Genomic DNA, 51,325 nt, shown 5'->3' with positions numbered 1-51,325 from the left:
AACAGCGCCACATACAGCAACAGCCCTGCCGCGACGCTCATCAGTTCGCCCGGCCGTCGATGATGCGGCGGAGCGCGGCCTGCACCTGGGCGGACTCGTCGTCATTCATCTGATCGAGGAAGAACGTCAGAACCAAGTCGGTGCCCCCGCGGCGGACGCATTGGCACAACTCAACGAATTTTCGCGACGGGCTGAACAGACCACCGAAGCCATGCATTCGGCACAGCTCAGCCTCACCGACGGCTACGGGCAGCGAAGCATTTAGGTCTGACTCGCATTGGCGCAGCGGTCTGGGAGACGAGGCGTGGCTCGACGAGTTCTGGCTAAAGGCACTCGAGTGCGGTCTGACGCCGCGGCTCATCACGCTGGTACCGCGAAGTCGTTTGGACGCCCGGTACGCGTACTGCGCCTTGACGAAGCCGTAGCGATCGACGCTGCGCCGAACCGCGCTCGCACGAGTGGCGGTGACGCGTCGTTGGGGCGGGGACTGTCAGATGCTTGCGTTGCCTGCCTGCCACTGCTCCCACGGGATGTTCCAGTCGCCCAAACCGTCAGTACCCGGCAGCGTCGAGCCGACGGTGTTGATCACCTCGACGACGTCGCCTCGCTTGGTGTTGTCGTGGAACCATTGCGCGTTGCTCGTGCTCACGTTCAGGCAGCCATGGCTGACATTGTTTCGGCCCTGGCTGCTCACCGACCAGGGCGCCGCGTGTACGTAGATGCCGCTGTAGGACATCTGGGTGGCCCATTCCACCTCGAGACGGTAGCCCTCAGGCGAGTTCACCGGCACACCGTATGTCGACGAGTCCATGACCAGGTCTCGGTAGCGGTCACCGATGAGGTAGGTGCCGTTGTTCGTCGGGGAGCTGTTCTTTCCCATGGAGACCGGCATGGTCTTGACCACTTCGCCGTTGACCCGGACGGTCAGTGTCTTGGTGTTGTCATCGACGGTGGTGATCACCTCATCGCCGATGGTGAACCGCGTCGTGACGTCGTCCTGGCCGAACAGGCCGTCGCCCAAATCGACGCCGTAGGTGTTTACGGCGACGTCGATGGTCGTGCCGGGCTTCCAGTAACCCATTGGGCGCCAACGGACTTCGCGGTTACTCAGCCAGTAGAACGCTCCTTCGACGGGCGGATTGGTGATGACGGTAGTCGCCTTCTCGGCTGCCAAACGGTTGGGGATGTCTTCGTCGAACCGGATTGCGATGGGCTGGCCGATGCCCACGACCTCGCCGTCATTCGGCAGTACGTAGGGCATCGTCAGGTCTTCCGGCGACCGGGTTTGAAACGTCATGGTGTTGCGTGCGATGCCGCCCAAACCGAGCGCCTCGGCGTTGAGCGTGTAGCGCTTGTTGTAGCCAAGCGGTTCAGTCGTCGCCCAGGTCAGGCTGTCGGGGCTGAGCCGACCCGCCACGGGGTTGCCGTCCGCATTGACGAGGCTTACCGCGCCGAGCACCCCGTCACCCGCACTCACCGAGACCGGCGAGTCCACCTCGACGCCGACCGCGCCGTCGGCCGCTGAAACCTCCAGTTTCGGCACCAATAGGTTCGAGTACGGGTCCCCTTTTTCGAGGATCACCTGCAGTGGCGGTGGGGTGGTGTCGCTGCTGCCGCACGCACTGAGCGCCAGTGCTACCACCGATAGTGCTGCTACCGCATTCAGCCAGAAGTGATGTCCAGGCCGACCGATCACCGAACGGATCTGCCGCATGCTTTGCTCTCCTTTTCCCGCCCTGTATTCGCACCGCCGGGAATGGGTGAACTGTTCCCGCGATGCCCGCCCCATTCTACGGTGTTGGTACGTAGATCCTGTTCTGGATCTTTTCGAGGACACGCGTGCTGAAAAGGCATACCCCATGGGGGTATGGTGACGTAGAGCCGAGCGCCTTCACTTCGACTGGCGGCCGCATCGCGAACAGTCCGATTCAAATCACACGACCGGGAAAGCGGGCGGGGAGCCGCCTTGTCAGCGCGGCTCGAAGCTCGCCCCTCAGAAGCATTCACCTCCAAACAAGGACCCGCAACATGAGCGGGAACATGAACGCCATGGCCGTCAGTGCCACACTGCACTGCCTCACCGGCTGTGCCATCGGCGAGATCGTCGGGCTGATCATCGGCACGGCGCTCGGGTTGAGCAACGTCGCGACCATCGCCGTCGGCCTGGCGTTCCTCTTCGGGTACGCCCTCTCGACGCTGCCGCTGCTCAAGGCCGGTCTGCCACTCGGTACGGCGTTGAGTGTCGTCCTGGCCGCGGACACGCTGTCTATCCTGACGATGGAGATCGTCGACAACGCCGTCATGGCGATCATCCCTGGCGCAATGAATGCTGGCCTCGTCAAACCCCATCTTTTGGATTGGCATGGCCATCTCGCTCCCGTCGCCTTCTTCGCCGCCGTACCCGTCAACCGCTACCTGTTGCAGAAAGGCAAAGGGCACGCGCTCACGCACCAATACCACGGCGGCAGCGGCGAATTGACCGGCGCGCGCCGCTTCATCCCTTCCTTCAGCACCGGAGCACTGATCGCCTTCATTGCAGCTTTCATGCTTGGCGGGCTGGTGGTTTCAATCGCCGACGGACTCGGTCGCCAAAACACCACTAGCGAGCACACCCAAGCACCCACCAGTTCGACAACAACGGCTATGGCTCGATGACACGCTGCAAGACCTGCTTGGCGCGAGCGTCTTCTTGGTACAGTACGTGCTGGATACAGAATGTGATGTATCGTTTCGATCCGTGGAGACATTGACGCATACCGATGCGCTGGCCCGCTTCGGTCTTGCGCTTTCCGACACCACCCGCACGCAGATCCTGTTGCGTCTCAGCAGAGCACCCGGCTATCCCTCCGAGCTGGCCGAGCTGATCGGCGTCTCACGCCAGATGCTGTCCAATCACCTCACCTGCCTGCGCGGCTGTGGGTTGGTGGTCGCGATTCCCGAGGGACGACGTACCCGTTACGAACTCGCCGACCCTCGCATCGGGCACGCCCTTGGCGACCTGATGGGCCTCGTCCTAGCCGTCGACCCGAATTGCTCTTGCATGGGCGCCGACGGTCAGGGATGCGGTTGCCGGTGACGGCCTCCAACCTCGGACTTCCCGCACTGACCGGAGAACGGCGCCAGCTGTTGTCCCGTCGTATCCGGCTATTCGTTGCGGCCACAATCAGCTACAACGTGCTCGAAGCCATCGTCGCGCTCACCGAGGGCACCAGAGTTTCCTCGACCGCGTTGATAGGCTTCGGCCTGGATTCGGTCATCGAGGTGTCCTCCGCGGCCGCGGTGGCCTGGCAGTTCGCCGGCAAAGACCCCGAAGCCCGCGAGAAGATCGCGCTGAAGATAATCGCATTCTCGTTCTTCGGCCTCGCCCTCTACGTCATCATCGACGCGATCCGATCGCTCTTCGGGATCGGGGAGGCCCAGCATTCGATTGTCGGCATCATGCTGGCCGCCGTCAGCCTGGCCGTCATGCCCGTGCTGTCCTGGGCGCAACGCCGTGCCGGTCGTGAACTCGGTTCGCTCTCGGCGGTCGCTGACTCGAAGCAGACTCTGCTCTGCACCTACCTGTCGGCCGTCCTGCTCGTTGGCCTGCTGCTCAACAGCCTCTTCGGCTGGTCCTGGGCGGACCCGATCGCGGCGATGGTGATCGCCGTGATTGCGGTGAAGGAAGGTATCAACGCCTGGAAGGGTGACCCCTGTTGCTCGGCACCGGTCACCACCGCAACCGCTGCAGCCGAGCACAACTGCGACTGCCGCGACGACTAACGCAAGGGACCTGCCATGACGCGCATCACCGAACAGGCCCGCACCGTCTACCGGCAAGAGATGACAGCCGCGGAGGCCGCTGACTCACCAGAAGGGCGGTGGAGTCACCTCGAACGAGCGCACATCGTCTCCCAGCCGCACCCGTGGCTGCACACCTGCAACCACGTCGCGATGCTCGCTTTGGCTCTGCGCCAACACGATCGGCGGGAAGCGCTCGGCCAGGTGCTGCGGATCGTCGTCGCCGCACCCGGATCACTCTCCGGGCGCTACCCAGAAGGCAACACCGGTCGCGTCGCCGCCGGACTCCTGACACCGATGCCCATCCCACCCGACCTAACCGCCGCCCTGACGCGGTGAACTTCGGCGGTGTCTACAGTAGAGGGTGTCACTCCTCACGATCGTGATCACCGCCAGTGTCGTGTGACGGATCCGTTGCGGGAGAATGGGCTTCGACAGGAGTCGGCGCGTTGGACGGGCGGGATCGCTCGGTAGCCGGCGGACTGGCCGGCTCTGGATGATCGTGGTGGCCGTCTTCACTTCCGATGTTCGGCCCGTGGTGTTCGGCTTCTGCGGCAACCGGCGCATGGTGGCCGTGCTGCAGACCGGAAGCGACTCCCACCGTTGCCGCGGCAGCGATCACGGTGCCGATGCCGAGGAGCACCATCGCGTTTGCAAAGGCTGGTATCGGTTCTGCTTGGCGGCCTCGATGCCACACCCAGCCGGCTCCCATCACGACGTAGACCTCGAGCAGCAGTACGCAGAGGTCGGCGGCTCGTACCAACTCGGGTTCTCCGGCGTGAGGGCCGAACGGCGCTCCCGTGGTCCGAGACAGCGCCCAGAGCGCGACGGCAGCTACATTGCCCGCGATCCCCGCGGCGAGCACCGTCGTACTCGGCCTAACCAGCACCGCTCGCGCCCAAATCAATTGGCACAGTGCGACTGCGACGAAGAACAGCCCTGACGGCATCCACCCTTGCCAGTGCGTCGGTACGACGGCGAAGTGGATAACCGCTGCGCCTAGTGAAGCGATCGCCGCGAGACGAGCAGCCAGCCGGCTGTCGGTCTTCGCCTCTGCTTTCGGTGCCACCGTCCGATGATGACATGGTCCGCGCAACTACTGACCAAGTGACACTGCATCTCAATCTCACCGAGACTCTGCCGTCACCCTCTCCGGATGGGGGAGGCGTCCCATGACGGCATGCTTGCGGACTCAGATGCACCGCTGCCAAGGGTGCGGGCGGCCTTGCGCAGTGATCACCGCAATACTCGGCTTATGCAAAACTTCTGCTGAGCAACGCAACTCATGCGGCGTCGACGAATGAGTCGCTGTGTCATGGGCTATGCCGCCGAGCGAGCCGAACGATTCGCCCCAGGACCGCGGTGTCTAATCGAGCTGCCCCGTATGCACATGCAACCTGAGTCGGTCGACGAGGTGCTGCGGTCCTACACACGGCTGGGCTTCCGCCGACGGCTGGATCCGCTGATGTCTGACCGCTCGGTGTCGCGCCCGCCGTCCGGATCACGTGCCGGTTCGGTCTCCTCGCTGGTAACCGTATCGTCGATGCGCAGACGCGCGATCAACACACCAACGGGATCAAGCGGGTTACCGCTTCCCCCAACGGGTCAAAGCCACGCCCACGCAACTTTCGACTGTGCTGTGCCGTCGACAGCGGGTCGTGTCGCCGTGGTTGCCAGATCCGCGCCGGACAACACACCCTCACCGCCGCCGACCCCCTACCCGACGACCTGCGCTAAGCCCTCGCCAAAATCACCACTGGCGCTGGAGCTCTACCACGCCGACGAGCCACCGCCTCCGCTCGACACGGCAGTGGTGTACACGTCGTCGTTTGGCACGAGATCGCCTGCGGTATCGGGTTTTACGACGCGGTACCGCGCTACACCGCCGAAGTGCGGATCACGCCAAAGGTCTTCGGGATCACCAGGCCCGGTACTACCAAGCCCCTCGATGTCGTGATCGACGCGACATTGCAACGGAGTTGAGGTTGCGGGCTCATGAGGCGGCGACGGCGGTCTGGCTGAATGCCACGCCGAACATGTGGCGGTATTTGCGGCTGAACTGCGAGGGACTGGAGTAGCCGATGGAGAACCCGACCGCGGCGACGTCCTGGCCGCCGGAGAGCAGGCGCACGTGGGCGTCTTTGGGGCGCAACTGCTTCTGGTATTGCAGCGGCGTCTTCGAGGTCAGGCGCGGAAGTGCCGATGAAAGGACGACGGGCTCATCGCCGCGATCACGGCGACGTCGGCGACGCGAAGCGGCTGCTCGTAGCGGGCGCGGATCCAGCGGATCGCGCGGGCGAGATGGGCGAGACGGCTGTCGGGGATGCCGATTGGCGGATGGCCGCTGCTTGGGGTCCGGTGAGTAGGCGCCAAAGGATCTCGCGCTCAAGGCCGGGGGCCGAGCGCCGCGACGTCTGCGGGTTGGTCGAGGAGCGCGAGCAGCCGCGCGAGCGCATCCAGCAGCGGCGGCGGGGCGTGGCCGACGCTGAGCGGTGTTCTCGTCGATGACGAGCGATGCCCGATGGACCGGCGCATCGCTGGCGAAACGCCCGCCGACGCCACCAAGGACCGCTGACAGGGTGGAACGAATGCTCGTCGTCGGAAGCCGGTTGATGTCCATCTCCGCACGCTAAGTACGGCGGGGGCGACCACCCGCGATACGCGTCTCCGAGCGTGGCGCAAGATGCGAGAGCGTTGGCGCGATCTGCGAGCGCAACGGCGGCGTCGCTGTCGTAGGTTTTCCTCAAGCGTCCCGCCACCAGGCGGTCAACTATTCGAGGAACACCCATGAGCTGGTCAACGAAGAACATCTCCGATCTGCACGGCAAGGTCGCCGTGGTCACCGGAGCCAATGGCGGACTCGGGCTCGCCTCCGCCAAGGCCCTCGCCGGTAGCGGCGCGCACGTGGTGATCGCGGCCCGCAACCAGGCCAAGGCGGCCGACGCTCGTGCCGAGATCCTCGCCGCACACCCGGGCGCATCGCTGGAGATCGTGGAACTCGACCTCGGTTCGCTCGCCTCCGTCGCCGCCGCTGCCAAGGAGATCGCCGCCAAGCACGACCGCATCGACATCCTCATGTGCAACGCCGGCGTGATGGCCCTGCCGCAGGGGACTACCGAGGACGGCTTCGACACCCAGATGGGCATCAACGTGCTGGGCCACTGGGCGCTGATCTCCCACCTGCTGCCCATCGTCGTCGCCACGCCCGGTGCGCGGGTGGTGACCCTGTCGAGCACCGCCCAGCACTCAGGTCGCGCCATCGACCCCGCCGACCCGCACATGCACGAGAACTTCGACGAGTGGCGCATGTACGGCCAGACCAAGTTGGCCATGCGTCACCTCGCCGTCGGCCTCCAAGCGCAGTTCGACCGGGCCGGAGTCGATGCCAAGGCGCTGTCCGCTCAGCCGGGGCTGACGAACTCCGATCTGCAGACCACGACCCAGGCCCACGGCAGCGCCGGTGTGCTCGGCACCATCTCCGAGAAGTTGGTCAAGGTGGTGGGCATGTCGACCGATCGTGGTGCGCTGAGTCAGCTGCGGGCGGCCGTCGATCCGAAGGCTCCCGGCGGCGGGTTCTACGGTCCGCTGTTCGTGACCAACGGTCCGCCGGTCCGCAAGCCCCTGGTCCGGCCGGGCAGCGCAGGCGCCGTCGAGGCGTTGTGGCAGGTCGCCGAAGAGGAGACCGGCCTGCGGGTCGACGTCGGTGCCGCCGCCAGGCCATGAGCACTTTGGTTGCGCCGTTTCGGCTTTCGCTCCCGTTCGTGCGGGTGCTACTCGCCGACCTCGGCGTGCGGGCTGCCGACCTCCTTGACGCGGCAGGTCTGCCGGGGGATCTGCTCAACGGCGAGGAGGCGGTGCTGTCTGCGCCGCAGTACTACACCTTGTTCGGCGCGTTGGACCAGCTCGTCGGCGATCGTGACCTTGCGATCACGATCGCGGACAAGCTGAGCCCCGAGGTGTTCGACCCGCCGATCTTCGCGGCGATGTGCAGCCCCAACCTGCTGGTTGCGGCAGAACGGATCGCCGTCCACAAACGGTTGCTTGGCCCGTTGCGCTTGCACGTGGAACTCGACATCGACGGCGTCAACCTCGAGATCGCTTGGCCCGCAGGGGATTCCCCACCCCCCGTCCTGCCAGTCGTCGAGGCCGCGTTCTGGGTCGCGCTGGCCCGGCTCGGGACCCGCACCCCCGTCGCTCCCCAGCGGGTCGTCGTACCGCAGCCACCGAGGAACGTCGCCGCGGTCGAGGAATGGCTGCGCGCCCGGGTCGAGCGCGGCGAGACGACGCTCGTCCGCTTCTCTCGGCTCGATGCGACCCGGCCGTTCCTGACGGCGAACGCCGGGATGTGGGACTTCTTCGAACCCGAGTTGCGTCGCCGCCTCGACGACCTCGCCGGCGACGCCACGTTCGGCTCCAAGGTCAGCGCCACACTGGTCGAGCTCTTGGCCGCCGGCGCCGGCACAACCCACGGCGTCGCCCACCACCTCGGCGTCAGCACGCGGACGCTGCAGCGACGCCTCGGCGACGAGGGCGTCACGTTCCAAGAACTCCTGGCCGACGTCCGCGTGGGACTGGCCCGCCACTACCTGACTCAGTCCACGTTGTCCCTGACCGAGATCGCCTTCCTCTTGGGCTATGACGACCCCAACTCCTTTCACCGCGCGTTCAATCGGTGGACCGGTCGCACACCACTCGGCGTCAGGGACACGGCCACCGGATGACCATCATGGTTGGTCCGGCACGAAGTGGGTGTCGGCACCGGGCTTGAACACCACATAGGCGCGTTTCCATGGCGCGTCGTCGATCAGCCGCCACTCGTGCCCGGTGCCGGTGTGGTCGCCGGCAAGCAGGACGTCGCCGGGGCGGATGGTGAACGTCTCGCCGCCGACCGTCGTGAACTCCAGAACGCCGGACAGCGTGATGACGTACTGGGGAATCGGGTCGTTGTGCCAGTCGAACGACGAATGCGGCTCAGTTTCCTTGAACTCCAGCGTTTCTGCGTCCACCAGCTTCCCGCCGGCGATGCTGCCGCGCTCGACATGAGAGTTGCCGTCAGGCCCGGTGTAGAGGCGATAGGCTCGAATCATCGTCATACCCTTTCGTGGTTGATTGCTGATTGACGTGCAAGAATTCCGCGGTTTTAGCGCGAACCCGCCGACACAGCTCGGCGTCGTCGATGAGTGAATGTCCGTAGGACGGAATCATGCTCCTGAGCCGTGCCGCCCTTCCGCCGTTCTTCATCTCATCGGAGAAGCAGCGTTCGATGATTGGTCACCCATCCATCTGGGCGAAGAATCTGCCCAGATGGCTTGTCGCCGAACATCTACCGGCCGGTCCGAACTGCCGCAGGCATAGTGGATCGCTTGTTCCCGGCCAGGCGTGTCCCACATCGTCGAGGCTGATGAGGCGAACGGGACCGTACCGGGTATCGGAGTTGTCGAAGCGCTGCTCGACCACCCCGGGCTCCAGTTCGCGCAGACGATGGGTGTCGCCATCACCTGATCGATTGGCCCACGACTGCATCGTTCGTCGAATGCCCGTCGGCCAGCGGGCACTGTCGCCACGTTCGTATGGATTCACGTCGTCGTGTCTGCCATGGATCGCAAGCACCGCTGCGACAGCAGACGCGGCGGTCGGGGGGAAAAGTGCCCCGGCGACGAGGCCCGCGGACGTCGGAGTCCGGTCGACAGCCAGTACGTGAGAGGCCAGTCGCGCGCCACCGGAGTAGCCGAGTAGGTGGACGGGAAGGTCGGGATGTCGAGCTCGCGTCACCTCCAGAAGGGTCGTGATGAAGCCGACATCGTCGGGCTCGTCCCGAACCACGTCCTCCCCGGGCAACGGCGAACCCGGCACATTCCAACCGAATCCTTCGGGAAAGACCGCGCTGTATTGAAAGGGAATCAGTGCCTGGGGAGTGAGAACCAGCGCACCGCCGCGGGCAAGGTCGTCTGCGTCGACCATCGCATCGTGGGTTTGAGAGGTGAAGCCGCTGCCGTGCAGCGAGACGATCACGCGGCGGCGCGCGGTGGCGCCTGGGTCGAGGGTGAGGACCAGCCGGTCTCTGCCGGCGTGCGGGATCGTCTCCGACGTAGGGGCGGGCGAGAAGTTGGTGTCCAAACTGCGCCTCCCGACGCGTCGGTCGTATTTTATTGAGCTTCTGTGCGGTAGCCCATCATCACAGCCCTGGCGGGCAAGCTCATCGTCTTCACCGAACCCAGCGGCAAACCGTCCGGTACCGCGTTGATCGCGCCAGCACCAGTCGATGACTGGCGCTTATCGCGTCGTGACACTAATTTCCTTGGGGTGATGTCCCAAGCTGCTGGCGCAGTCGCGCGGTGGATCTCCGCCTTCCTGGCGGTTGTCGCCGTCGCCGCCATCGTGTGTTCTGCCGAACCGGCGCAACTCGGACCCGCCCCGGCGGTGCGCCTGGCCGCCGAAGCAAATCCTTTGGCCGGAATGCCCCTCTACGTCAATCCCATGTCAGCGGCCATGCGCGCCGCGGAGAGCGCCAATCCGCCGACTCCCGAGTTGACCGCAATCGCCAACACGCCGCAGGCGTACTGGATGGACCAGTTATCCACTCCCGCCGTGGACGCGAAGTACATCGGCGCGGCACAGGCTGCTGGCGCCATGCCGGTCCTCGCGCTCTATGGAATCCCGCATCGCGACTGCGGGAGCTTCGCCGCGGGAGGGTTCGCGACGGCGGCCGCCTACAGAGGGTGGATCGACGGCATCGCATCCGACCTGGGATCTTCGCCGGCGGCGATCATCCTCGAACCCGATGCGCTCGCCATGGCCGACTGTCTGTCGCCTGACCAGCGCCAGGAACGCTTCGACCTGATGCGCTACGCCGTCGACACGCTGACCCGCAATCCGGCCGCGGCCGTGTACATCGACGCCGGTCACTCGCGCTGGTTGAGCGCCGAGGACATGGCCGCCAGGCTCAACGACGTCGGCGTGGGCAAAGCGCAGGGTTTCAGCCTGAACACCGCAAACTTCTTCACCACCGATGAGGAAATCGGTTACGGCGAGACGATCTCGGGGCTCACGAACGGATCGCACTATGTGATCGACACCTCGCGCAACGGTGCCGGACCCGCGGCCGACGACCCGCTCTACTGGTGCAATCCCAGCGGCCGTGCACTGGGCGCCTCGCCCTCCACGGCCACGGCGAGCCCGAATGCCGACGCCTACCTGTGGGTCAAGCGTCCCGGGGAGTCCGACGGATCGTGCGGCCGCGGGGACCCTGGAGCGGGGCGATTCTCGAACCAGTACGCCATCGACCTCGCCCGCAACGCGGGTCAGTAGGGGGCTTACGCGCCTAGATCCTCCGGCCACTTTCACAAGAGTGACCGGGGTTGGGGGCCGCCCTTCCAGTGTTCGATGCGGTGGTGGTCAGGAGTGAAGCCGTGCTTGACACCCCAGACCAGAGGACGGCTTGGGTTCGGCTGCCGACGTCGATCTTGCGGTAGATCGTTCGGATGTATGACTTACGGTGTTGGGGCTGAGGTAGGTCAGCTTGGCGACGTCGGCGTTGCTCTTGCCCTGAGTGATGAGCGCCAGGATCTCGGACTCTCGATCGCTGAGCCCTTCGCCGCGGCCGGGCCAATCGAGGCCCGGCGCGCTGCGCGCTCGCAACGGCGCATCGCTGACGACCACTTCGCCCGCATGCACAGCCTCCAGTGCGGCGACCAAATCTCGGGCGGGCAGTGTCTTCGACAGGTAGCCGTGTGCCCCGTGCTGCTGGGCGCTTGCGATGAGGTCGGGGTGAAAGTTCCACGTATAGATCACGACTCGATGTGCGCGGGGGTTGGCCACCAACACACTGATCTCGTGGTGATCGGATTCGGGCTGCGCGAACGAGTCGTACAGCACGATGTCCACGGTGTCGTCGACGGGCATGGAGGCGTCTAGTTCTGCGACGACGACGCGGTCGCGGTAGTTGTCGAACATGTTGGCTAAGCCCATCACCACGACGTCGTAGTCGTCGACGAGGGCGACGGTGATGGGACCGTCCTTGGGCGGGGACATGCCTCGAAGGTACCGCCCTAGGGGTGTGTCTGAACCCCCCTAAAGGGTCTTCTATTGGTGTCAGGTCGGGTTACCGACCAGCGAATGTTCATCCGCCAGCGCCCGTCGCGGCGCCCCTTTGAAAGGTTCGTCATGATCGTTCTCGGGATCGTCCTCATCCTGCTGGGGTTCTTCTTGCCCAGCCTCGTCCCCACCTTCGCCTTCGCCCACCTCGTCCTGGTGATCGGGGTCATCCTCCTCGTCGTCGGCGTGGTCATGGCGATCTTGGGTTCCACGGGCCGCGCCGTCGGCGGCCGACGCCACTACTACTGAGCGCCAAGCGATTCCGGGTCGAGCACATAGGAAGAGGAGGAGATCGAATGCCTGTCTGGGTATGGATTGTGATCGTGGCGATGGTCGTGGTCGCCGTGGTGGTGCTGGTCGCCGCCCTCATGGTGGGCCGTCGCAAGAGGAGGAGCCGACTCAAGGAGCGGTTCGGACCAGAATATGAACGCACCGTGGCGGCGACCGGTGAGCAAGGGGCGGCCGAAAGAGAGCTCGCAGAGCGCGAGCGAAAGCGCGACAAGCTCGAAATCGTTCCGCTGACACACGCCGCATTGCAGGGGTACGCCGGTCAATGGCAGACCGTGCAGACCGCGTTCGTCGACGACCCCTCGAGCGCAGTCGTTGACGCGGACGAACTCGTGACGGAGGTCATGCGCGAGCGCGGCTGCCCGGTCGACGACTTCGAGCAGCGGGCCGCCGACATCTCGGTCGATCATCCGACGGTCGTCGAGAACTACCGTGCCGCTCATGCCATTCATCTCGCGCAGCGGCGCGGCGCTCTCGCCTCGAACAACAGTGGGTTTGTGGCGAAGAAGCCAGCACCGAGGACCTCCGTATTGCACTCAAGAGGTACCGCGGATTCCTCGACCGACTGCTCGCCTTGTAACGACGAGTGGCGCCCACGGGCGGCAGCCGAGCTGGCGCCGCCCGTGGTCGACGGCGGGTTGCGGTGGATCAGCACACCTGCACGCGGGGCCTGCCGCGGCGCAGCGGTGCGACCATGGACCCATGACCGCAACGCTCGTCGCGAAGAACGTGGCCGGCGGATTCGCCCATCGCACCCTCTTCGAGGGGCTCGACGTGACGGTGGCCCCAGGCGATGTGGTCGGAGTCGTCGGTGCCAACGGCGCCGGCAAGAGCACACTCCTGCGGATCCTGGCCGGAGATCTGGAGCCGCTCGACGGTTCGGTCGACGTGGCGCCGGCCGACGCGTTCGTCGGGTGGCTCCCGCAGGAGCACGAGCGGGTACCCGGCGAAACCGTCGCCACCTACATCGCGCGTCGTGCGGGATGCACCGAAGCGACGCAGGCCATGGAAGCAGCGGCCGCCGCGTTGGCAGACCCGGGTCAGGGTCCCGCGGATGTGGATCCGGCCGACGCCTACTCTGCTGCGCTGGACCACTGGCTCGCTACTGGGGCGGCGGACCTCGACGAACGGTTGTCGGCGGTGCTGGCCGACCTCGGGCTCGATTCCGAAGCGTTACAGCCGGAGTCGACCCCGATGACTGCGTTGTCGGGTGGGCAGGCAGCGCGGGTGGGATTGGCGGCGCTGATGGTGTCGCGGTTCGACATCGTCTTGCTCGACGAGCCGACCAACGATCTCGACCTCGACGGACTTGCGCGGCTGGAGCACTTCGTCCACGATCTTCGCGGTGGTGTGGTGCTGGTGAGTCACGATCGGGAGTTCCTCGCCCGCAGCGTGACGCGCGTCCTCGAACTGGACCTGGCCCAGAACACCACCACCGTCTTCGGTGGCGGGTACCTGAGCTATCTGGAAGAGCGCGAGGTTGGTCGCAGACACCGGCGCGAACACTACGAGGAGTTCGCCGAGAAGAAGGCCGACCTCGTGGCACGCGCGCGCATTCAGCGGGAATGGTCGAGCCAAGGTGTCCGCAACGCGATGCGCAAGGCTCCCGACAACGACAAGATCCGGCGACGCGCAGCGACCGAATCCAGCGAGAAGCAGGCGCAGAAGGTGCGCCAGATGGAAAGCCGGATCGCTCGCCTCGAGGAAGTTGCCGAACCCCGTAAGGAATGGACGCTCGAGTTCACCATCGGAGCCGCGCCTCGGTCGAGCTCGGTCGTGGCCACACTCGACAACGCCGTTGTGCGGCAGGGCGCATTCGTCCTGGGGCCGGTGTCCTTACAGGTCGATGCCGGCGAGCGAATCGGCATCACCGGGCCCAACGGGGCAGGAAAATCGACGTTGCTGCGACTACTCCTTGGTCGCCTGCGGCCCGATCAGGGCCGTGCGAGTCTGGGCGCCAACGTCGCCATCGGCGAGATCGACCAGGTCCGCGTTGTCTTTTCTGGTCCTGGGCGACTCGTCGATCGCTTCGAGCAGCGTGTGCCGTCCTGGTCCACCGCCGATGTGCGAACCCTGCTGGCCAAGTTCGGGCTGCGCGCCGACCACGTGGAACGCGCGGTCGACGAGCTCTCGCCCGGTGAGCGAACCCGCGCCGGCCTTGCCTTGCTGCAGGCTCGAGGCACGAACGTACTCGTTCTCGATGAGCCGACGAACCATCTCGACCTCGCCGCCATCGAACAGCTCGAAGAGGCGCTCGAAAGCTATGACGGTGCGCTGTTGCTCGTGACACATGACCGCCGGATGTTGCAGAACGTTCGGTTGGATCGCTCCTGGGTGGTCGACAACGGGCGTGTCGTAGACCTGTAGTCGAAGAGCCGCCGATCCCTTGCCGTAGCCGAAACGTGACGAAGGCTTGACCGAATTGCCCACGCGTGCTTGCAGGTTCGGTCTCGATGAGCCGGTACCGTGACAACGGTTAATGATGAGATGGTCAAATGCAATGGGATCGGTTGATGCGAGCGGTCATTCAGTTCGTTCTAGCGGTGAGCTTGGTTGCCACGGGTGTGGCCGGGAGTACGGCCGACGTCGACACGACGGCGGTCAGCCTCCCGCTTGGTTCGGCCATCAAGTCGATCTTGCCGACGCCTGGCGCGATAGTGGGGGTGGCGCACCCCGTGGTGGTGACCTTCAACGAGCCCATCTCCAACCGGGCAGCCGCCGAGCGCGCCATTGATGTCAAGTCCACCACGGGCATGACCGGCAGATTCGAGTGGCTCGACAGCAAGGTCGTGCAGTGGGTTCCCGACCGATACTGGCCGGCACACAGCACGATCAAACTGTCGGTGGGCAGCAGGTCAACGGAGTTCAATACAGGGCCGGCTGTCGTCGGCATCGCCGACATCTCTGAGCACACGTTCACCGTGACGGTCGACGGTGTTGCGACCGGCCCTGCGCCGCACCACCTTCCGCACGCGGGCGAGCAGGGGGTCCTGCTGGCCTCAATGGGTCGGCCGGAGTACCCATCACCTGTCGACACCTACACGGTCCTCTCGAAGGATCGCGACGTGATCATGGATTCCAGTAGCGTCGGCATACCCATCACCGATCCCGACGGTTATCTGCTCACGGTGGACTACGCCGTCCGCATCAGCAGCCGAGGTCTCTACGTCCACTCAGCTCCGTGGGCTGTCAATGCAATGGGTTTCGAGAATGTCAGCCACGGCTGCATCAGCCTGAGCCCAGCCACCGCAGAGTGGTACTTCAACACGGTCGACGTCGGCGACCCCGTCATCGTGCAGGAATAGCCTGCGGCGACTGTCAATTGGTGGGTTGGTGATCTGAGATCGTCACCTGCAGCCCACACTGACCGGTTCGACTGCGCTTTGACCGGCGACGCCGCGCAACCCACCGAGACATTTCCGTCGCATGCCGCTGCGGAGGATTCCGACGCAGCGCCGGGGAAGTCTCCGCATTGACGCCAAGGCCCATTCGAGCGGCCTGTCAGGCTGCCCTGACCCCGATGGCGGGTATGCGAGTCAGCCCTCACGTGGTTTCCGTTGATGAGAAGCCCTCTGCAAGAGGCTTTTTAAGCATCATGGGTCCACTCGTACGTCCGCGCATGCGCCCAACGTAGGTGGGGAAGTGGCGTCAGATACTCACTTCGCCCGTAGGCGGCCGGCCACCAACGAGCGACGAGCGTCGCAGCGTTTCGGCGGCATACGGTCGACACCCAGCAATGCGGCTGCAGCCAATCACCGCTTCGAGTGTCGAAACCGTAAGAATAGCCCCTGCTCGACGGCCCGGCTGGATGTGTACAGGCTGAATATCACTGGGGCTGAAAAAAGTTTATCAAAATTCCGGGCGCCGACGGCACGCATGTTTACGGTCCCGCTCGACGTTCGCGTTCACCAAGCGTGCAGTCGGCGGAGATGCGGGTCCCGGTGGAAGCTCCGACGACGGCGGCTATCCGCTGCCGGCGGGTTAGCCCCTCGGGCCGGGCAAGAGCGGCACTCCGGGAGCAAGGCCGTCGCCAGTAGGCGGCTTACTGGTCGCCGTGCCCTTATCCTTTGCCAGGCCGCCCATTTCAGTGAGTGGAGCCATGGCTAGCCCGGGCGCTGCCGCCGGGGCACCGGCTGCCACGGCGATGGGTGCGCCGACGGGGATGGGTGCGCCGACGGGGATGGGTGCGCCGACGGGGATGGGTGCGCCGACGGGGATGGGTGCGCCGACCGGCACGGGTCCGGGCAGGACGGCGGGCACGACCCCCGCGGACTGGACTGCAGCAGCGCTGCAAGGCGCCGCCGCGGCCCCGCCAGCGGCCACCGGCGTTGCCCCGCCCGCGGCCACCGGCGTTGCCCCGCCCGCGGCCGGCGCTCCCCCGCCAACGGCCACCGGCGCTCCCCCGCCAGCGACCCCCGGCGCGATGTCACCGGCCTGGTTCTCAAGGCAATTGGACCCGCCCGTAAGCAGCGGCACGGCTGCTGCGTGCGGGCTCAAGGCCACGGCGGCCGCGCACAGTCCTGCGCTGGCGACTATCTTGATAGCGAATCGATCAAAGATAATCGTCACCATCGACCTCCTCATTTGTGCTCGTGAATGACACTCATGCAATTCTTCAGTCAAACCGTATAGCAGCACCGAAATGGTGTCTAGGCAAGACATGAGTTAATTGTCGCGGTCGCAGGTAAATGAGCTGTACTGTGACCTCTCCGTTTCCAGCCGGTGACAATGAGCCCGCGGCGACAACATATTTCAGCAGTTCGGAGCCACGTATCCGAGAACGGTCGCGCACCTCGTGGCGAGATCATTTCTTTACCGGATTGAATTCACTTTGAGCTTTTCGCGAGGCTAAGCAATGGCCCAAGGGGAGACGCTAGCCCGCAGCTAGTTGAGCAATTTGCACTTCGGTTACGAGCTTCGAGTCGAGGCTCCGCGCAATGTCGAATTTGGTGAGTCCGACTTGTTTCCGCGGATCGGCGACCCCATAGGGCGGGGCATGTCTAGCCGCATTCCTCGGTGAACACGCTGCGATTTCTCGCCGGCGCGATGTCCCGATCAGGCGGTCATGAGGTGGTCGGACCCGCCGACGTAGACGATTCCCTGCGGGTTCTGGGTGTTGGTAGCGCCGACGATGACCTCGGCGAACTCTTTGGCCAGCGGCAGCGTGCCCCGGGCGAGGCGAGCCTTCGCTTCGTTCGGGCCACGTCGTTGCAGAGGCGAACACGGAACGCATTGTGTAGAGAGCGGTTTCAGGCGACCGACCCCTCGGGTTCGGTCCATCGTTGATGAGTCGTCACCCCAGCCCACGGCCCGGCCGCGACTGTCGCCATGGCTGGAACCAGGCAACCCGCCCGCGAGCGACTCCTGCGCGCGGCGGACGAACTCTTCTACGCCCAGGGCATCACCGGCACCGGAGTCGATGCCGTCATCGCCAAGGCCGGGTCGCCACGGGTTCGCTCTACAAGAACTTCAGCGGCAAGGCCGATCTGGTGGCCGCCTACCTTGCCGACCGCGACCAGCGTTCCCGCGTCGTCTGGGAGCCGTACATCAAGTCCGAAACGGATTCTCGCGCCAGGATTCTCGGGATCTTCGACGCGCACGACGCGTGGACACGCGATACCGGTTCGCGACGCGGCTGCGCCCACGTCGCGGCGGCGACCCAACTGCCACGGGACCACCTCGGGGTCGCCGTCGCCGTCGATCACAAGCAACGTGTGACCGCCCGCCCTGCCGAACTGGCCGTCGCGGCAGGCGTCGGCGAGCCCGACCGCCTCGTGGCGGACCTCGCCTTGGTCTACGACGGCATGCTCAGCGCTCAAGCGATTGGCATCGACCCCGACCCCGTGGCACGTGCCCGAGGGTTGGCCGAGCGCCTGATCGACCTTCGATGCCCGGTCTACTTGCGGGTCACTCCAATACGAAGACGGGGATCAAGCGATCGGTCTTGGTCTGGTAATCGGCATACGGCGGGTAGGCCTCCACCGCAAGCTTCCACCAGTGTTCGCGCTCGGCGCCATCGATCTCACGGGCAGTCAGGGTGGTCGTCGTGTCGCCATCCTGCACGGTGACGGTGGGGTTGGCCTTGACGTTGAAGTACCACGACGGGTGCTTGGGGTCGCCGCCCTTGGAGGCGACCATGGCGTACCGGCCGTCTTCCTCGACGCGCATCAGCGGCACGTAGCGCTTCTTGCCCGACTTCACTCCCGTGGTCGTGAACAGGACGATGGGCCGGTCCAGCACCTCGACGCCGTCAGTGGTGCCCTGCGCCAGAATGCGCTCGGTCTGTTCGCGTACCCAGTCAGTGGGGCTCAATTCGGCGTGCTCAGTCATGTGCGGGCCAACAACGCGGGCGGCGGTTGTATTCCGAACTTGCCAGCAGTTGCTCCTAGGTGTCGTCGCCCTCGTCTTCTTCGGCCGTGCTGCTGCTGGGCAGCGCCTCGGCGCCAGGGGTAGCCGGGGTGGTCAAGATTTCGTCGACTTCGGTCGTGGGCTCCGAAGATGTCATTGCCTGCTCTTCTGGTAGTCATGGTCGCCGTGACATTTGAATGGGAATTTGTAACGGCGTCCTGCTGTCCTACCCTCGCATTGGCCGACGAAACCGCTTCGACCGACGCGCACCAGCTAGGTTTGGAAACCATGGCCCTGTCACCAGACATCGTCGGCATGACGTACCTGTATCCCGATCACTATGAGGTCGGTCGGGAAGCGGTCCGTCAGTACGCCAACGCGGTGAAGAACGAGGACGCCGCCTACTCCGACGAGGATGCCGCCCAGGCGCTGGGCCATGACGCGATTCTGGCTCCGCTGACGTTCATCTGCGTATTCGGATACCAGGCCCAGATGGCATTCTTCGATCACGCCAACATCCCGATCTTCGACGAGAAGCTCATCCAAGCCGAGCAAGGTCTGAAGATTCTCCAACCGATCAAGGCCGGCGACAAGCTGTACTGCCACATCCGGATCGACTCACTTCGAAGGGCCTTCGGGGCGGACGTCCTCACCCTCAGGAGTCGTATCACCAACCAGCACGGTGAAATCGTGCAGGAGGACTACACGACGCTCGCGGGACGCAGTGAACCAGACCAAGGCTTCGAAACCGCTTGATGCGGCGGGGATTCGACGCGCTTCACCGCTCGGCGTCCCTGGCGACGCGATTGGTGTGCTGCACCCCCGCGTAGCCGCGCATCCTGCGAGCTGCCTCGGCCGCGAGGATCTGCTGGTAGCGCTGAACGAGCTGGTCCCGCGTCAGGCCGAACTCGGGTAGCGCTCGTCGGCAGGCGGTCCTCCGTAGGGCGTCCATTTAGGCGTGGTCGGCGGAGTTCGGCGCCGAAGCGGTGGGACGCGACGGGAGGCCGAGGCGTCGACGTCGTCTTGGTGATAGCAGGCACCGACGCCGCGATCACGACGGCCCTCGCCGCATGCCGGCCGGGCGGTCGGGTGGCATTTGGCGGGGATTCCCTCGGAGGACAGGTCGTCGTTCCCGGTGGCCTCGGCTCGCCGCAAGGGTCTGAGGTTCGCGATGGTGCGGCGGATGAACGACACCTATCCTCACGCAATCGCGGTGGCCGCCGGGGGTGTCGACCTGGACCTCCTCGTCCCCGACCGATACCCACTCCTTTAGGCGGACAAAGCATTCAGGGCGGCTGCCGAGCGTCGCGGTGACAAGGTCGTGGTCGCCGTGTTCACGAGCTGACTCGGTTCGTCGGCGTCGCGCCGGCCGTCAGTAGAGGTGTAGGGCGGCGGCGGAACCATCGATCGCACGCATCCGATCGCGGGCCCTCTCGCCAAGTGCGGCAAGCACTCCCGTGACCAAGAGCTCGGCGACCGCCATCGTCCCTGACCGTCGTCATCTTCGTAATCCTCGGCAATCCCTCGGCGGGTGGCGCGTATCAGCCCGGTCTGCTGTCACCGTTCTGGCGTGCGATCAGCAGCGCGTCACCCAACGGTGCCGGTACCGACGCGATCCGACGCATCGTCTACTTCGACGGTCACGGTGCCGGCCAGTCGGTGCTCGTGCTGGCGGGCCGCCGCTTGACAGTCGTTGGCGGGCCTAGCTCGCGTCGCGGGTTCTCGCTGCTCGAAAGGCGGCCGTGATCTCCGCGACTCTCGGGTCGTCCCGCAGCTGCTCCAGGGTCTCCGGCAACGGGAGCCGCCAGTTGGGATACTCATCAACCGTTCCAGGCAGATTGGGCTGGCGCGGCTCGGCGATCACGTCGTAGGGCGAGATCAGCTTGAGGTGGCTCGGCGTCGATGCGAGGAATCGGTGCATCGCGGCGATGATCGCCGGGTCGTCCAGGGACGAGGTGCCGTCGTCGGCAGGCAACAGGCCCTCGGACCGCAGCAGCGCCAGCCATTCGGCTCTTTCCCGATCGGCGTTCGCCTTCTCGGCCGGCACGTCGTCGAGCAGACCGAGATCCGCGCGCGCCCGCACGTGTTCTCCACGCAGGAATCCCGCCGCAGTGGGAAGGTCGTGCGTCGAGAGGCTGGCGGCCGCCCGCGACGGCCACGCCGCCGGCCTGAGGAGCGGCTGCCCGGGCGCCGATTCGTCGCGGGTGAACCAGGACACCGCGCACACGAGCATGCCGTAGTCGGCCAGCGCTTCGGTGACCTTAGGCTCGACGGTGCCCAGGTCCTCACCGACCACCGTGGCCCGGGCCCGGTGTGCTTCCAGCGCGAGCACGGCGAGCATGACGTCGGCGTCGTAGTGCACGTAGGTGCCGCGGTCCGGACCGTCGCCGGGCGGAATCCACCACAGTCGCCAAAGACCAGCGACGTGGTCGATCCGCAGACCGTCGGCATGGGCCAGCACGGCGCGCAGCATGTCGCGCAACGCGCCGTATCCGTTGGCCGCGAGGCGATCTGGTCGCCACGGGGGCAGCCCCCAGTCCTGGCCTCGAGGCGTGAAGTTGTCCGGCGGCGCGCCGATGCTGACGCCGGTGGCGAGAACGTCGGCCAGCGCCCACGCGTCGGCACCGTCCGCGTCGACCCCCACCGCGAGGTCGTGCAATACGCCCAAGCCCATGCCGCTTTCTCGGGCGGCGTCCCGCACGGCGTTCAGCTGCTCGACGCACCGCTGCTGCACCCAGGCGTGAAAGGCCAACCTCGGCGCCAGCTCCTGGCGTGCGGACGCCACCGCCGGCGCGGCGACATCACGTAGCGGCTCTGGCCACCGGCTCCACCGGCCACGGTGCCGCTCGGCCAGCGCGCAATAGGTGGCCCAGTCGCGGAGTCCCTCGGACACGGACGGTCCGTCCAGCGGATCCGGCCGCCCCTCGGCGTGCCAAAGCAACTCCAGCGCAGCGCGTTTGGCCGCCCACATGAGGTCGTGATCGATCCTCTCGGTGCTCGGCGAGACGCGCAGCGCGTCCACCTCCGCACGCGTGTCCGGATCGGTTCGACGGTAGGAGTCGATGTCCTCGATGCGCAGCGCGAGCGGGTTGGCGAACCGTCTACTGGACGGTGTGTAGGGCGACGGCTGCACCGGATGCGTCGGGCCGGGCGCGTGGAGTGGGTTGAGAAGCACCGCGCCCGAATCGTGTTCGCTTGCAGTCCAGTTGACGAACTCGCGCAGGTCACCCAGATCGCCGATGCCCCAGGACCGAGCCGAGCGCAGCGCATAGAGCTGCAGCATCCATCCCCAGGTCGCCGGTGCCTGAGGGGCTTTCGGCGGGGCCGCCACGAGGGTGGCCTCCTGGCCGTCGCCAGTCTGCACGCGGTACCAGCCCGGAGATAGGTCGCCGGGAAGCTCGTCGCGAACATCGATGCGCCGGGCATCGGCTGGGGGCGCCCGTCGACACGCACGGCCACCGTGGGAGCCAGTACCCCCTCGCGGTCGAGCTCGGCCAGTCGGGACAACTCGCGGCGTCGGTCCAACTCCGTGCCTGCCTCTACGTCGAGTAACCCGAGCACTCGGACGACGACGTCGGCGCCGACCTCCACCGGCTCGCGTCGCTCGCTGCGGTAGGAGGTGGCCACGCCATGAGCGGCAGCAAGGCGGCGCAGGTCCTCGGGCACCGGTCTTGGTTCGACGGTCACCGCGAGCCGCCGATGCAGGTCACGGAGGTGTGGCGGGGGTGCTGTGGAGTATGCACCGCGGTGCTATACCCGGGCGGAGGGTGCTTACACCGACGCGCCCCGACGTCGCACTCGACTCGGGCCCCGCCAAAGCGCGTTTTGTTGATCTGCGGACGGGTATGGCATCTCGATGACGTCGCTATGGCTAGCTGATCGGGTCGTTACTCCCATGTTGTCGCGCATCGGCGTGCCCGGAAGACCGTCGGCCGACGTGGTGGTGGTGGGAGCGGGCATCACGGGTCTCATCACCGCGGTGCTGCTAGCCAGGGCGGGCAAGGACGTGCTGGTCCTGGAGGGGCGGACGGTCGGGGCGTGCGCGACGGGAAACACGACGGGCAAGATCAGCCTGCTCCAAGGCAGCAAGCTGTCCAAGATCGCCGCCAAGCACGGATCCAAGATCGCCGCGCAATACGTCGAAGGCAATCGGGAAGGTCAAGCATGGCTGCTTCGCCACTGCGAAAGTCACGGCATCGCCGTACAACACGAGGACGCCTACACCTATGCGCAGTCCGAGGACGGGATCCCGACGGCGCGCGAGGAGCTGGCTGCCGCGAGGTCTGCGGGCCTGGACGCCGAATGGGTCGATGACGCGGGTACACCGTTTCCCTACCGCGGCGGTGTGCGGCTGCGCGACCAGGCCCAGTTCGACCCGATGTCGTTGCTGGACAGCCTCGTTGCCGAACTGGAACAGCACGGCGGGCGGCTCACGCAGGGAGCGCGGGTGCGTCGCGTCTCTGGTCTCGGGACCAATCTGAGACTTCACGTAGAAACTTCCGATGCCGACGAAACCGTCGTCCGCACCGATCGGCTCGTCCTGGCGACGGGGACGCCGATCCTGGACCGCGGGGGATTCTTCGCCCGTCTGAAGGCGCAGCGGTCCTACTGCATGGCGTTCACGGTTCCGGGGAACATCACTCGCGGAATGTTCCTGGCTGCCGACTCACCCTCGAGGTCCGTGCGCTATGCCCCGACCGGGGACGGCGAGGTGCTCATCGTCGGCGGAGCCGGCCACCCCGTCGGTAGGGAGAAGGCACCGTCGGAAGCACTCGACGAGTTGGCCGCGTGGACCACGAAGCACTTCCCGGGAGCGGTTCGGACCCACTTCTGGTCGGCTCAGGACTACTCGCCCGTCGACGAGCTGCCGTATGTGGGCCCGATCCTGCCCCGCCTCGACAGCATTTGTGTGGCAACGGGTTTCGACAAGTGGGGGATGACCAATGGGCCAGCCGCCGCACTGGCGCTGTCCAGCCGAATCCTTGGTGGTCGAATGGATTGGTCCAGCGCCTTTGCCAGCTGGAGTCCGCACGAGCTAGCCGGCGTCACCACGATGGCGCAAGCCAACCTCGAAGTCGGTTTCAATCTTGCGAAGGGATGGGTGACCCCGATCGCTGCCTCCTTCGATGAACCTCCAGCCGAGGGCGGGGTGGTCAGCGGCCCGCCCTGGCACCTGCAAGCACGAAGCACGGTCGACGGGGTCGAGCGTGTCGTGTCGCCGGTGTGCCCGCACCTCGGTGGCATCGTCAACTGGAACGACGCCGACAAGGCGTGGGAATGCCCACTGCACGGCTCGCGTTTCGCCCCGGACGGGACTCGGCTGGAAGGCCCGGCGACCGACGACCTCACGCCGTCCGGCGCCGTGTGAGGGGCATGGTGGTCGATTCATTCAACGGGAAAGAAAACTGGACGGATGACACCGCCCTCACCTTCACTGCAGGCGGGGTTGGTCTTCTCTGCGACATGGCAGTTCACGCGACCAAGGTCGACGGTGGTGCGCTCGCCATTCTGAATACACCCTCGAAGAGTCGCGAGCTGTTGCACACCACCGACGCCGTGGCGGAACGCCTCGACGAGTTGCAGTTCCTCGTCGGTGAGGGCCTGGTCGCATGTCGCAGTGGCCGCCCCGCCACTGCCGCCGACCTCACCAGTCACGACAGCCTCGAGCGCTGGCCCGCCTTCGCCCAGGAGGCGGGTGCTGCCGGTGTCGACGCGGTCTTCGCGTACCCGGTGGAGGATGGTTCGACCCCGTTGGGCGTGCTGGACCTGTACCGCCATATGCGGGGTGCGCTCAAGGCCAACGATCACGACGCCGCCCGGCAGTACGCGGAAGCAATCGGCACCGTGCTGCACGCAGCTGCGGAAGAGCTCTCCGTGCGCATCGGCGATGTGGCGGCCGACCACCTCGCCCGCCTGGCGGGGTCGTCGCCGCTCGGTCGATCGCAAGTGCACGTGGCGGAGGGGATGGTGGCCGAGCAGCTCGGTGAATCTGTCAACGAGGCCATCGACAGGGTGCGCGCATTCACCTTCGCATCCGGGCAGCGACTCAACGAAGTCACCGAAGACATTGTCGCGCAACGCGTCTTGCTCTCCGGCGGGCTGGAGGAATGAGGTGACCAACGCCGGGCGGATCGAGGCGGTTTCGTCCGCCGTGCCGCGGGTAGGAGCCGGGCGCGCGTAACGACGACGTGGCGGCTGATTCGCTCAGGCAGCTCGGCGGGCGTAGAGCAGGCCCGCCACCGTCGCTCGAGCGACGAACCCAAGACTGACACCGCCGCGGTGGACGCGTACGGCAACGCTCGCGGCCGAGTCGGCGTGCATACGAGTCGCCACACGCTTCGACGGCGGTGTCAGCTCGAGGGTTAGAACGTCATGTCTCCAGTGACCGGGACCGCGCGGACCGCCTTGTCGTGCATGACCGTCATGCGCGTGTCGGGCGACATCGGTGGTGCGGGCACCATGTTGCGTTCGAGTCGCATCTGCCGGACCGTGTCTTGGAACTGCTGCTGATCGGCGGCGATCTGGTCGGTGACCTTGTGGTCACCCGGTGCACTATTGTTCATCACCCCGACGGTGGGGTGGCCTGGACGCACCACCCACGATGCACGGGCATCACCAAGATCGGCCGTGTACAGGCCGGCTGGCGCCACCACCGGTTCCGCGGCGAACCTGTGAGGTGCCGCACCGACTTCGTTCATGGCCAGTGTGCCGTTGACTCGATTGCCGTCGAACGACGCAGTCAGGTTGTCGTGAAACATCGACTTCAGACTCATGACGCCGTCCTTCTGCGTGCCGAAGAACCAGGCATCGTCATCGACGCCGTTGGTCTGATAGGCCGCCACCTCGCCACCGGTGACGGTGATCGCCAATGTCACCGCCTTGCCGTCAGCGCCTGGCATGTCCGCGACGTAGGTTGCCGCCGCGGGCATGGCCGGTGCTGCGGTCGTCGCCGATGGGCCCACGCCATTCGAGCACGCGGTCGCCGCGCCGATCGCTGCGGTCACGCTCACCGCTAGCAGCCAGGCGCCAGGACCGCGTTTCGACAAGGCCGACCGACGGAATCTAGCAACCATCGGGGCACGCCACGTCTACGTAGGCGGTGAGACTGGTGCCGCTCGACGGGTCCTTCTGCACGTTGGTCACCGTGCACGCGGTGAGCGGAGCGGTCGGCGTTCCGTTCAGTTGCACGATGTAACCTTCGCTACTCAACCCGTTGATGGTGGCGTCAGCCCCGCCGGCGGCCGACGCCGCCCCGGCGAATCCGAGCGCGGCGCCCGCCATGGCGCCTGCGGCGGCGATTGTGACGACGAACTTTCTCATTACCCGATCCCTTCGTTGGGCGCCCGGATGTTTCGCGCGCTCTGATACGTAGTGCCGGCACGCTCGCTCGCGTTACGCGTGAATCGCTCGCCGACCCATCGACGTGGCTCAGGTGACGTCTGCCGCCATCGCCACCGGTGCACGGCCAACCCCTCAACGGAATGAGCCTCGCTAGCGAGATCAATCGGACAACGTGTTCCCGCAACGTGAAGGGCCTGGCGCAAGTGGTTGAACGCAAAGGTACCGGCCGGTACAGGGGTCGAGAGTGAGCAGAGAGTGTACGGGTCAGTACACCTGTGGTGAATTGGGTCGGCCGCATCGCGACGGCATCACCCCGGCCCATCGCCGGGTGCGGGTTTGCACTACTGCTGGAGGAGGACTCTTTGCGCGTTCTCCGACAGCGATGCGATTGCCCGTGGTGCCGATCGTCAGCTCCGCCAACAGATTCCGGGCGCTCACGGTGTCACTCCGGTGACGATCACCGAGGCAGGACACTTCCTCCAAGAAGACCGAGGTCCGGAACTGGCTCGCGCCGTCGTCGACTTCGTCGCCGCAACGCCTTCCGCGTAGTCCCGACGGGCGCCAAAGCGGCCTTTGTAACGGACCACCCGTACTGGAACACCAACCGAAGAGACGAACACCTCGTCGTTCTGACATCTCCTCGAGAGGACCGGTTGACATCATGGGTGACACCCTTCGCGACCCGATCGACCACTACCGCACCACACTGCCGCACGCTGGCGCGACGTTGAAGGACTCGTTGATGCTTCCCGGGGTGATGCTCCTGGTGCTCAGCGTGACGGGACTCGCTCTTGGCGTCGCCTCTGCCGGATACATGCGTCCGCAGTGGGCCGCGCTGATCGCGCTCGCCGCCGCAGGGGTCGGTGCCGTCGGCGTCGTGCTGCTGGCCGTCGAGCGACGGCGGGTACAGCGCATCGACTCACAGTGGCAACACGACGAACTGCGCCGCTCGACGACTAGTCGTGCGCGCTGACCCCGGCGCGGTCATTGGCCGCTGCAGGTTCGTGTCACCGGCAACCGGTTCGTGAATCGGTACTCGCCCCGCAACCAAAGGGATCGCCCATATGCCTCACCATCAGGACATCTCGTGCCGAATGCTTACCGAGCTGGCACCGGGTTACAGCGATGCGGATCTGAACGTCGCCGCGGCCGCCGCCGTAAGGGATCACGTCGCATGCTGTGCCGGTTGCCGAAGCTATCTCGCGCAATTGCACACGACCAGAAAGATCTTGAGCAGGATGAGCAACGAGCCCCTGGATCCGCGATACCGTGAGCGACTGTTCGCCGCCTTCCTACGGTCGAGATGATCTGCCAGCCGCGACGTTGCCTAGGGGCGTGTGATCAGCGCGCAGTCATCGCCACGTGCGAAATGCGGCCAGCAGCCGGTCGCGAACTTCCGGACTGAGTGCGGCTGTTCCGCTGCGGCCCATCATGTCGACGGTGACCTGGAACTGCTGCAGGTAATCGGTGCAGCCATCGCACTCGGAGAGGTGTTCGTCGAAGCGGGCCCGGGCCGTTGGGTCCATGGCGTGCTCAAGGTACGCGGTGACGAGTTCCACGAAATCCTCGCACGCCATCGGTCCGTCGGTCATCGGCCCTCCTCCTGAAGGTATGACTCTAGCGCCGCACGGACCATGGCACGGCCACGGTGCAGCAGCACGCGTTGGTTACCGACGCTGAGGTCCAGCAGCTCGCATACTTCGTCGGAGTCGAAGCCCAGGACGTCGCGCATCGTTACGACGATGCGCTGCCGCTCGGGCAGTCGATCGATCTCCCGTTGCGCCACGGCGACCATTTCCGCACCCAGCACCGAGCCCTCGGGCGTATCGGGGAACGGTGACGGCTCGGCTTCCTCCTTCCAGTGGCCTGGCCACTCGGGGTCGTTCGCCGGCCGGAAGCGGCGCGAGTCAACGGTTTTGGTGGAGGCGGGTGATCCTTCGCTATGGCGCCGCTCGCGACTCCCGCGGTTCTTGGCGATGTTCACCAGCACCGCGAACAGCCATGTCCGCACCGAGGAGCGGCCCTCGAACTTGGCGATCCCGGCGAGTAACGCGATCCACGTTTCCTGTACGACGTCCTCGGCGACTTCACGACTGGGCACGTATCCGCGTGCGACCCGCAGCATCGAGGCCGCGTACTGGTCCACCAGACGGGCGAAGGCCCGCTCGTCGCCGGCTCGTAGAGATGCGACCAGCATGGCCTCGTCGTCAGCGGTCTCGGACATCGGCCCGTAGTGTAGCCGCCTGAGGTTCACAAATGGTGAACGGCGCCGACCGGGCGAAGTCGCTGTACCGTGTAGTCCACTGCAGGCATGTACTCCGATTGCACGTTCACCGCTGAACCGTCGGGCGCACTCGGCGTGGTACGGGAGGCATGCGGTGTAGGCCCCCGAGGTGCGCGGCACGTAATCGATTGGTCCACAACACTTGCAGTGGTCGGTGATCGGACTGCGGCTTGTCCGCAGGGCCACCCGGCGAAAACGCTGAGGCCAAGTTCCGGCGGTCAGTGTGACACCTGAGTGCTGGCGCGGGCCTGCAACGCGTCTCCGAGCGTCCACACCGCGGCGCCCAGCAGAACGATGTCCTTGATCAAGAACCCGCCGGTCTCGGTGAGGACGGGAAGCCCCAGCGATGAAGGAGCGACGATCCCCGGGGTGGTGAACAAGAAACTGATCGTGGACACGAACAACAGCAACGCGATCCCGCTGCCCAGCGCTGAGGCGGTCGGAGACAACGGACGGACGGCGATCAGGATCGCAGCCGTGATCTCGACCGCGCCCAGCGCGTTGGACAGCGTTTGCACACTGAGAACCTCGTACAGCCAGCTCATCAATGGCTGATGTGTGATCAGGGGCATGATGGCGTTCGCCTCGTCGGAGGTGAACTTCTGTATCCCGATCCACGCCAGCGGGACGACGAGCCCGAAGCGAAGGATGACGGCGCCGATGGCGCTGAGCGCGTGTGCGGTCGGGTTGGTCCGTGTTTCCTCGATGGTCATGGTCTTCCCTTGCGTCCGGTGGTAGTGGGTCGTGCGACGGTGTGGTCCTATCGAATCCTTCTGCGTGGCAACGATTGCGGAAAGTGCTCGCCGACGGCTGCCGTATCCCCTCACGGTCCTTGCGGCTACCGCGCGATCGCGACGCGACGCGACCGCAGCAGCCCGGCGGCCAGCAGTGTGCAGTATGAGTAGGGCAGCACCATCACGGGCTGGCCGGTCTGCAGGAAGTACCGCGTCGCCATCGTCGCGTCGTGTAGCCCGACCCAGAGCAGGCAGAAGGCTAGGAACCACCAAGCCCATCGCTGACCACTTCTCAGCGCGAATCGTGCGACGGTCATCACGGCGATCGCGCCGGCCACGATGTTCACTCCACCGACCGACGCATTGAGCTGTACCCACGCGTCAGCGTCCGAACCGGCCGCCGACAACGTGGCATAGCTGAAGCCCAGGTCCCCGATTCCGGTCCACCACGGCTGGTCGGGCCGCGTGATCGCCGACCAGGTCGTCACGAGGGTGACGAGTCCAGCGGCCAGGGGGGCAAGGCCAGCGAGGAATGCCAGAAGCCAACCCGAGGTGGGCGTCTCCCGTTCATGCGGCACAATGATCGTTGTCGGACCGGTCTTTTCGTCTTCTCGCGGTAGCGTCATCGAGGGCTCCTTCGGGCGGGGCGAGCGGGTCGGCGCATCGACCGATGCTCCGTCCACGCCCGCGTACACACAAGTAGTGACCCGAATCGTTGCAGGCGTTACAGACAACTGCGTGATCGCCGGCATGACGAGATCCATCGATCGCCATGCTTCGTGATGGCGGCCGGGAAGCCGTCGAACCGTAACGCCCGCCTGGCAACCGGCACTACCGGTACATGCAGACAAAGAAGATTGGTGGCATGATCGTTCGCGGCTGGGCCACGTTGCACAGTAATCCCGAAATTGCTTGCTGTGCATCGACGTTCATCTTGTTCGCCGCGACGCTCCACGACCCACCGCATCGTGCCGTCGCGTCGAACCGTCTACGGTGATCGCGCACTGACGTTAATCGCCAGACATTCTTGGGGAGGCAGGGCACGGGTTGGACAGGGCCCTAGACTGCGTAGATAAGCGCATCGAACGAGTCCGAGCCCGGCCAGGTACACATGTACTGCAAAGTGCAATCGGGTGTCACGTCGTGATCTCGTCTCATCCGCAACGCAACTCATCGGCGCGCTCGTACTCACCGCACTGGTTTCGGCACTCGTAGCCCGTCGAGCGTGCGCGATACCTGGCCCACCGATCATGAAGCCCGGTTGGAGGGCAGTCCGCCTTGCGATCTTCCCCGGTACCGGCGGCGTGTAACGCACGAGCCACGTTGCGACACAACACCACAGTTGAACAATCAACATGAAACTAAGGAGACGCCATCATGAAGAATCTCGGACTCACAGGAATCATTGTCAGTGGACTGGCCGCCGCGGTACTCGGTCTGGCCTCCCCCGCCAACGCCGACTATGGACACAACAAATGGATCAACGACATGGGCACCAGTGTGTCGGTACCCCACGTCGACACTTCCGCCCATCACTGACCATCAGCATCCGTGATGCAGGGCACCCGTACAGCGGGTGCCCTGAAGGCGCTGCGAGGCCGTCGGCAGGTGAACTCCGACATACCCTCACCGCAACTGGCCCCCTACGCGGCCACGAAGGCGGCGATCGCCAACTTCTCGGCCAGCCTCGCCCAGTTGCTCGGCGACAAGGGCATTCGAGTCAACAGTGTGGCACCCGGCCCGACTTGGACGCCGCTCATCCCGGCCACCATGCCACTGGAGAAGGTCGAATCCTTCGGCGCGGACACGCCGTTGGGTCGCGCGGGACAGCCCGCCGAGTTGGCGCCCGTGTACGTGCTGTTGGCCTCGGATGACGGCAGCTACGTCTCAGGCGCTCGCGTGGCCGTCACCGGAGGCAGACCCGTTCTGTAGAAGTACGCGCCGCCGCGGCGAGTATGACGACGAGATGTCCGAAATCGCAGTACTCGTCGTCGACATGCTCAACGCGTATAGGCACTCCGATGCCGAACTCCTCATACCCAAGTAGGTGCGGAAGGCGTCGATCGTGTCTCCGCTCGCTTCGAGGACGCTGACACCGTCGTAGCTGAACTCCGAGCCGTCGGCCAACGTGCCGTTAGACGTCCACTCCAGACACGCGATCCCGTCATCGGTGACGGTGTGCTTGAAGGACGCGTCGATCTGATCGAAGAGGTCGACGAGCGGTTCGACGTCGCCGTCGCGGTGCAGATCGCCGAGCGCGCTGATGAATTGCTTCGTTAGGTCATGCATGTCCCATCGCTTACCCCGGCGCTGGGCCACCGAGTCTTTCGGCTTCCTTACGCTCCGATCTACCGATTCCCTGGGGAATGTGAACTCCCCGCGAGCGCGTTTTTGGAGGCACGATGAACAGCACTGAGCCGGCGTCCGCTCCTCGTCGTCCTCCCGCTTCAGACGCACCGACGTTGTGGACGCCCGCCCGCTTCATGGTGACCAGGTCTGCCTTCGAGTTGCCACACGGCGCCAACATCGTGGAGCGGTGCGAAGCCGCCGGCGTGCCGGACATCACCGTGTTGCCCGGCGATCGGATGCCGCCGGTACGTGCCGAGAACGACCGTGCCGCTTACGCATTGGCCAAACGCACCCTCGCCGTCGTGGTGTCACCGCCCAGCAAGCGCCGACGGCAGCCGATCCCGCCGAGCGCAGACTGGCGCGTCGACCTCGCCGAGGGTTGTCCCGGACACTGCCGGTACTGCTACCTCGCTGGCTCCCTGTCCGGACCGCCGATGACCCGGGTGTACGCGAATCTGCCCGACATCCTCGCCGAGATGGACGATCACGTCGGTCGCGGCACCATCACCTCGGCGTCCGCCGACCGTTCGAACGAGGGCACCACCTTCGAGGCGTCCTGCTACACCGATCCGTTGGCGCTCGAGCATCTCACCGGCTCGCTGTCGGCAATGATCGCGCACGTCGGCACCCACGAGTGGTCTGGTCCGGTCGGCTTGAGGTTCACCACTTACGACAACGTCTCTCCGCTGCTCGGCCTGCCTCACGTCGGGCGCACCCGCGTCCGTGTGTCGCTCAATGCGGGCGACGTCGCCACTCGCTTCGAGGGCGGTACCGCACGGTTGCCACGACGAATCGCCACGTTGCGTGCGCTGGCGCTCGAGGGATACCGCGTCGGCCCGACCATCGCGCCGATCATGCCGATCCCGCAATGGCGCGACGGTTACGGCGCCTTGCTGCGCGACGTCGCCGGCGCAGTCGCGGACGTGCCCGACCTGGACCTCACCGTGGAGTGCATCACGCACCGGTTCACCGAGAAGAGCAAGGACGTCCTGCACGGCTGGTATCCGAATACCAAGCTGGAGATGAGCGAGTCCGCCAGGGCGCGCAAGTTCGGGAAGTACGGTGCGGCCAAGTACGTCTATCTGAACCGACGATGAACGAGCTGCGCTCGTGGTTCGAACGCGAACTCGCCACCGTTCTGCCCGCAGCCTCTACTGGACCTGAGGGCGAGAACCGGGTACGCGTGGCACTCCGGCGAGTAGCCCGCGCTGAGGCACGCCCATGACGGGCTCGGCCGCCGCGCCGAGCTCGGCCAGCACGTCGTTGGCGGCGAGCACCCCGGACATCGCCGACCGTTCCATGAGTCCGGCGAGGTAGGGGAGTTCGACGAAGTCCCCGGCCAGACGCAGCCCGCGGGCGTCGGTGCGCACCCACGGTCGGGTCCCGGCCGATCCGGGCGGGAAGGCAGGCGCGGTCGCCTCCAGCCGATCGTGACTGTGCAGAACGGTGGCGTCCGCGGTCTCGGGCCAGAGCGTGGCGAGTTCGTCGCGCATGGCCCGCGCCGCGGCGTCGGCGGTGGATAGACGGCAGGAGTACGAATGCAGCTCGACGACCGCTCCACCGGTGGACCGGCCCCACTGTGCGCTGGGCTCCTCCAACCGGGAGTAGACGGCGATGGAGTCGAGGTTCGGCTGTCCGCTTACCGCACTGAACGCTGCCCGTTCGGGCGCGACGTCGCGGTCGAGCCAGATCCTGCTGACGGCGAACGGCGGCGCCACGCGCAGGGCGTCGCATTGACGCGCCAACAGCGGGGCGGCCGCAGCCGTCGCGGGCGAGGCGCCGACCAGTGACCGCAGCGCACCGGGGTCGAGGGCGAGGACCAGGTGTTGGGTGGAGACGTCATCGGCGCGGTCCGCCCCGCCGGTGTAGGCCACTCTCCAGCCCTGGCCGTCCGGCTCGATGCCGGTGACCCTGACTCCGGTCCGGACCTGCGCGCCGTGACCCTCCAGGTGGCGGCGCAGCGGATACCAGATGGCGGTCGCATGATCGGTGTTGGTCACGTCGAACCCGATGCCCTCGGGGTTTCCGAGGAAGTAGAAGTGGAACATCGCCACCAGCTCGGCGGCGGAGAGCTCACCCTGGTTGCAGAAGAACGATCGGGCAAACGCCTCGAAGAGCATGCTGCGGGTGCGCTCGGTCATTCCGAGCCGGTCGAGGAACGTTGCCGCGTCCACGGCGTCGAGGTCGGCCACCGTCGTCGCACGGTCGTACGCCAGCAGGGCCCGTCCTGCGTCGGGGTCGGCTCTGAAGAGTTCCCGTCGGCTCAGGCTCTTCGATCGAAGGGCCAGCGTCAGCAAGTTCAGCGGCGGTGCGGCGGGCAGACCGGACAGGTCCTCGGGGGGCCACGTCGCGGAGATGACCGGATACTTCGGCACGCGGGACAGGAAGGACAGGTCCGGATCGGCTCGGCGCAGGATTGAACGCCACGTGTAGTAATGCCGGAAGAACGCGTGAAACCCGTGCTCGACATTCTGCTCACTGCCGTCCGGGAGTCGCTCCGGCCACGCGCCCAGACGTCCGCCCAGATGATCGGCCGCTTCGAGCACGGTCACCCGGATTCCGCGTTCGGCCAGAACGACGGCAGCGGACACGCCCGCGATGCCGCCACCGACGACGACGGCCTCAGCACCGGGAGAGACCTCGCGGGGCAGCAGCGGGTCGGGAGTGACGAGGTGGCGGGGACGCATCCGGAACGGCGCGGCACGGCTAGTGAGCGGGCCGGTCACGGGTCTCCTTGCTGGTTGATCGCCGTGCGAGGCGCAGAACCTTGACGGCGAACGGCACGGCGACGGCGCCCATGAGCAATCCCCCGGTGACCGCGGAACCGGGCAGACCGAAGAACACGAAGTGGCCCAGCACCGAGGAGAAGTACACCCACAGGTACAGCGCAGCCGCCGGCGCGGACGGCCCCGCGTCGCGGTCCAGCGTGGCGTGCAGGACGGCGATGACCGCGGCCGACACCAGCAGCCATCCAACGTAGTTGGTCAACGGGATGCCCGGAACCAGGGGAAGTCCGGGGGATGGATCCGACCACGTCCAGTGACCGGCGGCCACCATCTGCGGGTCCAGGAACACGTCCCACGCCGTCAGCGCGGCCGCCCCGACGGCCACCACGGCGGGGCCGCGCACCGCGAGGGTACGGGCCACCACGAGCGCTGGCCACGCCATCATCACCCACGCCAACGGCACGACGACGGGCACGCCGAGCACCTCGGCGCCGAGGGTGCCGGTGTAGGCGTAGTGGCCGAACGGCCACCCCGTGGCGACGCCGATGGCCTCGGCGATAAGGCCCGAACCACCTGCGACGGCGACCAGCCACGCAGCACCGGCCGGGCCGTGTACCCGACCGACGTCGGCGACGACCGCGAGGAAGAAGATCACGACGCTGGTAACGGTGACTTCGGTGCGCCACGTCTCCGGCATCAGGGGATAGGCGATCTGCACCGCGACCGCTGCCGCGGCGAGAACCCACGCGGGACCCGCCGAACGCAGAGAAACCCGGGGCACGGCCAACGCCACGTGGACACCTCCATCGTCAGGATGCCGGAGAGTCAAGTATCCCGAGTCGCCTCGTGGAAGGGCGCAGCCGGGTGGTCCGTAGAGTTTGCAGGTGCCCATCGCACGTTTGACAGAAACCCACCACGCGTTGGTGATCACCGGATCCGCGCTCGCTTGCATCGGTACGGCGCACCAACTGGTGAACCAGCGGCGTCTGCGGCGGCCGCCGCGCAATCCACCGCCGGTCACTGCCACGGTATCGCTCGTGGTGCCCGCGCGCGACGAGGCGCACCGGATCGCGCCGACGATCGCCTCGCTGCTCGCCCAACGTGGGCTGACCGACGTCGACGTCGTGGTGCTGGACGACGGCTCGACCGACGGCACGGCCGACGTCGTGCGGCGGGTGGCCGGCTCCGATCCTCGTCTGCGGGTCCTGACCGGCACGCCGCCGCCGCCGGGGTGGCTGGGGAAACCGCACGCCTGCGCGCAGCTGGCCGCTGCCGCGCGTGGCGAAATCTTGGTCTTCGTCGACGCCGACGTCGTGCTGTCGCCCGACGCCGTGGCCGCCGCGGTGGCGATGCTGCGCGGTCCGGATCCCCTGGACCTTCTCTGTCCGTGGCCGCGCCAGATCGCCACGGGACTGCTGGGCAGACTCGTCCAACCCCTGCTGGCCTGGTCCTGGTTGACGACTCTGCCGCTGCGACGTGCGGAGCACTCGCGGCGACCGTCCATGGCGGTGGCCAACGGCCAGTTCCTGGTCGTCGAGGCCGACGCGCTGGCCCGGGCCGGCGGATGGCAATCCGTCTCGAGCGCCGTGCTCGACGACATCGCACTGGCCCGCGCCGTCCGCGCGGCGGGCGGGCGCACCGGAGTCGCCGACGGATCGCTGCTGGGGACCTGCCGCATGTATGACACCGGGCATGAACTGCGCGAGGGCTACCGCAAGTCGCTCTGGGCGGCGTTCGGCTCACCGGCAGGGGCCGTCGCGGTCGCCACGGCGCTGACCCTGGTCTACGTCCTGCCCGCGGCCGCCGCGGTGACGGGCTCCCGGGTGGGCGCGCTCGGGTACGCCGCCGCGGTCGTCGGCCGTGTGTCGGCACGGAGGTGGTGTGGTGGACGTTTCGGGTGGGACGCGATGGCGCATCCCTTCTCGGTGGCGGCTCTGCTCTGGCTGCTGGGATCGTCATGGGCGGGCCGGTTGCGCGGATCGTTGAGCTGGAAGGGACGGGCGGTATGAGTCGGGCGGTCGTCATCGGGGCGGGCCTGGGTGGCCTTGCCACTGCCGCCCGGCTGGCCGCCGCCGGTCACCACGTCACCGTGTTCGAGAGTGCCCCGACCGTCGGCGGCAAGCTCGGCGTCCTCGAGCGTGACGGCTTCGGTTTCGACACCGGTCCGTCGCTGCTGACCCTCCCTGCCGTCCTCGAGCAGCTGTTCGTCGACACCGGCGGACCGGCCGACCTCTCGTTGACCGCCGTCGACCCGGCCTGTGCGTACGTCTTCGCGGACGGCACCGAGTTGGTGCTCCCGCACGACCCCGGTCAGCTCCCGGCGGCGCTGGACGCCGCGCTCGGAACCGGGGCCGGGGAGTCGTGGCGGCGGCTGCACGCCCACTCGCGGCGGCTGTGGGACCTCGTCGGTGAACCCATTCTGCGCCAGCCCATTTCGCTCACCGCACTGGCCAGGATGAGTGCCCGGCCCGCGGACCTGCGAGCGGTCGCACCGTGGCGGACGATCGACACGCTGGGGCGGCGGATGCTGCCCGATCCGCGGCTGCGCACCTGGCTGAACCGGTACGCCACCTACTCCGGTTCCGATCCGCGGCGCACCCCGGCCGTGCTGGCGGTCACGTCATTCGTGGAACAGGAGTTCGGCGCGTGGTACGTGCCCGGCGGGCTGCGACGCATCGTCGACGCCGTCGTCTCGCGGTGTCACGACCTCGGTGTCGACATCCACACCGGGACGGAGGTGGAGGAGGTCCTGGTCCGCGGCGGCCGCGCCGCCGGCGTGCGGGTCGACGGTCGCGACGTCGCCGCCGACGTGGTGGTGAGCAATGTCGACGCCGCCGTCCTGCACGACCGGCTGCTCCCACGCGGCACCGCCGCAGCAGCGCGACGCCGGCTGAACCGCAGCCCGCGGTCGATGGCCGGATTCGTGCTGCTGCTGGGACTGTCGGGGCGGCAACCGGGCGCGTCGCACCGGGTGTACTTCCCGCGCGACTACGACGCCGAGTTCGACGCGATCTTCGGTCGCAAGCCGTCGCCGGTCGCCGACCCGACCGTCTACGTCCACGCCCCCGACGACCCGGCGCTTCGTCCCGACGACGACACCGAGGGGTGGTTCGTACTGGTGAACGCGCCCGCTCACGACCCCGGCCGTGGTGTCGACTGGGATGAGCCCGGTCTGCGCGAGCGCTACGCCCGGCACGTGCTCGACGTGCTGGCCCGCCGCGGTGCCGACGTCCGCGACCGCATCCTCTTCACCGAGACCATGACCCCGGCCGATCTGCAACGCCGCACCGGCGCGCCTGGCGGCGCGATCTACGGCACCGCGTCGCACGGGCCACGTGCGGCGTTGCGCCGACCGGCGAACCGCAGCCCGCTGCGGGGTCTCTATCTGGTCGGCGGCTCCGCGCATCCCGGCGGCGGCATCCCGCTGGTGCTGATGTCGGCGGAGATCGTCGCCGATCTCATCGGGCCTGCGGGAACTCCGGCGGCATCGACCGCCGCACCCCGCGGAGCAGCTGACCCATCCCCACCACACCGACGACCGTCCACGTGACGGCCGACGTAACTCCCCAACCCCACCCGAGGAGCGGCACCCCCGCGGGGACCACCGAGGCGCCGCCCGCGGCGACGATGACCACGATCAGCCGCGTCGGACGCTCGGCGACGGTCACCGCGCCGACTCCGGGCATTCCGACCGCCTGTGCACGGGCACGCACGTACTCGAGCAGCATGACCAGGGTGAGAGACGCCCACACCCACGCGGGCGGGGCGCCGAGCGCCCAGAGCACCGCCCCGAGAAAGAGGTCACCCAGCCGGTCGGCGACCGAGTCGATCACCGCGCCAAGCGGTCTGGCCTTCCCGGTCCGCAACGCCACCGCACCGTCGAGGCCGTCCAGCAACCCGGCGGCGAGCACCAGCGGTACGGCCAGCGCCGGCCATCCGGGACCCGCGACGGCGACCCACGCGCCCGCCAGCATCAGCACCCCGGCCGCCGACAGCACGTCGGGCGGGATGCGCAGGACCGGACCGGACGCGAGGACTCGCACCATCTTCAGCCACCCGCGCACGACCGGCGAGGGTTGGACGCCGTCGTGCAGCGACGACCACCCTGCGTCGCCGGCGTCCCCACCCGCGGAATCCTCAGGCCTCATGACGTCAGCCTGCCAGGATGCCGGCCGGCGTGGGCGGGCATCTCGATGAGCCGCCTGCGGGAGCTGGCGTCCGGGGTACGCCTGACGTTTCCGGGTGGCGATCTGGCCCTGTGGGCAGCAGGCGCGACGTACTTCGGCGCGATCGGCCTGGTTCCGCTCGCGCTGGTATCACTCTGGGCGGTCGGCGGCATCGTCGGCCACCAAGCCGTCACCGACGCGATGGAGGCCGGCATCGCCGGGCTGCCCAGCGGGCACGGCACACCCGAGGCGCTGCGCACCCTGACGTCGGTGGCATTGTCGATGTCCTGGTGGCAGGCGCTCGTCGTTCTGTTCCCTGCCAGCCTGTATGGAGAGGGTCTGCGGCGAGCCTTCGTCCAGATGTCGGCGGCCCGGGACACGCTCACCGGCTGGCGGGGACGAGCCGGACTGCTCGGCGTGGCGGCCGTCGCCCCGTTCCTGGTGCTGGCCGTCCTCGCCTCCGCGCCGTACATCGGCCCGCTGTACGCCGGCGACGGCTGGACGCTGGTGTGGGCCGTGGTCGTCGCGTTCCACGTCGTCTGGCTCACCATCTCAACCGCGTTGCTGGGGGTGTTCGCGCTGATCGGGCCGGGACGCCTGGGCTGGCGGGCGCTGTTGGTGGGCGCTTTCGGGGCGGGAGCGATCCTGGCCGGTTTCCTGCAGGGGTTCGTGCTGTTCCTGGCGATCCCCGTCTCATGGTCGGCTCCGTTCGGCGGCCTGCCGATCGTCGGAGCGGTGTCGGCGCTGGCGCTGTGGCTCTACCTGCTGCACATCGTGGTGCTCTGCGGTTTCCGGGTGACCGTGGTGCTCGACGAGATGTTCAGAGTCGGCCATTGAGGATCAGATTCCAGTAGATCTGCGGCAGGCCGTAGCGGTCGAACGCCCACGCCGTGCGGCGGGGCTTCAACGGGTCGACGAACGAGGGCAGCGACGAGGCCAACGCGTACGTGGACACGGCTCCTGAACTTGGCGGTGAGCGCGTCACTGTCTACGCCCCACACGTCGATGGGCGCGCGCCTGCCGAACTCGGCGAGCAGATCGGCCCCCGTCTCACGAAGACGGCGCAACGGCTCGTCGATCATCGACGCCGCCGCGGGGACGTCGCCAGTGAACAAGCCGCCGGGGTCGGCCAGCGCCGGCATGGTGACGCACTATGGCGAGGAACCGTTGTTCCACATCACCCTGTTGAAATCGGTCGAGTGCACGATCGGTATGTCGTTGCGTCCCCCCAGTGGGTATGCAAGCTGTTGGCGGCGAACGGCTGCGGGGGTGGTGCTCCACGTAGACGGCGGGAACATCGACGCCCGGCCGACGGCCAGCCATCGGGCGGTGAGCTCCAGTTCGTCCGGGTTCTGCTGGACGACCAGGTCGACGTCTTCGTCGCGCAGGTGCGCGGCACCGATCTCCTCGACACCCGAAGGGCTGCCGTCGTGCGATCCGTCCGCGCTGGAGGGCTGCTCGGCGACGGGGTTCAGGTAGCGGTGTCGGCCGGCAGCGAACGCTTCGGTCCACCCGCGGTGCGTGTTCCAGAAGAGTATCGTCCTGCGCTCCGTTGGTGACCCCACCAGTGGGAAATGCCAGCACCGTCACCCTTCAAACCTGTTTGATTCGTGAGCGTTTCGACGATTGAACGACCTCGTTGCGGGGCATGTTCGCCGCTATCGACCGACGAGATGCGATGGAGCACCGTAGTGACCACAATCTTCACCGATGACCTGATCGACCGACCGGGTTCGATCCAGATTCCGACCGGTGTCTATCCACCGCAGGAAGATTCGGCTCTCCTGATCGACGCACTCCGGGCAACGGGCCGTGCGCCGGGAAGTCGGGTCGCCGATCTCTGCTCGGGGAGCGGCGTCGTCGCATTGGCCGCCGCGACGCAGGGCGCGGCACCGGTTGCCGCGTTCGAATTGAGTTCGCGCGCGGTCACCTGCGCGAGGGCGAACGCGTCGGCGGCCGGCCAGAGCGTTCGGGTGCATCGCGGATCCTGGTCCCGAGCACTGGAATTCGAGCCGTTCGACATCGTGACGTGCAACCCGCCCTACGTGCCCTTCGACGAGGAGGCCGACGATGCTCCGATACCCGCCGCCGCGGGCCCCGAGACAGCCTGGAACGCGGGGCGCGACGGCCGCCGCATTCTCGACCCGCTGTGCGAACGTGCCTCCGACATGCTGGCCGACGGCGGCACGATTCGCATCGTGCATTCCGAGTTCGCCGACGTTCACCGAACCGTCGATGGGCTGCAGGCGTCCGGGCTCCGCGCTCGCGTCGTTGCCGAACGATGGATCCCCTTCGGCCCCGTGATGACGGCGCGGGCACACTGGCTGGAGCGCATCGGTCTGCTCGACGTGGGTAGGCGCGAGGAGCGCCTCGCCGTCGTGCGCGCCGACCGTTAGTGAATTGGTCAGCGGCGCAACGGTGTTGAGGGACGGCGTGGATGTGCCGTCCCTCGACTCACGCGGGCGCCAGCGGACGTCGTAGCGATGACCTTCCGGCCTGCCAGCACGCCATCATGTGGTCGGCCAGCCGGTCCTCGACCACGTCGCGTGCGCGGATGCCGAACAGCACGTCTGGCTCAAGAGCGGGCTCGCGGGCGACGAGGTCGCCGACGACGTCGTGGCGCACCACCTGTTCGTGCACGGCGTCGGCCTCCACGTGCTCCCGGTAGAAGACAGTGCAGCTATGCGGTGCGGCCATGCGTTCCAGCGCCGCCACGATCCGCGCCGACCCTGGCGGAGAGGTGATCTCGGTGGACGCGAAGTGCCCGATCGCCGCGCCCCGCAGATCGCGGTGCAGCCCGAACAGCGACATCAGGTTCACTACCGTCAGGGCGTCGGCGGGTACGTCGTCGAGGTAGCCGAGGTAGGTGGCGTCCAAGTCGGCGGCCGCCAAGAGGTCGGCGAACAACTGCTGATGCATCCGCTGGCCCCGGCCGGCGCCGTACTCGTCGTTCTGCACTGCTACGAACGCGGCCTTGGCCGTACCCACGAGGCGGGGAATGGCGAACGCGTGCGGATCGGCCTCCTTGAGGTGGTAGAGCGATCGGTGCACGAAGTACTCGCGCATCTGCTCCCAGGTGCCCTCGTCGCGCAGAAAGTACGACAGCCCGGTGCCGTCGACGGGTTCGATCGACAGGGCCGCCATGGCGTCGGCGGCCGTCTCACTCGAGTCCACTTCACCGACGTCGCGGCGCAACGCGTCCAGGAACACCCGTTCCAGACGGGCGCGCAGTTCGAGAAGGGTCGGATCCCACTCCCACGATCCGCTGACTCCCGCGAAGCCGCGATAGTGCAGTTCGTAGCACGCGTAGAGCGCCAGCTGCAGGTCCAGACCGTAGGGATCCTCGCCGTCGACGTCGAGCGCGCGATCGGAGGACGTCCACGCGCCGCCAAGCAAGTCCACGACGCGCGCCGAAATCGGTCCCACCGGCGTCGACAGCAGCGGCTGGGTCACGGGCATCGTCTTCGCTTCCATCGTCACGTTCAGCACTTACCCGGCTAACTCGCTCGGCAACCGTGCTTGAGGGGACCCGCTCAGCCCGTGAGCAGCGACAGCGCGGCGCGGTTGAGTCGGCGCCGGGGCCAGCCGCGCAGACCGTCACTGGCCAGCGCCGCGCGTGCCGCGTTCCGACCGCACACCCCGTGCACTCCTCCGCCGGGATGAGCGCCTGCGCTGCCCAGATACAGGCCCTCGATCGGCGTCTCGGCTCGCCCGAGGCCGGGGGTGGGTCGGAAGATCAGCTGCTGGTTCAACTGCGAGGTGCCACCGTTGACGGCTCCGAAGTGCAGGTTGGCGTCGCTAGCCTCCAGGTCTGAGGGACGCTGGATGTGTTTGGCGACGACGCGGTCGGAGAAACCGGGCGCATGATCCTCGAGCACCCGGTCGACGGCCCCCGCGAGAGTCTCCGCTGACGCGTCGTCGGCTACCCCGCGCGGCAGATGGGTGTACGCCCAAGCGCTTTCGGTACCTTCCGGCGACCGACTGGCATCGGCGGTGGTCATCTGCCCGAACAACAGGAACGGACACTCGGGCACGGTTCTGGTGTTGAGGTCCGCCATCCACCGGATCAGCCCGTCGTGGTCGGCGCCCAAGTGGACGGTGCCTGCGTCGGCGAGACTGGCCGACCGCCAGGGGATCCGGGCGTTCAGTGCGTAGTTCACCTTGAGAACCGGTGTGTCCCAGACGAAGTGCTCGAGGCTCTGCAGCAGGGCGGCGGGCAGCGCGTCCGAGGGCAGCAGGCGCTGATACAGCTGAGGTGCCGAGGTGTCGGCGATGACCGCGCGTCGCACGCGCACGGTGGCGCCGTCCACGGTGTGCACCGCCGCTGCCCGCCCACCTCTGACCTCGATGGCCTCGACTGGTCGGTGGCATTCCACTCGCGCTCCGGCGGCGGTGGCACGGTTGACCAGCGCAGCCGTCAACTGACCCGCGCCGCCGACCGGGACGGGAAAGCCGCCGTCCTGAGCCATCATGATGAGCAGGTAGCCCATGACGCCGCTGCCAGGGGCGTCGATGGGCACGTCGGCGTGCATGGCGTTGCCGAGCAGCAGGAGCCGCGCCGCGTCGCCGTCGAACAACCGTTGCGCCATCACGCCTGCCGGCGACAACATGAGCTGCGCCAGGCGCAGCGCCTCGCCACCGCCCAGGGTTCGCAACAGCGACACCGGGCCGCGTAGCGGCGGGAATGGCGTGAAGAGCGAGCTCAGCAGCGGATCCTTGATCCGCAGCCACTGGTCGAAGAGGCGCCGCCACCGTTGGCCGTCGCCGGGGTGGTGCCGGTCCAATTCGGCGGCCGTGTGGTCGACGTCGCGATAGATGACGGGTGCGTCCTCGTCGGTGGCCGAGCGGGCGTGTCCGACGACGGATGGCGCGTGTGTCCAGCGCAGTCCGTGTTCCTCGAGATGCAGTTCGCGTAGCGCCGGCGAGGCCACCGACAGCGGGTAGAACGCGCTGTAGAGGTCACTCACGTACCCCGGCGCCAGCTCGGCGCTTTTGACCGCGCCACCGGCTTCGGCCTGCGCCTCCAGAACGAGCACGTCCCATCCCGTGTCTGCCAACAGCGCTGCGGCGACCAGGCCGTTGTGTCCAGCGCCGATCACGACTGCGTCGACGGACTCTTGGCCGCTAATCGTGGACGTCCTCACTGGTGCGGCGTTCCGCCAATGCAGCCAATCGCCTCGTGCACTCACGGTTTCGGGGCCACGCGGAAGCCAAGGCCGCCCGGGCGGGCAACCACTTGAGTGGGCCGCCGACCGGTATCTCCGACATTTCGATGCGACAGCCGGTGTCGATGTCGGAGAGGCGCAGGGTGATGCGCGCGGCGCCGAACGGACGACCCTTGGCGATGAGGACGAGTTCCGCTTGCGGGGTGCAGTCCTCCACCACCGTCTCGTCGTTCAGTAGCAGGGGCCAAACGCCGACTGAGTGGTGGATGGTGCTGCCCGGGGCGGGCCAGTTCGCGTCGACCGCGCGCATCCGGCTGTTGCCGACCACCCACTGCGAGTAGGTCCAACCGTCGGCGATCTGATCCCACACCTGCTTGCGGGACGCCGTGGTGTCCCTCGTCACGGTCAGATCACTGTTGATCTCGGGGGTGAATGCCATGTCCGACACATCCTTTCTTTAGAAATTGGCATCGGGGCGGTGAATTACCCGCCCCCGCGGGGCGTGGCGATGATCGATTTCGCGCCCGCCTTCAGCGAGTCGGGCAGCAACCGGCTCGCCAGGCCGATCAGCTTCGCCGTGGAGGACTCGGCGACGGCCTTGCGTCGACCAGCAGTTTCGCCAGTCCGAGCCCGATGCCGCGCTGGAGGCCCCGGTCACCAGGGCGAGGTTGCGCAGTCCCGTCATCGCAGGCCAGTACCCGGCAATCGGGTGGGCCAATCCTCCCGCCTCGAGTGGTGACGATGGGTGATTCGAGGTGGGCACCACGTTTGAACTCCGTGCTCGACGAGCATCCTCAACTGCGAGCCGATGAGCTCACCTGAGTGTGTCCAAACCCGGCACCTCGGACGTTCCGTAATGATGCGTGGCCCCTCCGAGGGCCTTTCACGCAGATGAGCGGACCATATGGCGCTGTCTGGCGACAGGAGGAGAACCAGGTGACTGATCAGGACAAAGCAGACCAAGCCCGCAAGGGGCTGATCGATTCGGTCAAGGGCAAGGCGAAGGAAATCGCCGGCGCCATGACGGGGAACGACTCGCTCTCTGCCGAAGGCCAGCTGGAGCAGACGCAGGCCCAGCAGCGCAAGGAGGCGAACAGCGTCGAAGCCGTCGCCGACGCCGAGGCGGAGCAGGCTCGCGCCGAGGCCACGGAGGCACGGCTGGAGGGCGCCGAAGAGCGGATTGCCGTGAACGCGAGGACAGCTGCGCCGATCAACTGACCAACCAAGCCAATCTGCCGTGAAACCCCTCAAGACACAGGAGTCAACCATGAGTATCGCCACGATCCCGCGTTCGATCTTGCGCTTCCAGTACCAACTCGTCCGAATTCCCCTTCAGCTGATCGAGGATCGGGTGGTGGCACGGATGGGTAGCGAAGCACCCGCCAGGCTCGTCTACGAGCGCGCACTCGGCGTGCTGGACGCGACGATCGGCAGTGCGCTGGGTGACCCGAGGCTCAATAGGCGCGGTGCCTCGCTTGCCAAGCGGAGCGATGAACTCGCGCGCGCCGCTCGCCTGGACGCGGCCGCCAGTCAACGGGTGAAGCAGGCCAACGCCGTACTCGAGAATTCTCGCGATGAGGTGGTAGCAGACTTGATGCAGGCACGCGCGGACAAGGAGCAGGCGGCCGAAGACGCGCGGACCTCGGCACAGGAGCGCAAGCAGGCCGCCACGGAGACCGCTCAGAAGCGGGCGGCCGCCGCCAAGGAGCAGGCCGACGACCTGGCCGCGCGGCGCAAGGAAACGGCCGAAGCCGCCAAGCGCCGGGATCAGGAACGGATCCAGAAGGCCGAGGTGAAGGTCATGAACGCCGGCCGGTTCGACCTGCACTGATTCCGACAACCGAACCAGGCCGAACCTCTCGGGGTTCGGCCTGGTGTCGTTTCACGGTCGACTGACGGCACGATGGATGACATGACGACCCCGCCGACCGTCGAGTCAACGATCGCCGAACTCACCCTCGAGGAGAAGGCGTCGCTGCTCAGTGGTGCGGACTTCTGGCACACCACACCGATCGAACGGCTTGGCATCCCGGCGATCATGCTGACCGACGGTCCGCACGGCCTTCGCAAGCAGCGGAAGGGTGGGGACCACCTCGGCCTGGGTGACAGTGTCCCCGCGACGTGCTTCCCGCCCGCCGTCGGCCTGGGCTGCTCATGGGATGCCGAACTCGTCCAACGGGTCGGCGAGGCCGTCGGAGCCGAGGCTGCCGCCGAGAACGTTGCAGTGGTGCTCGGCCCGGGAGTCAACATCAAGCGTTCGCCCCTGTGCGGCCGCAACTTCGAGTACTTCTCGGAGGATCCCGTCGTCTCGGGTGTGCTCGGCGCGGCGATGGTGAGAGGCCTCCAGTCCACCGGTGTCGGCGCCTCGCTCAAGCACTTCGCGGCCAACAACCAGGAGCACGACCGGATGCGGGTGAGCGCCGACGTCGACCCGCGGCCGTTGCGGGAGATCTACCTGCGCGCCTTTCAGCGCGTCGTCGAGGACTCCCACCCCTGGACCGTCATGTGCTCGTACAACCGCATCAACGGCGTGTACGCGTCGGAGGACCCGTGGCTGTTGACAACGGTGCTGCGCGAGGAGTGGGGATTCGAGGGTCTCGTCGTCTCGGACTGGGGTGCGGTGAATGACCGCGTCTCGGCCCTCGCGGCGGGTCTGGACCTGGAGATGCCGGGGGCGAACGGCGCCACGGATGCCCAGGTGGCGGCGGCGGTGGCGGACGGTTCGCTCGAACAGCGGCTCGTGGACGACGCGGCGGGCCGGGTTCTGCGACTGGTCCGCGCGGCGCAGGCGGGCGTGGGGTCGGTGCCCGAACCCGTCGACGTCGATGATCATCATGCCCTGGCGCGGGAGGCGGCAGGCCGGTCGATCGTGCTGCTGAAGAACGAGGGCGACGTCCTCCCGCTGTCGAAGGACGCGAACATTGCGGTCGTCGGTGCGTTTGCCGCCGAGCCTCGCTACCAGGGTGCGGGTTCGTCGATGATCAAGCCGACCCGCCTCGACAATGCGCTCGACGAGATTCGTTCCATCGCAACGGGAACGGTGACCTACGCAGCAGGGTTCAGCACCGCGGCGGAGGTGTCCGCGGCCGAGTTAGCGCGCCTGCGGGGGGATGCCGTCGGCGTGGCGGCCGATGCCGACGCGGTCGTCTTGTTCCTCGGGCTTCCCGCGCGCATGGAATCGGAGGGCTACGACCGCGACGACATCGACCTGCCCGCGCAGCAGCTGAGTCTCCTCGACGCCGTTCTCGGTGCCAACCCGAACACGGTCGTCGTGCTGTCCAACGGCGGGGTGGTGACGCTGCCGTTCGCCGCGAAGGTGCCTGCGCTGGTGGAAGGTTGGCTCCTGGGGCAAGCGGGCGGCGGGGCAATCGCCGATGTCGTGTTCGGAATCGTCAACCCCTCGGGCAAACTCACCGAGACGGTCCCGCTGCGACTGGCGGACACCCCGGCCCATCAGAACTTTCCCGGCGAGTCGTCCCACGTGCGCTACGGCGAGGGACTGTTCGTGGGGTACCGCTGGTATGACGCGCGTGACCTCGATGTCGCCTACCCATTCGGACACGGGCTGTCCTACACGACGTTCGAGTACGGAGAGGCCGCCGCCGCCGTGAATGCCGATGGTGACGTCGACGTCCGAGTGTCCGTCGCCAACGTGGGTTCGGTGGCGGGTCGTGAGGTCGTGCAGGTATATACCTCGTTGCCCGACGGCCGGGCTCAGCGACCGCCGCGCGAATTGAAGGCCTTCGCGTCGGTCGCCCTCGATGCCGGTGAGGTGCGCGACGTCGTCTTGACGATCAGACGAAAGGATCTCGCGCACTGGGATATTCGCACCGACTCCTGGGTCGTCGAAGGCGGCACGTACACCGTCGACGTTGCCGCGTCGAGCCGCGACATCCGTTCGACGGCTCGGATTCAAGTCGACGGCGATCCGGTGGTAGTGCCGTTGACCCGTGCGTCGTCGATCGTCGAGGTGATGGCCCACCCGGTCGCGGGCCCGATCCTGCAGGCCGCGGTCGCCTCGATGATGGGCGACGCGGATGGTGCCGGCGCCATCATGCCCGAAGGCGTCGAGATGGCCAGGATGCTCGAATCGATTCCGATCGGCAGGGTCGGCATGTTCGCGTCCGCCAGCGGCATGGACGTCGATCCCGCCATGATCGATGCGCTCATCGCGGCGGCCAACGCTTCCCCCTGAGTTGCGCTTAGGCCAGCCGTACCTTCGGTTTGAGAAGTCCGTCTGCGGGCAACACGCATTCACCGCGACGTGGCAGGGCCCCTCCTGCTGCAGCCCCAATGCGGTTCGATGGAGGAGATGGCTATGGCGATCAGCGACGACGACATCACGACCACCGGCGGTGGCGGCGAGGGTCCTGCCGACGGTGGCTCGAACCCCGAGGGTCATGACGGCGGCGCGGACGGCACCGCCGGTGGCGAGGGTCCTGCCGACGGTGGCTCGAACCCCGAAGGCCATGACGGTGGCGCGGACGGCACCGCTTGACCGACGCACCATGCTGAGCCGCTGCATCGGCACCGACCCCCAGACGTTCGCACGCGAACACTGGGGTCGGATGCCGTTGCTCAGCCGGGCGGACGCACTGCCCTGCGACTTCGACGACCTACTGTCGGCGCGAACCGTCGACGAGTTGCTCGCCGAGCGCGGGGTGCGTGCGCCATTCATACGCGTGGCCAAGGAGGGCGAGGTCTTGGCCCGGGACTGCTATCTCGGGGCTGCGGGGTTCGGCGCCGAGATGCCCGACCAGGTGGACTCGGCGAAGGTGCTCCACCAATTCGCCTCCGGCGCAACGATAGTGCTCCAGGGCCTGCACCGGCTGTGGCCGCCGCTGATCGACTTCGTCCGCGGCATGGTCGACGATCTGGGCCATCCCGTCCAGGCCAACGCCTACGTCACCCCGCCCCGGAGTCGCGGCTTCGTCGCTCACTACGACGTCCACGACGTCTTCGTCCTGCAAACCTCCGGATCCAAGCACTGGACCGTCCACCAGCCGGTGCACACCGATCCGCTCCCGTCGCAGCCGTGGACCGATCACCGTGCCGCGATCGCGCGACGCGTCGAAGACGATCCGGTCATCGACACGGTGCTCGGCCCGGGCGACGCGCTCTATCTCCCCCGCGGCTGGGTTCATTCGGCGCAGGCGTTGGGGGCATTGTCGATTCACCTGACGATCGGGGTGTCCAGCCTCACCGGAATGGACGTCATCCGGGCGGTCGTCGATCAGTTGGAGACGGTCGGCGAATTCAGGACGTCCCTGCCGCTCGGCATCGACGCGACCGATCAGAACGAGATGGCGGCGAGGACGACGAAGCTCATCGCGGAACTCGCCGAAACGCTGCGCGACCGCACGTCCGAACTCTCCGAGGATGGAGCGACCCGACTGGCTCGGCGCTTCGCCGACCGTACGCGACCCGTCGCGGTTCGGCCGTTGGCGTCGCTTGAGGCGGCCGAGCACGCCGACACGGTCGTCGTCCGATGGCGCCATGGGCTCGTCGCGCCCGTTCGACGCGGCAACGGACGCGTCTCACTGCAGTTGCCGGACCGCACCATCAGCCTTCCCGATGCATGCGCCGACGCCGTCACGGCGCTGCACCGCGGCCTCGTCGCAGATGCCGGCACCCTGCCCGGCCTGGACCGGGCCGACGGGGAGGTGGTGATCCGCAGACTGCTGCGAGAAGCCGTCCTCGTACCGGCACATCGAGAGCACGGCGGCGGATCGGCGGGCGGATGACGGCCGAGGCGGATTGGACGCCCTGCAGCGATCGGTCGCGACAGCGCGACGACCCGATGTACGGATCAGCCTCCGCGGGCTCGTCGTGGTTGATGCTCGAATTGTGCGGTCCCTGGGGGCAGTCGGCGTTCTTGGAGTCACCTTCGGTCATCGAGCCGCAACTCGGCCGGGCCATCGTTCGCCGAGCGGAGCAGGCGGGGTTGCGGATCGCGGCCATTCGACGGCACGGGCGCCGTGCCGCGAGTCCGCGGTGGCGCTGGTTCGTCGCCCATTCGCACGTCGGAGGCGAAGCTCTGCACCACGGTGAGGTGACCGATCCGCGCGAGTATTTGGACGTGGCCTTGGATGGCTCCGACGGGCACCCGGTCGAATATCCACTCGTCGCGGTCTGCGCACACGGCAAGCATGACCAGTGCTGTGCCGTCCGTGGACGCGGAGCCGTCGCCGCGATCGGGGCGGAGTACCCCGAAGTCACCTGGGAATGCTCACATCTCGGCGGCGATCGCTTCGCGGCAACGATGCTGATATTGCCCGAAGGCTTGTGCTACGGACGGGTCGATGCGGCAGACCCGCCCAACCTCGTGCGCCTGTACTTCGAGGGGCGACTGGACAATGCGCATCTCCGCGGGCGGACCTCGCTACCGCATGCGGTGCAGGCGGCACAGTACTTCGCGCGCGAGATGTCGGGTGATGATCGCATCGACACCCTGACGCCGCTGCGAGTCGAGTCGGACGGCGGGACGACTCATGCAGTCCTGCAGGGTGTTTCAGGCCCGATCGAGGTCACCGTCCGCGAGCAACTGTCAGAACCACTCCTGTCACAGTGCAGCGCCACGCTTCCCGGCCGGGTGCGCACCTATGCGCTGGTCTCTATCGGCACACCGACGTGAGACCTCACGTGTGGTCGCGAATGCTGCCGGTGTCGACGAAGCTGCTGGCATCGGCGCCGCTGACCCTGGGATGGTTGGTCGTCCTCTTGGTCACGACCCGAAACCAGAGGAAGCTGTCACCCCGCGGGCGTGGGCGCGTCCTGCGACGCGCATCGACCAATCTGCGCCATCTGCGACGTGATCCGCATCGCGTGTTGTTGACCAGCATGCTGTGGTTCGACGGAGCCGCTGCCCGCCCCTACCTTCCGCTGTTCATCGTGCTCCTGGCTCCGGCCGAGCGTCGTCTGGGGTCCGCTCGGACGCCCGGCCTGGCCGTCGGCTCCTCGGGGATCGCTGGGTCGGTGGCGCGCCACCGCCGGCCGTTGATCACGACGTAGTGACCGTCCGCGGCGATCGACGGCTCGTTCACCAGCCAAGTCTAGGTGCGTCGGAAGCGCAGCGCGCCGCAGTCGAGGATGGGAGTGTGTTGCGGATGAGTCCAGTGTCGGTGATCGCGGGTGGCGCGGGTGGTCACTGTCGACGAGGCCTTCTACCGCATCGCCGGCGAAGGCTCCGCCATCGTCAACGTGGCATCGATGGCGGCCACATGTTGCCCGAGAGTCTGATCCCGACAGCGCAATTCCCGCTCGCGTTGCAGGACGAGGACCGCTTCATGATCGAAATGTCGTCGGTGTGCAGCATCGCGCCCGAGGACGCCCGCTCAGGTCTGGCGTACGGGGGTGAGCAAGAGCTTCGTCAGGTGCGCATCGTCTCGGTCTCCCCGGGATCCGTCGACACCGAGATGGGCAGGCAGGAGGAGAGCGCCGGTGCGGGCGCGATGGTCGCCGACTTCGCAGTCCCGCGGTGGGGCAAGGCGGAGGAGATGGCCGACCTGTTCGCCTTCTGCGTCAGTGAGAAGGCCGGCTATCTCACCGGCACCGACATCTTGAACGACGGCGGCGTGATCGCCTCGATGAGGGAGCGGGCCCGGCAGGCTGCCGAAAACGGTTGAGCCATGCTCCAACCGGCCACGAAGAGGCGAGCAGGTCCGTTATCGTCGCTGCGTGAGTGAAGCGGCTACGCCGTCCAGTCAAACCGGTCCGACGCTTGCCCCCACGAGCACCCGGCGGGCGGTGCTCAACACCATGAAGGGCTCGGCGGGAAACCTCGTCGAGTGGTATGACGTCTACGTCTACACCGTCTTCGCCACGTACTTCGAGGCGCAGTTCTTCGACAAGAGCGACAAGAACTCGACGCTGTACATCTATGGCATCTTCGCGGTGACCTTCGTCATGCGCCCGGTGGGAGCTTGGTTCTTCGGCAGGTACGCCGACCGTCGCGGCCGCAAGGCCGCCCTGATGCTCAGCATCACCGTCATGTCCAGCTGTTCCTTCGTCGTGGCGGTGATGCCCACCCGCGAGATCATCGGTTACTGGG

Annotated in this window: 57 protein-coding genes and 5 pseudogenes; 31 read left to right on the top strand and 31 right to left on the bottom strand. The window is 67.0% G+C overall.

Annotated elements, in window-relative coordinates; all coding sequences use genetic code 11:
• Positions 1-145: 145 nt before the first annotated feature.
• A pseudogene (locus VET27_RS10270) lies at positions 146-241 on the top strand (hypothetical protein); the annotation flags it as partial.
• 249 nt (positions 242-490) lie between these two features.
• Here the strand turns inward: VET27_RS10270 and VET27_RS10265 are convergent.
• Entirely contained in the window at positions 491-1,714 is a 1,224-nt protein-coding gene (locus VET27_RS10265) for an Ig-like domain-containing protein (RefSeq protein WP_526517666.1), read from the bottom strand.
• A gap of 314 nt (positions 1,715-2,028) precedes the next feature.
• Here VET27_RS10265 and VET27_RS10260 point away from each other — a divergent pair, with 314 nt between their 5' ends.
• The 4 genes from VET27_RS10260 to VET27_RS10245 all read left to right on the top strand — a co-directional run bounded on the left by VET27_RS10260 (position 2,029) and on the right by VET27_RS10245 (position 4,119).
• Positions 2,029-2,655: a DUF4396 domain-containing protein gene (locus VET27_RS10260; protein ID WP_526517664.1), complete on the top strand. Its 627-nt coding sequence runs from the start codon at positions 2,029-2,031 to the stop codon at positions 2,653-2,655.
• An 82-nt stretch (positions 2,656-2,737) separates the two neighbouring features.
• Positions 2,738-3,076, top strand: coding sequence for an ArsR/SmtB family transcription factor (locus tag VET27_RS10255; RefSeq protein WP_526517662.1), 339 nt, complete (start codon positions 2,738-2,740; stop codon positions 3,074-3,076).
• The gene (locus tag VET27_RS10250) at positions 3,061-3,762 is read left to right on the top strand and encodes a cation efflux transmembrane domain-containing protein (protein ID WP_526517660.1); all 702 of its coding nucleotides are present in this window, start codon (positions 3,061-3,063) and stop codon (positions 3,760-3,762) included. Before VET27_RS10255 ends, VET27_RS10250 begins: the two co-directional genes overlap by 16 nt.
• A 15-nt stretch (positions 3,763-3,777) precedes the next feature.
• Positions 3,778-4,119, top strand: coding sequence for a DUF3703 domain-containing protein (locus VET27_RS10245; RefSeq protein ID WP_526517658.1), 342 nt, complete (start codon positions 3,778-3,780; stop codon positions 4,117-4,119).
• Between the two features lie 28 nt (positions 4,120-4,147).
• On the opposite strand, the gene VET27_RS10240 is transcribed toward VET27_RS10245, so the two are convergent.
• From VET27_RS10240 to VET27_RS10225, 4 genes are all read right to left on the bottom strand, one after another.
• Positions 4,148-4,849: a hypothetical protein gene (locus VET27_RS10240; protein WP_526517656.1), complete on the bottom strand. Its 702-nt coding sequence runs from the start codon at positions 4,847-4,849 to the stop codon at positions 4,148-4,150.
• A gap of 924 nt (positions 4,850-5,773) precedes the next feature.
• Positions 5,774-5,932, bottom strand: coding sequence for a helix-turn-helix domain-containing protein (locus VET27_RS10235; RefSeq protein WP_526517654.1), 159 nt, complete (start codon positions 5,930-5,932; stop codon positions 5,774-5,776).
• A 32-nt stretch (positions 5,933-5,964) separates the two neighbouring features.
• Positions 5,965-6,153, bottom strand: coding sequence for a hypothetical protein (locus VET27_RS10230; protein WP_526517652.1), 189 nt, complete (start codon positions 6,151-6,153; stop codon positions 5,965-5,967).
• Between the two features lie 12 nt (positions 6,154-6,165).
• Positions 6,166-6,315 (bottom strand): AraC family transcriptional regulator N-terminal domain-containing protein, encoded by a 150-nt coding sequence (locus tag VET27_RS10225; protein WP_526517650.1) that lies wholly within the window; start codon positions 6,313-6,315, stop codon positions 6,166-6,168.
• 252 nt (positions 6,316-6,567) lie between these two features.
• On the opposite strand from VET27_RS10225, the gene VET27_RS10220 reads away from it, so the two are divergent.
• Positions 6,568-7,503, top strand: coding sequence for an SDR family NAD(P)-dependent oxidoreductase (locus tag VET27_RS10220; RefSeq protein ID WP_526517648.1), 936 nt, complete (start codon positions 6,568-6,570; stop codon positions 7,501-7,503).
• Positions 7,500-8,501, top strand: a complete 1,002-nt coding sequence (locus VET27_RS10215) for a helix-turn-helix transcriptional regulator (protein WP_526517646.1) — start codon at positions 7,500-7,502, stop codon at positions 8,499-8,501. The genes VET27_RS10220 and VET27_RS10215 overlap by 4 nt, the downstream gene beginning before the upstream one ends.
• 3 nt (positions 8,502-8,504) lie before the next feature.
• On the opposite strand, the gene VET27_RS10210 is transcribed toward VET27_RS10215, so the two are convergent.
• The 3 genes from VET27_RS10210 to VET27_RS10200 are packed head-to-tail and all read right to left on the bottom strand — an operon-like array spanning position 8,505 to position 9,897.
• The gene (locus VET27_RS10210) at positions 8,505-8,873 is read right to left on the bottom strand and encodes a cupin domain-containing protein (RefSeq protein WP_526517644.1); all 369 of its coding nucleotides are present in this window, start codon (positions 8,871-8,873) and stop codon (positions 8,505-8,507) included.
• Positions 8,833-9,045 carry a malate:quinone oxidoreductase gene (locus VET27_RS10205; RefSeq protein WP_526517672.1) on the bottom strand — a complete coding sequence of 71 codons (213 nt, stop codon included), beginning with the start codon at positions 9,043-9,045 and terminating at the stop codon, positions 8,833-8,835. Before VET27_RS10205 ends, VET27_RS10210 begins: the two co-directional genes overlap by 41 nt.
• Before the next feature lie 6 nt (positions 9,046-9,051).
• Entirely contained in the window at positions 9,052-9,897 is an 846-nt protein-coding gene (locus VET27_RS10200) for an alpha/beta hydrolase family protein (RefSeq protein ID WP_526517642.1), read from the bottom strand.
• 189 nt (positions 9,898-10,086) lie between these two features.
• On the opposite strand from VET27_RS10200, the gene VET27_RS10195 reads away from it, so the two are divergent.
• On the top strand, positions 10,087-11,088 hold the full coding sequence (locus tag VET27_RS10195) for a glycoside hydrolase family 6 protein (protein ID WP_526517640.1): 1,002 nt from the start codon (positions 10,087-10,089) through the stop codon (positions 11,086-11,088).
• An 87-nt stretch (positions 11,089-11,175) separates the two neighbouring features.
• On the opposite strand, the gene VET27_RS10190 is transcribed toward VET27_RS10195, so the two are convergent.
• Positions 11,176-11,811, bottom strand: a complete 636-nt coding sequence (locus VET27_RS10190) for a response regulator transcription factor (RefSeq protein ID WP_526517638.1) — start codon at positions 11,809-11,811, stop codon at positions 11,176-11,178.
• A gap of 132 nt (positions 11,812-11,943) precedes the next feature.
• On the opposite strand from VET27_RS10190, the gene VET27_RS10185 reads away from it, so the two are divergent.
• Positions 11,944-12,123: a DUF6131 family protein gene (locus VET27_RS10185; protein ID WP_526517636.1), complete on the top strand. Its 180-nt coding sequence runs from the start codon at positions 11,944-11,946 to the stop codon at positions 12,121-12,123.
• On the opposite strand, the gene VET27_RS10180 is transcribed toward VET27_RS10185, so the two are convergent.
• On the bottom strand, positions 12,117-12,605 hold the full coding sequence (locus VET27_RS10180; protein ID WP_526517634.1) for a hypothetical protein: 489 nt from the start codon (positions 12,603-12,605) through the stop codon (positions 12,117-12,119). The two genes, VET27_RS10185 and VET27_RS10180, sit on opposite strands and share 7 nt — an antisense overlap.
• 259 nt (positions 12,606-12,864) lie before the next feature.
• Here VET27_RS10180 and VET27_RS10175 point away from each other — a divergent pair, with 259 nt between their 5' ends.
• A complete protein-coding gene (locus tag VET27_RS10175) occupies positions 12,865-14,529 on the top strand; it encodes an ABC-F family ATP-binding cassette domain-containing protein (protein WP_526517632.1) in 1,665 nt (554 codons plus the stop codon).
• Positions 14,530-14,675: 146 nt separating this feature from the next.
• A complete protein-coding gene (locus tag VET27_RS10170; RefSeq protein WP_526517630.1) occupies positions 14,676-15,467 on the top strand; it encodes a L,D-transpeptidase in 792 nt (263 codons plus the stop codon).
• Positions 15,468-16,143: 676 nt separating this feature from the next.
• Here the strand turns inward: VET27_RS10170 and VET27_RS10165 are convergent.
• The 4 genes from VET27_RS10165 to VET27_RS10150 all read right to left on the bottom strand — a co-directional run bounded on the left by VET27_RS10165 (position 16,144) and on the right by VET27_RS10150 (position 18,492).
• Positions 16,144-16,734, bottom strand: coding sequence for a hypothetical protein (locus VET27_RS10165; RefSeq protein ID WP_526517628.1), 591 nt, complete (start codon positions 16,732-16,734; stop codon positions 16,144-16,146).
• A 483-nt stretch (positions 16,735-17,217) separates the two neighbouring features.
• Positions 17,218-17,442, bottom strand: a complete 225-nt coding sequence (locus VET27_RS10160; RefSeq protein ID WP_526517626.1) for a hypothetical protein — start codon at positions 17,440-17,442, stop codon at positions 17,218-17,220.
• A gap of 107 nt (positions 17,443-17,549) precedes the next feature.
• Complete coding sequence (locus tag VET27_RS10155; RefSeq protein WP_526517624.1) at positions 17,550-17,981, bottom strand: hypothetical protein; 432 nt, start codon at positions 17,979-17,981, stop codon at positions 17,550-17,552.
• A gap of 88 nt (positions 17,982-18,069) precedes the next feature.
• A complete protein-coding gene (locus VET27_RS10150) occupies positions 18,070-18,492 on the bottom strand; it encodes a nitroreductase family deazaflavin-dependent oxidoreductase (protein WP_526517622.1) in 423 nt (140 codons plus the stop codon).
• Between the two features lie 306 nt (positions 18,493-18,798).
• Here VET27_RS10150 and hadA point away from each other — a divergent pair, with 306 nt between their 5' ends.
• Positions 18,799-19,266, top strand: coding sequence for a (3R)-hydroxyacyl-ACP dehydratase subunit HadA (hadA, locus tag VET27_RS10145; RefSeq protein WP_526517620.1), 468 nt, complete (start codon positions 18,799-18,801; stop codon positions 19,264-19,266).
• 22 nt (positions 19,267-19,288) lie between these two features.
• On the opposite strand, the gene VET27_RS10140 is transcribed toward hadA, so the two are convergent.
• Positions 19,289-19,462: a hypothetical protein gene (locus tag VET27_RS10140; RefSeq protein WP_526517618.1), complete on the bottom strand. Its 174-nt coding sequence runs from the start codon at positions 19,460-19,462 to the stop codon at positions 19,289-19,291.
• 750 nt (positions 19,463-20,212) lie between these two features.
• Positions 20,213-22,197, bottom strand: a pseudogene (malQ, locus tag VET27_RS10135) (4-alpha-glucanotransferase).
• Positions 22,198-22,366: 169 nt separating this feature from the next.
• Here malQ and VET27_RS10130 point away from each other — a divergent pair.
• Both VET27_RS10130 and VET27_RS10125 read left to right on the top strand, forming a co-directional pair.
• Complete coding sequence (locus VET27_RS10130; RefSeq protein WP_526517616.1) at positions 22,367-23,878, top strand: FAD-dependent oxidoreductase; 1,512 nt, start codon at positions 22,367-22,369, stop codon at positions 23,876-23,878.
• Between the two features lie 95 nt (positions 23,879-23,973).
• Entirely contained in the window at positions 23,974-24,621 is a 648-nt protein-coding gene (locus VET27_RS10125) for a GAF domain-containing protein (protein WP_526517614.1), read from the top strand.
• A 251-nt stretch (positions 24,622-24,872) separates the two neighbouring features.
• On the opposite strand, the gene VET27_RS10120 is transcribed toward VET27_RS10125, so the two are convergent.
• Together VET27_RS10120 and VET27_RS10115 are read right to left on the bottom strand one after the other, a co-directional pair.
• Entirely contained in the window at positions 24,873-25,520 is a 648-nt protein-coding gene (locus tag VET27_RS10120) for a hypothetical protein (protein WP_526517612.1), read from the bottom strand.
• A 52-nt stretch (positions 25,521-25,572) separates the two neighbouring features.
• Entirely contained in the window at positions 25,573-25,830 is a 258-nt protein-coding gene (locus VET27_RS10115; protein WP_526517610.1) for a hypothetical protein, read from the bottom strand.
• 682 nt (positions 25,831-26,512) lie between these two features.
• On the opposite strand from VET27_RS10115, the gene VET27_RS10110 reads away from it, so the two are divergent.
• Positions 26,513-26,824, top strand: a complete 312-nt coding sequence (locus VET27_RS10110; protein WP_526517608.1) for a protein UsfY — start codon at positions 26,513-26,515, stop codon at positions 26,822-26,824.
• A 379-nt stretch (positions 26,825-27,203) separates the two neighbouring features.
• Here the strand turns inward: VET27_RS10110 and VET27_RS10105 are convergent, their stop codons facing one another.
• The 4 genes from VET27_RS10105 to VET27_RS10090 form a co-directional block, all read right to left on the bottom strand.
• Positions 27,204-27,443 (bottom strand): zf-HC2 domain-containing protein, encoded by a 240-nt coding sequence (locus VET27_RS10105; RefSeq protein WP_526517606.1) that lies wholly within the window; start codon positions 27,441-27,443, stop codon positions 27,204-27,206.
• A complete protein-coding gene (locus VET27_RS10100; RefSeq protein ID WP_526517604.1) occupies positions 27,440-28,075 on the bottom strand; it encodes an RNA polymerase sigma factor in 636 nt (211 codons plus the stop codon). The genes VET27_RS10105 and VET27_RS10100 overlap by 4 nt, the downstream gene beginning before the upstream one ends.
• 278 nt (positions 28,076-28,353) lie before the next feature.
• Positions 28,354-28,848: a YkgB family protein gene (locus VET27_RS10095; protein ID WP_526517602.1), complete on the bottom strand. Its 495-nt coding sequence runs from the start codon at positions 28,846-28,848 to the stop codon at positions 28,354-28,356.
• A gap of 125 nt (positions 28,849-28,973) precedes the next feature.
• The gene (locus VET27_RS10090) at positions 28,974-29,495 is read right to left on the bottom strand and encodes a hypothetical protein (RefSeq protein ID WP_526517600.1); all 522 of its coding nucleotides are present in this window, start codon (positions 29,493-29,495) and stop codon (positions 28,974-28,976) included.
• Positions 29,496-30,246: 751 nt separating this feature from the next.
• Between VET27_RS10090 and VET27_RS10085 the strand changes: the two genes are divergently transcribed.
• Positions 30,247-30,408, top strand: coding sequence for a hypothetical protein (locus VET27_RS10085; RefSeq protein ID WP_526517598.1), 162 nt, complete (start codon positions 30,247-30,249; stop codon positions 30,406-30,408).
• Between the two features lie 30 nt (positions 30,409-30,438).
• Positions 30,439-30,801: pseudogene (locus VET27_RS10080) on the top strand (SDR family oxidoreductase); the annotation flags it as partial.
• On the opposite strand, the gene VET27_RS10075 reads toward VET27_RS10080, so the two are convergent.
• Entirely contained in the window at positions 30,757-31,158 is a 402-nt protein-coding gene (locus VET27_RS10075; protein WP_526517597.1) for a nuclear transport factor 2-like protein, read from the bottom strand. The pseudogene VET27_RS10080 and the gene VET27_RS10075 overlap by 45 nt on opposite strands.
• 113 nt (positions 31,159-31,271) lie before the next feature.
• Between VET27_RS10075 and VET27_RS10070 the strand changes: the two genes are divergently transcribed.
• Positions 31,272-32,315, top strand: coding sequence for a spore photoproduct lyase family protein (locus tag VET27_RS10070; RefSeq protein WP_526517595.1), 1,044 nt, complete (start codon positions 31,272-31,274; stop codon positions 32,313-32,315).
• 54 nt (positions 32,316-32,369) lie between these two features.
• Here the strand turns inward: VET27_RS10070 and VET27_RS10065 are convergent, their stop codons facing one another.
• On the bottom strand, positions 32,370-33,944 hold the full coding sequence (locus VET27_RS10065; RefSeq protein WP_526517593.1) for an FAD-dependent oxidoreductase: 1,575 nt from the start codon (positions 33,942-33,944) through the stop codon (positions 32,370-32,372).
• The gene (locus VET27_RS10060; protein ID WP_526517591.1) at positions 33,925-34,737 is read right to left on the bottom strand and encodes a carotenoid biosynthesis protein; all 813 of its coding nucleotides are present in this window, start codon (positions 34,735-34,737) and stop codon (positions 33,925-33,927) included. Before VET27_RS10060 ends, VET27_RS10065 begins: the two co-directional genes overlap by 20 nt.
• A 91-nt stretch (positions 34,738-34,828) precedes the next feature.
• On the opposite strand from VET27_RS10060, the gene VET27_RS10055 reads away from it, so the two are divergent.
• Together VET27_RS10055 and VET27_RS10050 are read left to right on the top strand one after the other, a co-directional pair.
• Positions 34,829-35,953 carry a glycosyltransferase family 2 protein gene (locus VET27_RS10055; protein ID WP_526517589.1) on the top strand — a complete coding sequence of 375 codons (1,125 nt, stop codon included), beginning with the start codon at positions 34,829-34,831 and terminating at the stop codon, positions 35,951-35,953.
• A complete protein-coding gene (locus VET27_RS10050) occupies positions 35,950-37,494 on the top strand; it encodes a phytoene desaturase family protein (RefSeq protein WP_526517587.1) in 1,545 nt (514 codons plus the stop codon). Before VET27_RS10055 ends, VET27_RS10050 begins: the two co-directional genes overlap by 4 nt.
• Here the strand turns inward: VET27_RS10050 and VET27_RS10045 are convergent.
• Positions 37,403-38,092 carry a CDP-alcohol phosphatidyltransferase family protein gene (locus VET27_RS10045; protein ID WP_526517585.1) on the bottom strand — a complete coding sequence of 230 codons (690 nt, stop codon included), beginning with the start codon at positions 38,090-38,092 and terminating at the stop codon, positions 37,403-37,405. The genes VET27_RS10050 and VET27_RS10045 overlap by 92 nt on opposite strands.
• Positions 38,093-38,137: 45 nt before the next feature.
• Here VET27_RS10045 and VET27_RS10040 point away from each other — a divergent pair, with 45 nt between their 5' ends.
• Positions 38,138-38,947, top strand: a complete 810-nt coding sequence (locus VET27_RS10040; protein ID WP_526517583.1) for a YhjD/YihY/BrkB family envelope integrity protein — start codon at positions 38,138-38,140, stop codon at positions 38,945-38,947.
• On the opposite strand, the gene VET27_RS10035 is transcribed toward VET27_RS10040, so the two are convergent.
• Together VET27_RS10035 and VET27_RS10030 are read right to left on the bottom strand one after the other, a co-directional pair.
• Positions 38,931-39,065: a hypothetical protein gene (locus VET27_RS10035; RefSeq protein ID WP_526517674.1), complete on the bottom strand. Its 135-nt coding sequence runs from the start codon at positions 39,063-39,065 to the stop codon at positions 38,931-38,933. The genes VET27_RS10040 and VET27_RS10035 overlap by 17 nt on opposite strands.
• Before the next feature lie 196 nt (positions 39,066-39,261).
• Entirely contained in the window at positions 39,262-39,675 is a 414-nt protein-coding gene (locus VET27_RS10030; protein WP_526517581.1) for a hypothetical protein, read from the bottom strand.
• 126 nt (positions 39,676-39,801) lie between these two features.
• Between VET27_RS10030 and VET27_RS10025 the strand changes: the two genes are divergently transcribed.
• On the top strand, positions 39,802-40,506 hold the full coding sequence (locus tag VET27_RS10025; protein WP_526517579.1) for a HemK2/MTQ2 family protein methyltransferase: 705 nt from the start codon (positions 39,802-39,804) through the stop codon (positions 40,504-40,506).
• A 58-nt stretch (positions 40,507-40,564) separates the two neighbouring features.
• Here VET27_RS10025 and VET27_RS10020 read toward each other — a convergent pair whose 3' ends face one another.
• The 3 genes from VET27_RS10020 to VET27_RS10010 are packed head-to-tail and all read right to left on the bottom strand — an operon-like array spanning position 40,565 to position 43,714.
• Positions 40,565-41,584, bottom strand: a complete 1,020-nt coding sequence (locus VET27_RS10020; protein ID WP_526517670.1) for an iron-containing redox enzyme family protein — start codon at positions 41,582-41,584, stop codon at positions 40,565-40,567.
• 59 nt (positions 41,585-41,643) lie between these two features.
• Complete coding sequence (locus VET27_RS10015) at positions 41,644-43,239, bottom strand: phytoene desaturase family protein (RefSeq protein WP_526517668.1); 1,596 nt, start codon at positions 43,237-43,239, stop codon at positions 41,644-41,646.
• Positions 43,235-43,714 carry an SRPBCC family protein gene (locus VET27_RS10010; protein WP_526517577.1) on the bottom strand — a complete coding sequence of 160 codons (480 nt, stop codon included), beginning with the start codon at positions 43,712-43,714 and terminating at the stop codon, positions 43,235-43,237. Before VET27_RS10010 ends, VET27_RS10015 begins: the two co-directional genes overlap by 5 nt.
• 497 nt (positions 43,715-44,211) lie before the next feature.
• Between VET27_RS10010 and VET27_RS10005 the strand changes: the two are divergent.
• From VET27_RS10005 to VET27_RS09965, 9 genes and pseudogenes are all read left to right on the top strand, one after another.
• Positions 44,212-44,481 (top strand): annotated as a pseudogene (locus VET27_RS10005) (CsbD family protein); the annotation flags it as partial.
• A gap of 61 nt (positions 44,482-44,542) precedes the next feature.
• A complete protein-coding gene (locus VET27_RS10000) occupies positions 44,543-45,106 on the top strand; it encodes an IF2 family translation initiation factor (protein ID WP_526517575.1) in 564 nt (187 codons plus the stop codon).
• A gap of 81 nt (positions 45,107-45,187) precedes the next feature.
• A complete protein-coding gene (locus VET27_RS09995) occupies positions 45,188-47,470 on the top strand; it encodes a glycoside hydrolase family 3 C-terminal domain-containing protein (RefSeq protein WP_526517573.1) in 2,283 nt (760 codons plus the stop codon).
• A gap of 123 nt (positions 47,471-47,593) precedes the next feature.
• Complete coding sequence (locus tag VET27_RS09990) at positions 47,594-47,773, top strand: hypothetical protein (RefSeq protein WP_526517571.1); 180 nt, start codon at positions 47,594-47,596, stop codon at positions 47,771-47,773.
• A 10-nt stretch (positions 47,774-47,783) separates the two neighbouring features.
• The gene (locus VET27_RS09985) at positions 47,784-49,019 is read left to right on the top strand and encodes a cupin domain-containing protein (RefSeq protein ID WP_526517569.1); all 1,236 of its coding nucleotides are present in this window, start codon (positions 47,784-47,786) and stop codon (positions 49,017-49,019) included.
• On the top strand, positions 49,016-49,909 hold the full coding sequence (locus VET27_RS09980; RefSeq protein ID WP_526517567.1) for a ferredoxin family protein: 894 nt from the start codon (positions 49,016-49,018) through the stop codon (positions 49,907-49,909). Before VET27_RS09985 ends, VET27_RS09980 begins: the two co-directional genes overlap by 4 nt.
• Positions 49,910-49,938: 29 nt before the next feature.
• Complete coding sequence (locus VET27_RS09975; protein WP_526517565.1) at positions 49,939-50,286, top strand: rhomboid-like protein; 348 nt, start codon at positions 49,939-49,941, stop codon at positions 50,284-50,286.
• A gap of 132 nt (positions 50,287-50,418) precedes the next feature.
• Positions 50,419-50,900, top strand: a pseudogene (locus VET27_RS09970) (SDR family oxidoreductase); the annotation flags it as partial.
• A 52-nt stretch (positions 50,901-50,952) separates the two neighbouring features.
• A partial coding sequence (locus VET27_RS09965) for an MFS transporter (protein ID WP_526517563.1) occupies positions 50,953-51,325 on the top strand: 373 nt, incomplete at its 3' end.

The organism is Mycobacterium sp. (assembly GCF_035633495.1).
In the GTDB taxonomy this organism is placed as follows: domain Bacteria; phylum Actinomycetota; class Actinomycetes; order Mycobacteriales; family Mycobacteriaceae; genus Mycobacterium.
This window is presented reverse-complemented; position numbering and strand designations above follow the sequence as displayed.

What these genes read in the sequence shown, in the direction of transcription:
- VET27_RS10265 (WP_526517666.1), bottom strand. Translation starts at nt 1,714, where the DNA reads ATGCGGCAGATCCGTTCGGTGATCGGTCGGCCTGGACATCACTTCTGG.
- VET27_RS10260 (WP_526517664.1), top strand. Translation starts at nt 2,029, where the DNA reads ATGAGCGGGAACATGAACGCCATGGCCGTCAGTGCCACACTGCACTGC.
- VET27_RS10250 (WP_526517660.1), top strand. Translation starts at nt 3,061, where the DNA reads ATGCGGTTGCCGGTGACGGCCTCCAACCTCGGACTTCCCGCACTGACC.
- VET27_RS10245 (WP_526517658.1), top strand. Translation starts at nt 3,778, where the DNA reads ATGACGCGCATCACCGAACAGGCCCGCACCGTCTACCGGCAAGAGATG.
- VET27_RS10225 (WP_526517650.1), bottom strand. Translation starts at nt 6,315, where the DNA reads ATGCGCCGGTCCATCGGGCATCGCTCGTCATCGACGAGAACACCGCTC.
- VET27_RS10220 (WP_526517648.1), top strand. Translation starts at nt 6,568, where the DNA reads ATGAGCTGGTCAACGAAGAACATCTCCGATCTGCACGGCAAGGTCGCC.
- VET27_RS10215 (WP_526517646.1), top strand. Translation starts at nt 7,500, where the DNA reads ATGAGCACTTTGGTTGCGCCGTTTCGGCTTTCGCTCCCGTTCGTGCGG.
- VET27_RS10210 (WP_526517644.1), bottom strand. Translation starts at nt 8,873, where the DNA reads ATGACGATGATTCGAGCCTATCGCCTCTACACCGGGCCTGACGGCAAC.
- VET27_RS10195 (WP_526517640.1), top strand. Translation starts at nt 10,087, where the DNA reads ATGTCCCAAGCTGCTGGCGCAGTCGCGCGGTGGATCTCCGCCTTCCTG.
- VET27_RS10190 (WP_526517638.1), bottom strand. Translation starts at nt 11,811, where the DNA reads ATGTCCCCGCCCAAGGACGGTCCCATCACCGTCGCCCTCGTCGACGAC.
- VET27_RS10185 (WP_526517636.1), top strand. Translation starts at nt 11,944, where the DNA reads ATGATCGTTCTCGGGATCGTCCTCATCCTGCTGGGGTTCTTCTTGCCC.
- VET27_RS10180 (WP_526517634.1), bottom strand. Translation starts at nt 12,605, where the DNA reads ATGAGCGGCACGGTAGTTCTCGACGACCGTCGGATGATCGACCGAGAT.
- VET27_RS10175 (WP_526517632.1), top strand. Translation starts at nt 12,865, where the DNA reads ATGACCGCAACGCTCGTCGCGAAGAACGTGGCCGGCGGATTCGCCCAT.
- VET27_RS10170 (WP_526517630.1), top strand. Translation starts at nt 14,676, where the DNA reads ATGCGAGCGGTCATTCAGTTCGTTCTAGCGGTGAGCTTGGTTGCCACG.
- VET27_RS10165 (WP_526517628.1), bottom strand. Translation starts at nt 16,734, where the DNA reads ATGGTGACGATTATCTTTGATCGATTCGCTATCAAGATAGTCGCCAGC.
- VET27_RS10160 (WP_526517626.1), bottom strand. Translation starts at nt 17,442, where the DNA reads ATGGACCGAACCCGAGGGGTCGGTCGCCTGAAACCGCTCTCTACACAA.
- VET27_RS10150 (WP_526517622.1), bottom strand. Translation starts at nt 18,492, where the DNA reads ATGACTGAGCACGCCGAATTGAGCCCCACTGACTGGGTACGCGAACAG.
- hadA (WP_526517620.1), top strand. Translation starts at nt 18,799, where the DNA reads ATGGCCCTGTCACCAGACATCGTCGGCATGACGTACCTGTATCCCGAT.
- VET27_RS10140 (WP_526517618.1), bottom strand. Translation starts at nt 19,462, where the DNA reads ATGGACGCCCTACGGAGGACCGCCTGCCGACGAGCGCTACCCGAGTTC.
- VET27_RS10130 (WP_526517616.1), top strand. Translation starts at nt 22,367, where the DNA reads ATGACGTCGCTATGGCTAGCTGATCGGGTCGTTACTCCCATGTTGTCG.
- VET27_RS10125 (WP_526517614.1), top strand. Translation starts at nt 23,974, where the DNA reads ATGGCAGTTCACGCGACCAAGGTCGACGGTGGTGCGCTCGCCATTCTG.
- VET27_RS10115 (WP_526517610.1), bottom strand. Translation starts at nt 25,830, where the DNA reads ATGAGAAAGTTCGTCGTCACAATCGCCGCCGCAGGCGCCATGGCGGGC.
- VET27_RS10110 (WP_526517608.1), top strand. Translation starts at nt 26,513, where the DNA reads ATGGGTGACACCCTTCGCGACCCGATCGACCACTACCGCACCACACTG.
- VET27_RS10105 (WP_526517606.1), bottom strand. Translation starts at nt 27,443, where the DNA reads ATGACCGACGGACCGATGGCGTGCGAGGATTTCGTGGAACTCGTCACC.
- VET27_RS10100 (WP_526517604.1), bottom strand. Translation starts at nt 28,075, where the DNA reads ATGTCCGAGACCGCTGACGACGAGGCCATGCTGGTCGCATCTCTACGA.
- VET27_RS10095 (WP_526517602.1), bottom strand. Translation starts at nt 28,848, where the DNA reads ATGACCATCGAGGAAACACGGACCAACCCGACCGCACACGCGCTCAGC.
- VET27_RS10090 (WP_526517600.1), bottom strand. Translation starts at nt 29,495, where the DNA reads ATGACGCTACCGCGAGAAGACGAAAAGACCGGTCCGACAACGATCATT.
- VET27_RS10085 (WP_526517598.1), top strand. Translation starts at nt 30,247, where the DNA reads ATGAAGAATCTCGGACTCACAGGAATCATTGTCAGTGGACTGGCCGCC.
- VET27_RS10075 (WP_526517597.1), bottom strand. Translation starts at nt 31,158, where the DNA reads ATGCATGACCTAACGAAGCAATTCATCAGCGCGCTCGGCGATCTGCAC.
- VET27_RS10070 (WP_526517595.1), top strand. Translation starts at nt 31,272, where the DNA reads ATGAACAGCACTGAGCCGGCGTCCGCTCCTCGTCGTCCTCCCGCTTCA.
- VET27_RS10050 (WP_526517587.1), top strand. Translation starts at nt 35,950, where the DNA reads ATGAGTCGGGCGGTCGTCATCGGGGCGGGCCTGGGTGGCCTTGCCACT.
- VET27_RS10045 (WP_526517585.1), bottom strand. Translation starts at nt 38,092, where the DNA reads ATGAGGCCTGAGGATTCCGCGGGTGGGGACGCCGGCGACGCAGGGTGG.
- VET27_RS10040 (WP_526517583.1), top strand. Translation starts at nt 38,138, where the DNA reads ATGAGCCGCCTGCGGGAGCTGGCGTCCGGGGTACGCCTGACGTTTCCG.
- VET27_RS10020 (WP_526517670.1), bottom strand. Translation starts at nt 41,584, where the DNA reads ATGGAAGCGAAGACGATGCCCGTGACCCAGCCGCTGCTGTCGACGCCG.
- VET27_RS10010 (WP_526517577.1), bottom strand. Translation starts at nt 43,714, where the DNA reads ATGGCATTCACCCCCGAGATCAACAGTGATCTGACCGTGACGAGGGAC.
- VET27_RS10000 (WP_526517575.1), top strand. Translation starts at nt 44,543, where the DNA reads ATGAGTATCGCCACGATCCCGCGTTCGATCTTGCGCTTCCAGTACCAA.
- VET27_RS09995 (WP_526517573.1), top strand. Translation starts at nt 45,188, where the DNA reads ATGACGACCCCGCCGACCGTCGAGTCAACGATCGCCGAACTCACCCTC.
- VET27_RS09990 (WP_526517571.1), top strand. Translation starts at nt 47,594, where the DNA reads ATGGCGATCAGCGACGACGACATCACGACCACCGGCGGTGGCGGCGAG.
- VET27_RS09985 (WP_526517569.1), top strand. Translation starts at nt 47,784, where the DNA reads ATGCTGAGCCGCTGCATCGGCACCGACCCCCAGACGTTCGCACGCGAA.
- VET27_RS09980 (WP_526517567.1), top strand. Translation starts at nt 49,016, where the DNA reads ATGACGGCCGAGGCGGATTGGACGCCCTGCAGCGATCGGTCGCGACAG.